The sequence below is a fragment of the Streptococcus sp. 22.1 genome (assembly GCF_016648645.1).
In the GTDB taxonomy this organism is placed as follows: domain Bacteria; phylum Bacillota; class Bacilli; order Lactobacillales; family Streptococcaceae; genus Streptococcus.
In genome coordinates this window covers 1-57,671 of sequence record NZ_JACLQK010000001.1, presented here as the reverse complement: position 1 = coordinate 57,671, position 57,671 = coordinate 1, and the positions used below count along the sequence as shown (strand labels likewise).

The following is a 57,671-nucleotide window of genomic DNA, read 5'->3' as shown; positions in this document are numbered from 1 at the left end:
TACCTGATTCTGGCTCATAATAATATTTGATGCCATTTTCTTCGATAATTTCGCCCTTAGCTTGGCTACCATCTTCCTTGAAGTAATAGAGGTGACCATCAATGTATTGACGTCCAGTGACACGGTTACCTTCTTTATCAAAGTAGTTCCATGACTTAGTTGCTGGGTTATAGACAAAGATGCTACGTCCGATTTCACCTGCTGGTGTGATGTAGCGAGCCTTACCATTTTCAAAGATAATAGAATCAGCTCGGTTGCTGTAGGCCGTACCGACACTACCATCTTGATTAAAGTAATAAGTCTTACCGTCAATGACACGTGAACCAGTCACAGTGTTACCATCAGCATCGAAGTAATAACGTTTACCAGTGCTACTATCTGTCGCAAAGACATTGCGTCCCATATCACCTGTTTGGGCAGCATAGTAATGCAATTTGCCATCATCAGTACGGACAATCCGATCCTTAGCCTGAAGACCAGTTTCACGGTCAAAGTAGAAATGGTGACCACTCCAATGAAGGTTACCCACTACCATGGTTCCTTGTGTTGTAAAGGCACGGACTTGCTTACGTTTGTCATCAAAATCAACGAAGGCATTCTTAACCATAGCACCGTCTAGACCGTAATAGTAAGTATAGCCGTTGCTAGCACGACGAAGAGCATTACGCAATTGGATACCATTGTCAAAGAAATAGTAATCCTTGCTATTGATGTTTTGGGCACCCTTGGTCATCTTACCGTCAGCACCGAAGTAATACCAGTTACCATTACCGTCTTGAACAAATTCATTCTTAACGGCTTGGTTATCACGAAGGAAGTAAACATCTTGTCCACGACGTTGGAAGACTTGAGTGCTTGTAATGGCACCTGTGTCACGAAGTGGTGTTGGCAAGAGTTGGCCGTTGGCTGAAGTATTAAAGTACTGGTTGGTCTTGTCATCACGAAGGACAAAGTTGATGCCTCGTCCAAGGATGTTAGTTCCGTTGAAGTACTTAGCAGACCATTTGGTAATCTTTTCATTCGTAGGCAATTGCTTACCATTTGAGATTTGCACACGGTTGAAAATAGATGGGTACTTAGCTTTCAGCTCATCAAGGAAGGCACCACCGTACTTGCCTTGATAGTCTGTGCCATCTGTGCGGGTATTTGCCACATAGGCTTGGTCCACAATTTGATAACCTTGTTGGTGATAACCGTAGCCGTTAACACGTGTGGCATTAACTACTTCTTTTCCTGGAAGGTTATAAATTTGGTCTGGCACCCAGTCAGCAATGGCTTGAATACCATCTTTGTGGAGAGCACGAAGGACATTAAGGAGGTCCTCAAGTGAGCCATACTTGTTATTTTGACTCAAGGCCATGTCATAACGGTCATCAAAGGCATAACCATTGTCAATTGTTGAATCAAGGAAGGTACCATCCTTACTTGAAACGTACTGTGGTGGAAGTCCAACAGACGTAACACCCCAAGCTTTGAGCAAATTAGTGTTCTTAGCCAAGACACGGTTCATATAGAGTTCTGGCTGATCGTCCGCAAAAGCTTGGAAGTTTGAGAAGGCTTCATACATGACTTGCGAATCAAGGGCTGCTGAAGACTTGTAAACTTGACCATCTCTATTGGCACGGTTACTTGGCTGTGTACGTGCGTCTTGGTTAGCCTTAGCCCCGACTGGTACCCAGACACCGAGGTAACCTGATACTTGCACATTTTCCACACCAAAAATATCGTTGGCATTGAAGGTCAAGTTCCCATTCCAGTCGGTACGTTTAAGAAGGTTTTTAGGCACATCAGAATCGTTGAGGTAGGTTGCTATACCATCTTTTGTTGTCAAAAGTAATGGGCGATAAAGCTGATTACGGTGAGCTCTACCCATGTTCATCGTTACGGTTTCATTGCTACCCAATCGGAAATCATAGTTGTTGGTCATGATGACACCCATCCCTTGCGTACGGGTTTCAGCAGTTCCCCAATCAGTTCTGTTATTGGCACCTTTACCATAACGAACTGATGTCAAGAGGCCGTCATTTCCGACTTTCTTCACTTCCATGTCTTGACCACCAGCTACATACTTGATACGGGCACGCAAGAGGGTGTCGATAGCATCAAAGTAAGGCGTCTTTTTCGCCATGTAGTGACCATCCTCACGGTAGAGGTCACCGTAATAAACACGTGTTACAGAGTCCTTGTTGGTCAACATGAGGGCATAGACAGATGGCAAGTTGTAAGACGCATAAGTTTTATGAGCCTTATCAATATCCTCATTGTAAATCTCGAAGGCCTTCTTGATTTCATCACGGGTGAAATTGTAACCAAACAGATTTGGATTGATACGATCACGAATGATACGTTGGATAATGGTTTGCGCTTCCGTATCGTGGGCACGGGTGAAAATATAGTTGGCCATACGTTCACCGTTCTTATCGTTAGCACCACGTGGATTCAAACTACTATTCATAAAAGCAGTCATGTCCCCAAGCTGCATACGTGTATTTTTATCACGCATCAAAAGGTTGGTAAGAGCATTACGAAGGGCATTATCAATCGGCAGTTGTGCCCCCTTATTGTCCTTGTTGTAATATGGGTCGTTGGCAGACCAAGCTTCCAAGTATGACAAGTGTTTGATCGCATTGGCTTCAGACTTGTCAACACCATAGGCTACTTTGAAGTAATCAGAAGCGATTTGGAGAAGGTCAGCATCCACATTGTCCAAGGCATCGACACGCAAACCGTCAAAGTTAGCAGTTGGGTCATTGGCCATGATACTTCCGATATTCATCATGAAGTGGAGCCAGTTAAGTTGCTCCGCCTGAACAGCTGGGTTTGAGTTATCAATATCGTTGGCAAGCAAGAACTCAAGACCACCGATAGAATTGTCCTTGAAGTACTTACGTGTACCCGTCTGGTTAGTAGGTGTGCGGTTAAGTAGACGATAATCAGAGTTGGCGTAGCTAGTACGGTTACCAGTATCACCCTTACTGTTGTTAAAGAGCAACTGTCCACCTTGCAAATGGTCGTATGAACTATTTTCAGTGCTACTATTCCAACCAGGCTGAGTCTTGATAAACTGATCAATACTTGTACGCAACCAGTTGGTATTGCCTTCACGCGCAATACGTTCTTCAATCTTAGTCTGAACCGCTTTAGCAGCTAGATTTAGACTTTCCTGGCTAGAGTTGGTTGAAAATGATCCTGCACCAAGACCTTGATTTTGCATGTAGTTTAGGTAGTTAACCTGAGTCGATTTGTCAGGCCACCAAACCATCAAGAGTGGACGTTTGTCCGCTTCAGTTGAAGCTGTCCAAGTCTTACCATCCTTGAGAATACTCTTTGGACGGTACCAAGCATCTGCTGTGATGAAGGTGTCCAGTTGGTCCAAAGATTTGTTATCGTTTTTGTAGAGCTGATTTCCAGATGAAAAATCTACGGTCGCCTTGATAGGTTTAGTTGAAAATTCATCCTGTGACTTGGTCGCAAGAGCCCCTGTTTCAGCATCAAAATAATATGACTTACCATCTTGCTCAAAGACGAAGTTCTTACGCACACTACCGTCACTATTGACATAGTATTGTTTGCCGTTAATCCATTGGATACCAGTCGCTGTGTTTGTGTTGGCTTCACGAGTTTCTGCCAAGGCACGACGGCTACGTGTACGAGCTTCTGTATTTGCCGTATCAGTTGTTGCTGCACGGTCTGTAGTAGCTGTTGCACGATCCGTTCCAGTTACTGCAGCGTTAGTATTTGTATTTGTATCAGTTGTTGTGGCACTCGTATCAGCTGCAGCTGCTTGCACATTTGTACTTGGTGATGCTTGACCTGAGTTAGTTTCCACTGTCGCTGCGTTTGCAGCAGGTGCCGCTGCCCTATCTGTAACATCGGTTGTCGTGCTAGTCGCATCTGCGACAGGAATAGCCACGCTCGCAGTATTAGCATCTGCTGAGATAGTTGGTGCTACTGTAGTTGCTGCATCATTAGTTGTAGCTGGCGTTTCTTGAAGCAGATTCTGACTGCTATCACCCGACTGATTCGCAGGATTTTGCTCATCGGCCTGAACCTGTTGATCCGCCAACAAAGTTCCACCAGCAACAGTAACCATTGAGAGTGCTGTCACCCCAATAGTCACCCAATTCTTCTTCACTTTATGCATTTTAAAGCGTACTTTTTGTTCCATAATATTTACCTTTTTCCCTTATATTACTTCTATCATAAGCTATTTGACAAGGGAATACAATTACACAACTATAATGTCAGCTTAATGTATCTACCTTCGTTTTCTCAGAAAACGTCCTTTAATAATCTGCCTAATAAATGCCCCTTGTGAACAAATGCACTAAGGATAACATAAAACCAACTAAAATCGTTAGGATTTAGACTTTTTTAGACGATAGAATCATCCTACAATATTAATTTATTTTTAAATAAAAAAACCTTCATTTCTAAGATGAAATAAAGGCTTGGGTTAGAGATATTACCTAGTGAACAAATCAGCTATGGTTTCAATAATGGCATAGAGTAATGGGTATTTTCGTTTTCTGAAGTCTGTTTTATAAAAGTAATAATTCGAAATTAAAAGAAATAATATGACAATGATAATCCAAGCCAAGATAACCATAATTTCTCTCCTTTAAGAAGTCAGTTACACCTAGAGCTTAACGAAGATGGTTCCCCATAACTACCTCTAACTCTTTTTTCCTACATGCAAATATAATACCCATTATAACACGGCTATAGCTCCTCCTTGCGAATATGAGAGGGACAAAATTATTAGGATTTAAGTGTGAAAAAGCATCTGGGTGTACACTGACAGTTTCTCTAAAACAACTCAAAAAAAACCAGCAAACGCTGGTTTTTTCATCTATTTAATCACCTAGAGTTATGATAGGAAAATAATAATAATTTAGATAGGAAAAGGAAAAATTAGCTCTAGATTTTTAAAGTACATAGTAATTAGCGACGCTGTCTCAATTCACCAGTTTTAGCATCGCAGAAGAGGCGTTTGCCACCAACATAAACATAACGTCCTTTCACTTGACGACCTGAACCGTCAAAGTAAAGCTGTTTGCCATTGATGACCTGTTGTCCAGTCACTGCTTGACCTGCTGCGTTGAAGTAATACCAGCAGCCACGTCCAGCTTCGACAAAGCGGTTTACCACTTGCTCACCAGTGTGGGCATCAAAGTAACATTTCTTACCTTGGACAGTAAGCAATTTACCTTTGACTTGAGCACCATTGCTACCAAAGTAGTAAACTTTATTGTTAATATTTTGAAGACCTGTCACTTTGTGACCATCTTGGTTAAGGTAAGCCCATTGGTTAGCCGCCATTTGAATGAATTGGTTGATGACTGCTTGACCAGTGACGGCATCATAGTAACGTCCTTCAGCCCAGCCACCTTTTAGCTGGCTATGGTCTTTGTTGAAGTAATAGAGTTTACCATCAATCACTTTGGCACCTTGAACGAGGCAACCAAAAGCATCCGCATAATACCAGTTGTTGTTTTCAAAGATAAAGCGTGACACAGCCATTTCACCTGTTTGGGCAGAAATGTAGTATTGCTTGTTGCCTTGTTGCATCATCTGACCTTTGATTTGACGGCCTTCTGAGTCAAAGCAGTATTCTTTACCATTGATGATACGTTTTCCTGTCACAGCGTAACCATGTTCATCAAGGTAGTACCAAGCTTGGTTTTCTTTATTTTGAACAAAGGTATTTACAGCCATATTACCAGTATCAGGGATGAAGTAACGGATACGGCCATCTGAGAAGCGAATAAATTTGTCTTTAGCTTGGATACCTGTTTGTGTATCAAAGTAGAAGGTTGTGCTACCCATTTCAAGGAGACCAGTAGCCATGTGACCATAACAATCGAAATAGCGAACATCTTTACGGTAACCAGCAAAATCGTAGAAGCCGTTGATAGCTTTCACACCATTTTTATCATAGTAATAGGTGTAACCATCGCTACCTTTAACAAGTGAGTCACGAGCTTGAAGACCATTTTCAAGGAAGTAATAAGCCTTACCATCGATAACCTTTTCACCTTTGACCTTTTGACCATATTGATCGTAATAATACCATTGATTTTCGCCTACACGGATAAATGAAGACTTAGCATTGTTCGAATCAACACTTGGTTTAGTCTCACCTGAGATGATTTGGTAACCTGAGTTATTTTGCTGGTTACCTTGTGAAATGATAGTGACATTAGCATTTGAACCATTCGAATGCCCTACTGATATGTTTGGAAACAGTTTATTAGAATTCGAAACGATAGTAACATTCGGCGTAGTTCCTGAAGCCGTGATGGTAATCGTCGTATTTCGACCACCATTCCAATGAATGCCGTTTGAGTCAGACGAACTCGTCGTAATTGTCGCAAAACCGCTAGCTGACGATGATGATGACCATGATGATGACGACGAGTAAGAATACCAAGCTGAACTTGATGAGCTTGAAGAACTTGACGCACTAGCACTTACTGATGCCGAGCTGCTACTTGATTGGTAAGCAGAACCCGTTTGTGATGAATTAGAGTTTTGTGTTCCTACGACTTGTGAAGTTTGTGATGAACTCACTTGACCAGATCCACCACCAACTACAGTCTGAGATGAGCCTCCTGTTGAAACAGATGATGAAGACTCGTAGCCTGTACTCGTTTGACTTGCATAGTTAGATGGCACTGCTGACACATAAGTAGCACCTTCTGTTAAGGTTGGTGAATAGCTTTCATTAATCAATGATGCACTTGACTCAATGCCTGCATCTGTTTGTTCAAAACCATCACCATTAGGAAGTGACACTTCATCTGCTTGTGCCGATTGGTCTGCCAAAAGGGCTCCACCCGCAAGTGCAACCATCGACAGCGTACTAACTCCAATAGTCACCCAGTTTTTCTTGACCTTGTGCAACTTAAACCCAACTTTCTTTTCCATAACATACACCTTTCAATATAACTTTATTTCTCTATTCTATGTTAAGGGATTTTGGAAACGAATACAATTACAGATGCATAACTCTAGTCTCATAAGACTAACCTTATGCCCATAATAGATTTCAAAAAACAAGTCTAAGATACATGGTTAAGCCTTTTATATGTTAGAAATCGTTTCCAAAAAACGTTCAGATTTTTTAAAAAGTACACAGAAATTCCGATGTTTAGCCGTTTTAGCTCTTCCTTCATTAAAGGACTGAGCATAATTTAAAGCTAAAGTAAGCAGTTTATTGAGGAATCTATTAATCAAACTCATTGTTTGCTTACAATCTGCTTGGCATATCAAGAGATAGTAATAAAGAAAAGCACTTGAAACAAAATGTTTCAAGTGCTTAAAAGTGGTGAGACTGGGAAGGTACCTACTGAATTTTAATCCAAAAGCATCTAGGATAGTCCCAAAATCACATTTTCTTCTGCCCCTTATCGTTTTCTGACCCAAGCTCCAGTATTGGCGTCATAGTAACGACGTTGGCCTTTAACCCAAACGTAACGGCCTTTGACCTGACGGCCAGAAGCGTCAAAGTAGAGGTGTTGACCGTTGATGACTTGTTCTCCGGTTACAGCTTGGCCTGAGGCGTTAAAGCAATACCAAACACCGCGAGAAACTTGGATAAAGCGATTGGTTACGGCTTCACCACTATTGGCATCAAAGTAGTATTTCTTGCCTCTGTATGTCAGAAGTTTCCCTTTAGCTTGGACACCGTTACCTTCAAAGTAGTAAAGTTTACCATTAATATGTTGAAGACCAACTACCTTTTGACCATTTTGGTTGAGGTAAGCCCATTTGTTGGCACCAACTTGGACAAAGCGGTTGGTTACGGCCTGACCTGAGTCACCATCATAGTAACGGCCGTTGGCCCAGGCACCCTTGACTTGACTATAATCATTGTTGAAATAATAGTGATTACCGTTGATGACCTGAGCACCTTTAACCAGTTTACCATTGCCATCGACATAGTACCACTTGTTGTTTTCCGTCACAAAGCGTGAGCGAGCAATTTCACCGCTATCACCATCAAGGAAGTAACGTTGGTTATTGATTGTGACAAAGTGTCCCTTAACCTGACGGCCTTCATTGTCAAAGTAATACTGCTTACCGTTAATGGTTTGGAGTCCTGTCACGGCATAACCGTTGCTATCGAGGTAATACCAAGCCTTGTTCTCAGGATTTTGCGCAAATCGGTTGACCGCGAGATTTCCTGTATCTGGGATGAAGTAACGCGTGCGGCCGTCTGCAAAGCGGATGAACTTGTCTTTGGCTTGAATACCAGTCTTTTCATCAAAATAGAAGGTTGTGCCATACATGTCGTGGAGGCCACGATACATTTGACCGTTGCCATCGAAATAGCGAACATCTTGGCGAGGACCCGCAAAGTCATAGAATCCATTAAAGGCCTGAACCCCTTTAGGATCGTAGTAATAGACGTGACCATCACTGCCTTGGCGAAGGACATGACGTAGCTGGAGACCATTGTCTAGGAAGAAGTATTTCTTGCCATCAATGACCTGTTCACCTGTGACCATGTTGCCGTTCTTATCAAAGTAATACCACTGGTTAGCACCGACTTGAATGAAGGTGTTCTTGGCAAGGTAGCCACTCGTTGAGAAGTATTGGACCTTGTCTCCCACCCTACGGAAACCAGTTGCTGTGATTTCAGTCATTTGTTTAGGAAGGAAGGTTTGACCTGCTTTAAGGCTGAAGTATTGATTTGTAGCATTATCTTGCAAGACATAGCGAGCCCCAGTACCTTGGATATTGCTTCCATTGAAATACTTGGCTGACCATTGCGTGATTTTCTCATTGGTTGTCAATTTACGGCCGTTTGAAATCTGCACGCGCTCAAAGATTGCAGGGTATTTAGCTTTCAACTCATCAAGGAAGGCACCACCATACTTGCCTTGGAAGTCATTTCCAAAGGTACGTGTTTTAGCTGCGTAGAGACTATTGTAGATTTCAGCATTTGGACGTGGTGTCCCGTAGCTGTTGGTACGTGAGGCTGTTACCACTTCTTTTCCAGGAAGGTTGTAAATTTGGTCTGGAACCCAGTCAGCAATGGCTGAGATACCTTCAGCGTGAAGGGCACGAAGGGCATCCATGAGGTCTTTGAGCGAACCGTATTTGTTGTTCTTGCTCATGGCAATATCGTAACGGTCTTCGAAGGCATAGCCATTTTCAATGATAGAATCTAAGAAAGTGCCGTCTTGGCTAGACACGTATTGTGGCGCAAATTCAAAGGAAGTAATTCCCCACTCTTTGAAGAGTTTGGCGTTTTGTGCAATGACATGGTTGGTATACTGACTTGGGGTCTTAACGAAGTCTTGGAAGTTTGAGAAGCCTTCATAGATGACCTGTGAGTCGAGAGCTGCTGAGGATTCAAAGACCTGCTCACCCTTCTTAGTCGTCGAAGCCTTGGTGCGGGCATCTTGGTTTTCTGAAGCACCTACTGGCACCCAAACCGCTAAATAGCCTGAAACTTCAACAGTTGAATGACCAGTAATATCGTCTGCCGTGAAGGTCAAGTTCCCTTGATTGTCCGTATAGCGAACCAATCCAGCTGGGACATCAGAATCCTTGAAGTAGGTCGCAAGCCCTGTCGATTTGCTGAGAAGTAATGGACGATAGGCTTGATTTTTGTGGGCAGATCCCATATTAACCACCAGACGGTCATTTGCTCCCAATTTCATATCTGGACGATTGGCTGTGAGGACCAGCATTCCTTGGTTACGTGTTTCAGCAGTACCAAGCTGATTAACTTCTTCTGCACCCTTACCATAACGCACAGATGACATGATTTCATAGCCGTTATGCTTAGTAACCTTCATGTCTTGGCCACCTGCTACATATTTGATGCGAGCACGGAGCAGAGCATCAATGGCATTATAGTATGGTGATTTTTCAGCCATGTATTGGCCATCGTCGGTAAAAAGATCACCGTAGTAAACACGAGTGATACTGTCCTTGTTGGTCAACATTGTGGCATAGGCAGCTGGGATATTGTACTGAGTGTACTTTTTATCAGCCTTGCGCATGTCCGCATTGTAGATTTCGAAGGCCTGTTTGAGCTCATCCATGGTGAAGGTGAAACCATCTGTTTTTGGATTAATCTGCTTACTGATGATATTAGCCAAAACAGCTTGCACTTCACTATCATGGGCACGCACGAAAATGTAGTTGGCATCACGAGGTGTGTGTTTCTGCTCACTTGAACGGTTGTTAAGAGAGTTAGTAATCACACGCTCCAAGCTGCCACGGTAATTGCTCTTACGCAAAAAAGTCGTCAAAAGCGTTTCACGTAGCGGATTGTCAATGGACAACTGAGCACCCTTGGTATCCTTGTTGTATTGATGGTCGTTGTAGGACCAAGCTTCAAGGATTGACAAGTGAGCAATAGCGTTGGCTTCATTATCAGCTACACGGTATTTTTCCTTGAAGTAGTCAGAAGCAATCTGCAAGAGGTCCGCATCCACATTGTCCACCGCATCGATACGAACACCGTCAAAGTTGGCGCTTGGATCATTGCCAAGGATAGAACCAATGTTCATGATGTAGTGGAGCCAGTTTAGTTGCTCAGCCTGAACAGCTGGGTTAGAGTTGTCGATATCGTTAGCCAAGAGCAACTCGTAACCACCATTTGAACGGTCGATATGGTATTTGCGTGTCCCTGTTTGGTTAGTCGGTGTGCGGTTCATGAGACGGAAATCTGAATTGGCATGACTTGTCCTACTATTATTGAGGAAGGTCAGAGCGCCTCCTTGCAAGTGGTCCTTACCAACTAAAAGATTGTCCTCACTCTCAGAGTTCCAGCCAGGCTGTGTTTTGATGAAGTCTGACATCAACTGACGAAGCCAAGTGGTATTGCCCTCACGACCGATACGTTCCTCGATTTTAACTTGAATCAAGTCAGCAGCAGATGCTAAGTCGTAACTCATCATATCTGTCGTATAGGTCTTATCACTAAAACCTTGTTGACTCATATAGTTGAGGTAGTTGACCTGTGTCACCTTGTCTGGCCACCAAGTCATCAAAAGGGGACGATAATCTTTCTCAGTTGAAGCTGTCCAATTTTTTCCATCCTTCAATATCTGTTTTGGACGGTACCAACTATCAGCCGTCAAGAAATTGTCCAAGTGTTCGAAACTCTTGCTTGATGTGTCGTAGGCTTGGTTGTAAACCGCATTGATAGAGTTATTTGGAATGGCATCGGCACGATACAAAGGTTTACTTTGATCTACCATAGCCCCAGTCTCATCGAAATAATAAAGACGCCCATCAAGTTCAATGGCTGCGTTCTTTTTCACAACGCCATTTTCAACATAGTACTGCTTGCCATCAATAATCTTCAAATTCGAAGCTACTGGTTTATAGTCAAGACTTGGCTGATTTGGTTGGACCGGCTTGTTAGGTTGAGACGGTTGACTTGGTTGAACAGGTTTATTGGGTTGATTTGGCTGCGTTACAATGGTCACATTGGGTTTTGTGCCATTTGGACTTGTCACCGTCACGTTTGGCTTAGGAGTGTTTGGCCCTGTGATAATGGTTACATTTGGTGTCGTACCGCTGGCCGTAATCGTAATGTTAGTGTTGCGGTTGGCATTGATACGAATAGTGCTATCAGCAGCGCGTGTGGCGATTGATGGTGCAGCATTGGTCAAGACTCTAGGTCTTGCTTGTTCTGTCACACTTGGAGTAGACTGAGCACTTGTTTGCACACTTTCAGTCTCAATTCTTTGGCTGGTTTGAACCTCAGTCTTTTTCTGATTTTGACTGTTTGCTTTAGCTGTTGCATGCGACGTTGCTACACGACGCCCACCACTGCGAGTTGCTTTGTGGCTAGGAGTAACTGAAGATTCCGATTGTCCTACCTGATTACTCGGCGTATCTGACTGTGATCTTTCTTGAACAGTTGCCTGTGTTGTTGCCTGACCTTGTGAGACCTGTTCCGTAGTCAGTGTCTCTTGGGCACTAGCTTGAGTTTGCGAAGAAACTGCCACTTCTTGATCGATAACTTGACTGCTTTGTGCTTGAGCAGTTGCCTCTTGAGCGACCGCACTTGTCGTCGCCTGAGAGCTTGTTTCGTGACTTACGCTGGCTGTTGCTACTGCTGCCACACTTGCTTGAGCACTAGCTTGCTCAGTAACAGTTGTTGTCGTCACTAGACTGGCAGTACCATCCTCACTCAGTTGCTGCAAGCCGTCACCATTAGGTGCGCTCGTCTCATCGGCTTCTACTTTTCCTTGAGCTAGGAGGCTTCCACCCGCCAAGGCAACCATTGAGAGGGTAGTCACCCCGATAGTTACCCAGTTTTTCTTAACCTTATGTAGTTTAAAACGTACCTTATTTTCCATCTATAACAATCATCCTTTTTTTCTATTGTTTTCTCTACTCTATGATATATTCAGACAAATTACAAATAGGAAAAAGTCATCTTATTTTCATGAATCTCTGCCGGACGCTTCCTATTATTAACTTTGATTTGTAAAAATGAGACCTTACACCATATGTAAGGTCCTAAATAGAGTTTTTTTGCTTCTCAAACTCCTTCAAGTGCTTATCTTCAAAGGCTTTTGAAGATTAAAGCAAGCTTCAATTAACCTTAAGAGATAGCAAAACTATGAGAGAAGTAGCCCCTAAAAAGACAATTCTGAAAAGAAAATTTTAGATAGAAAGACTCTATTTTTTCATCTGACTAAGATCGTGGTCTGTCTATGAGGAACAAAAATTAAAAATATAAATGATTTACACAGGTGAATTCTTATTTGACTAACGAAACTAAATATAGAATCTTTTATGTCAGTTCTTTAACATTTTTGATAATTCCGTTAGTTTCTGTTGTTTATTCTTAAAAAAGGATTATAATGAAGCTAGGTGAATATGTAAGCGTTTTAATTTTGCTTTAAAGGACACTTGGGGGATTATCTAAAAGATTGACATTAGTTACCTAATGCCTAAATAAGGATTATAGTAGGATAACCATTCCTGAGTCACTTTGAACCATCAAACTAGGGCTCATAAAAAGAATACAGCATCATTTCAAACTAGAGCTCTAGAGGGGACGCCTCATACTAGTAAGCTCTAGTTTTTTGTGTCTTAGAAGCCCAAAATAAACGAGATCTTCCATGCTTAGAAAGGAGGAAAATTCCGAACGGCTCTCGTTTTTCTAGAATCATTTCGTCAGGACTCATGTTTGCCTCGAACAGTCTCGTAATATAGAAATTGAGGAGGCTTGGAGAAATAAGGATTGTCACAAAAAGATTAACTTACATCGTTAGGGACTCCTCCCCAATGCTCACTTTTCATAAACTCTCATGACAGCCCTTATTTTGCAGTATGTAAAAAGTTTAAAATGAAAGGAGAATTACCATGGAAAAGAAAGTACATTTTAAACTTCACAAAGTTAAAAAACATTGGGTAACTATTGCAGTGACAGGACTTGCTTTGGGATTGAGTTTTGCAGGACTCAGCTACGCTTCAGCTGAAGAACAACCTACACCTGTTAATGAAGCAACTGTTGAAGCCATCATCAAAGAAGGCGCTATTGACGTTGAGGCTCCAGCAAGTAATGAAGCCACAACTAAACCTGTAGAAAACACAGCTGCTACCGCTTCGAGCGAGGTTGCCACTGTGTCAGAAACACCAGTGGTCACCTCTGAAGGGGCTTCAACAGAAACAGTCTCTGAAAAACCAAGCTCTGAAGTCACAAGCACAGCTAGTTCGGAAGCAGCTAATTCTGAAACTACACATTCTGAGGTAAGTGCAACGACTAGTGAGAGTGTTACAACTGAGAATTCGTCACCAACAACTAGTGATACTGATACCCCTAATTCTCAAGTTCCCTCTGCTGAAAATAATATCACTGGCGGTCACTACTACAGTGATAAACAGGGGAATTGGTACTATGAAGATGCTAATGGGAAAAAACTTACTGGAGACCAAACGATTGATAACGTAAGAGTCTCCTTCTGGGAGGACGGAAAACAAATTAAAGGACCACAAATCGTAAATTACAAACTATACCGTTATTTTGATGATAATACTGGTCAACTACAAACCAAACGTTATCTAGAATATAAGGGAAACTGGTACTATGTTGACAAGGATGGTATTCCTCTCAAGGGGGAACAAACCATTGAGAGGCAAGAAGTTTATTTTGATTATGACGGAACTCAAGTCAAAGGAGACTTTAGTGAAAAGTATTCTGGTAATCTTGATAAGATGCACTATTATGACCCTAACACCGGAGCTAGAGTTAGAAAAGAAGGTCTCGTTCAAGATAAAGAAGGAAGAACCTTTTTTATCAATAATGACGGTTCTAAATATACAGGAACTCGTATGATTGATGGTAATCTTTATTATTTCGAAATCAACTCTGGTGTCATGCAAAAAGGAATCAGCATAGAGCTAGAAGATGGAAAGACTCTTCCAACTTCTAATAAATATGGAACGCCCACAAACATTACCCGTCGTTACTATTTTGACTCAGAAACCGGTCAGTTAGTCAAAAAACAAACAATTAAAGAACATGATAAATGGTACTACTACGGTGATGATGGAAATGCTATTCGTCCTAAAGATGGGGAAACCCTTATTAATGGACAAATCGTCTATCTCTACTCAAACGGCCGTCAAGCTAAAGGAGAACTTGTTCTTGATAATGGGGTCCTCCGTTACTATGATCCTGATTCTGGAGCTCGTGTTGTAAATACAAGCCTAACGATCAATGGGATGACTTATAACTTTGATGAAAATGGAATTGGTAAAGATGCTCCAAACCCTAACGGCTACTATAGCGATGAACAGGGTAACTGGTATTATAAGAATGCAAGCGGAGAAAACCTTATCGGTTCCCAAATCATTAAGGGACAAAGAGTATTCTTCCGGGATAATGGACAACAAGTCAAAGGGGCCTATTTAGATATATATAATGACCTTAAAGGTTACTACGATATCAATACAGGAAATCTCGTAACCAATCGTTACGTTGAAGTTAATGGTAATTGGTACTATGTTAATAAATACGGTAGCCCACTAAAAGGGGCCTACATTATTGATGGACAAGATGTTATGTTCGATCCCCATGATGGTAAACAGATTAAAGGAGGATTTGTAAGAGATCCGAAGTTTATCTCCAAATATTATTACATGCCTAAGTACTACTATGATAAAGACAATGGTTGCAAAGTAACCCATGCAGGCTTTGTTAATGAAAATGATTCAACCTACTACCTTGATGATAAAGGACAAATAGTTCTTGGGCTTCAGGAAATTAATGGCGATTTCTATTACTTCCGTCCAGAAAATACGTATAAACACTATGACATTGGAGAAATGTTACGAGATCGTTTTATCTATGAAAATAATAAGGTCTATTATGTTGATCATAGTGGTAAAATCTTGAAAAATCGCTTTTTCGAACGTAATGGAACTGGAACTTGGTATTATTTTACAAAAGATGGTACAGCTGCAACAGGAGAAGTTGAAATTAATGGTCAAAAACTATACTTTGATAATCCTTGGGGTTTTCAGACCAAAGGAAGGGTTGCTCAAAACGGTAAATTCTATGACAAAGATTCTGGTGAACTAGTGACCAATACTTTTAAAGAAGTATTGACTTCCGTTGGTAGTACCATAAATGGCGAAATTTTATATGCAAAGGACTGGTATTACCTTGATAGGGAAGGCCGACCACTAAAAGGACCTCAAACACTTGATTATGTCAAAATGTACTTCTTCCCTAATGGAGCACAGGTTAAGGGACGTTTTGCTCCTGATGGACACTACTATGATAAGGATACTGGTGCACTTGTAACAAACCGTTACGTCCATATCTATAACTGGAAATTTCAAGATAAATACGGTAATCCTGTCGATAACTTTTTTATCAAGTACCCACATAATTTTATTTTTGGTCTCAATGATAACACAATACCAGTAGACATTAGTCACTACCCACTTTCAAGCAAAGACTTCGATTGTGAGGACTATTTCTACTACGTTGATGTCAATGGTGATAAAGTTACCGGTGAACAAACCATTGACAATGTCCCAGTCTACTTCCACAGTAACGGTAAACAAGCCAAAGGTGAACTAGTCACCGTTGATGGTAAAATCCACTACTACGATGCCAACTCAGGTGCCCGTTTGTCAAATATTGACATTACTATTAAAGGGCAAACCTATCACTTTGATGCGGATGGAAACGGAACACCAATTAGTTAATGAAGTTATAAATACTCCTTCTTAAAATGACAGTTTAAAATGAAAGGAGAATTATCATGGAAAAGAAAGTACATTTTAAACTTCACAAAGTTAAAAAACATTGGGTAACTATTGCAGTGACAGGACTTGCTTTGGGTTTGAGTTTTGCAGGACTCAGCTATGCTTCAGCTGAAGAACAACCTACCCCCGTTAATGAAGCAACTGTTGAAACCATCATCAAAGAAGGTGCTATTAACGTCGATGCTCCAGCAAGTAATGAAGCCACAGCTAAACCTACAGAAAATACAGCAGCTACCGCTTCAAGCGAAGCTGCCACAGTGTCAGAAACACCAGTGGTCACCTCTGAAGGGGCTTCAACAGAAACTATTTCTGAAAAACCAAGCTCTGAAGTCACAAGTACAGCTAGTTCGGAAGCATCTAATTCTGAAACTACACATTCTGAGGTAAGTGCAACGACTAGTGAAAGTGTTACAGCTGAGAATTCGTCACCAACAACTAGTGATACTGATACCCCTAATTCTCAAGTTCCCTCTGCTGAAAAGAATATCACGGGTGGTCAATGGTATAGTGATGAACAAGGCAATTGGCATTACAAAAAAGATGACAAGGATCTGACAGGTCCAAACCTAATTGATGGACAGCATGTCTATTTTGACAAGGATGGTAAACAGGTCAAAGGAAACTTTGCCCAAGATGGACATTATTATGATGGTGAACTTGGACATCTAACAACTGAATCTTTTGTTACTACTGGCGATAACCACTGGTATTATGTAGATAAGACAGGTGAAAAAGTGACTGGCCTTCAAGAAATTGGAGACAAAACTTACCACTTTAATGACAAGGGGCTTCAAACAAAAGGGCAAAGAGTGGTTGTTGATGGAAAAGGATATTATTTCCATCCTGAAAATGGCGAACTTTGGAATAATAAGATTGCCCTCTACCATAGTACTCGCTACATTAACGGAACCAGCGACGACATTTATTACTACTATGACAATGACGGTAATATTTACACTGGCCCTAAAACCATCGACGGTAAAGAGTACTACTTCCAACCAGACATGGTCTATTATTCTAAATTCAAGAATCCTGATGGTACTGAAAGTTATTACAATGAACAGGGACAAAAAGTCTATAATGGCTGGGGTAAAATCAGATACATGTACCTGAGAGGATACCTCTGGACACCTTCTGTTTATGCTGATGAAAATGGACATGTTGTCCATGGATTCAAGCGAATTAATGGACAACTCTACTATTTTGATGAATCTGGTTCACTAAGAGATGATGTCCCTGGCAGCCCAAACCCACTGTTCCAAGTTGATGGAAACTGGTACTATGCTCAGTTTTCTAAATACATTAACGGCGTAAGAGGTGCTATCCTCACCAATGCTTTCACTTTTATTGCTGTAGATGATAGATACCCAACATCAATTGCAGATGAAAATGGTAAATTGACTCCAGTTACAGCCAAAAATAGTTATGTTACTGCTGGAGGTAAATGGTACTATGTTGATAAATCTAGTTATCCTTTAAAGGGCGAACAAGTGATAGATTATGTCAATGTCTACTTCCGTGATGACTATTCTCAAGTTAAAGGTGACTTTGCGCCAAACGGCCATTATTATGATAAAGATAGTGGAGCCCTCGTTACCAACCGTTATGTCGAAAAAGATGGCAAGTGGTACTATGTCAATGATAAGGGCGATAAATTAATTGGTGCTCAAACTATAGATGGTGTAGAAGTCTATTTTGATAAAGACGGTGTCCAAGCCAAAGGTATTTTTGCCAATGCTGATCATTTTTATGACAAAGACACAGGTGCTGCTGTCCGAGACCAAATCGTCGAAGTCGATGGCAAACGCTATTATGTTGGTCAAGATGGTAGAAAAGTTTACTCAGGAACACATATTGTTCATGGTGAAGAAGTGAATCTTATCGTTGGAGATGGTCATCAAGGCTTCGGAGAATTCACATACTACGCAGATAGTGGAGACTATATCGGATTTGATGGTAAAAAGGTCACAAAAGCTGGTTTCGTTAAAACCAAAGATAATCACTGGTATTATTTAGACGGTAAGGGAAACAAATTAGTCTCCGTTCAAGTTATCGATGGCGAACTCTACTACTTTGGACTTCCTACTCGTAAATACTACTACGGAATGCAAAGTAGAGGTGAGCTCATCTATGCGTATTACAGTGATACTATCCCTAACAGTAGCCACATCTACTATCTGGATGAAGCAACAGGCGCTGCTCTTAAAAATCAATACCATGAATGGGAAGGTAGTTGGTATTACTTTGGTCCAAACTGGTACGCCTTGACCGGTGAACAAACTATTGACAATGTTCCAGTCTACTTCCACAGTAACGGTAAACAAGCCAAAGGTGAACTAGTCACCGTCGATGGTAAAATCCACTACTACGATGCTAACTCAGGTGCCCGTTTGTCAAATATTGACATTACTATCAAAGGGCAAACCTATCATTTTGATGCGGATGGAAACGGAACACCAATTAGTTAATGAAGTTATAAATACTCCTTCTCAATAATGACAGTTTACAATGAAAGGAGAATTATCATGGAAAAGAAAGTACATTTTAAACTTCACAAAGTTAAAAAACATTGGGTAACTATTGCAGTGACAGGACTTGCTTTGGGATTGAGTTTTGCAGGTCTCAACTATGCTTCAGCTGAAGAACAACCTACCCCTGTTAATGAAGCAACTGTTGAAGCCACCATCAAAGAAGGCGCTATTGACGTCGATGCTCCAGCGACTAGTGAAGCCACAACTAAACCTACAGAAAATACAGCTGCTACCGCTTCGAGCGAAACTGCCACAGTGTCAGAAACACCAGTAGCTAGCTCTGAAGTGGCTTCAACAGAAATTGTTTCTGAAAAACCAAGCTCTGAAGTCACAAGCACAGCTAGTTCGGAAGCATCTAATTCTGAAACTGTTCATTCTGAGGTAAGTGCAACAAATACACCTACAAACAACGAAAACCTCATCATAAGTACTTCTCCTGATAAAACAACTTTAGATACCTCACAAAAAGATGGCGATTTCACCATCACTGTTGAAGCGGAAGGTATCACAAAAAAGACAGATAAAAGAGAGAGTTTCGTTTCAGATGCAAATGGTGTTACCTATTATGTAGATACAAAAGGGCAGCTGGTTACTGGACCAAAAGAAATCAACGGTTTCCAATATTACTTTAACAATGACGGCACTATGGTAAAAGGGCAGCTTAGGAAAGTTGACGATAAACTCCACTTTTACGATGAAAACGATGGCAAGCTAGTAACAGACCGTTTTATTACATTCAAAGACAGCCACTATATTCCAGAAGAAAACTATAGTAAAGTTGTTTACTTCAATGAACCTGCTTATATCGAACCAAACTATTATGTAATGCCTGGATTAGAACGTTACTATTTCGATAAAAATGGTAACACACTTGAGAAAGGTCGTCAGACAATTTTAGGTGATGACTATTACATCTATGACAATGGCCAAGTTGCTGTTCATAGACTAATGGAATTAGATCACAAACGCTACTACTTTGATGACAAAGGGGCCTTAGCCAAAAACAAACAATTTCCTATCATCGAAAAGGGTCTTCGGAAGTCTATGCCATATGTATTTTATTCAGACCACGATGGGGTGGCTGATTATCTCAATAAACAACTAAACATTGTGACTTATCCGTTCCCAATTTACTATACTCTTCCTTCAGAAAATAATATAGAATATCCAAAAAATCAATTTATGATGGACTACGAAGGTCGTTGGTATTACTTCAACAAAGACGGATTTCCTGTCACTGGACCTAAAACTATTGATGGCTTTGAACTCTACTTCCATGAATCATCTCGCCCAGAAGGACATCAAGCTAAAGGTGAATTTATTAATATTGATAATAAAATCTACTACTTCGACAGAGACAATGGTCGTAAAGTCAAGGATACATCTTTTGAGTTAAACGGTATCCATTATATCGCAGATAAAGAAGGGAACATCACTATCCAAGGTGATTCTAGATTCCATAACCAATATGTCAGCGATGATAAAGGCAACTGGTATTACTACAACTCCGATGGCAATAAACTCATTGGCGAACAAACCATTGATAACGTCAAAGTTTACTTTAAGGACAGTGGAGTCCAAGTTAAAGGACACTTCGCTCCGAATGGTCACTTCTATGACAAGGATAGTGGTGAACTTGTTACCAATGCTTATGTAGAAGACAATGGGAACTGGTACTATGTCGATGAAAATGGTCAAAAACTCATTGGAAACCAAATTGTTGATAGTTATCATGTTTGTTTTGACAGTGATGGTCGTCAACTAAAAGGTGAGGCTAGCTACTCAAATTCAGGTCTACCAAAACATTACTATGATTTGCATAATGGACAAATGGTTATCAACTCTCTTATTCAAATCGATGGTAAGACCTATAAAGCTGATAATGAAGGTAAACTCTCTGAAGTACCATATGCTTTAAACTATCGCAACCAAATTCTTACCGATGACTTTGAAAACAGCTATTATTATGACTACCAAGGAATGATGGTTAAAAATCAATACGTTACTATCTATCACCTAGAGAATGACTATCTTAACCCTAAAATTAGAAAAGTCACCTATTATGCAGGATATGACGGAAAATTCCTTCACGGTCCCCAAACAATAAATGGTGTTACTGTTTATTTTAATGCCTATGGTGAACAAATCAAAGACCAGTTCGCAGCCGATGGTTACTATTATGATAAAGATACCGGTGCTCGTGTTAATTTAGGTGTCAACCGATCAGTTATGATAAATGGTAAATGGTATTATCTTGACCATAACGGAAAGCAATCTAAAGGTGAGTTTATTAAACAAGGAGGGAACAAATACTACTACGATAAAATTAATGGTGAGCGTGTCATTGGAACACTTTTTGAAGTGAACGATAAACTTTATATTTCAGATCAAGAAGGTGTCATTACTGAAAAGAAAGATGATATCAAAAAAAATGGACTGTTCTATGATGACTACCACAATATCCATTATATGAATGATAATGGTCATCTAGCTAGGAACTTATACGTCCCTTCTGACCACAATGGATTTAGTGATGATATAAAACCATTTTACTATTTTGGTTCCGAAGGAATCGCTTTAAAAGGGGAGCATACTATTAATGGTGAAACAGTATTCTTCGATGAAAATGGAGAGCAAGTAAAAGGAGGTTTCGCAAAAAACGGTAAATATTACGATAAACATACAGGTAACTTAGCAAGAAATACTTTCAGAGAACGTACTGTAAGAATCGCTCGTGAATGGCGTGCTAATGGTATCTCAACTACATTCCGCTACTACCTAGATAATAGTGGCTACAAGGTGTCAGGTTATCAGACTATTAACGGTGAGGACTACTACTTCTACCCTGATGGACCACAGTTAAAAGGGGATTTCGCACCAGATGGTAGATATCACGATAAGGACACCGGAGCTTTAGTCACAAAACGTTATGTTCAAATAAAACCTTGGCATTTTATCACCGACCTAGGTAATGAGCCTATCGACCATAATTATGTTCAAGTATTTCAATTCGATAGATACCCTAGTCTAGCAGACACCTCAACTGGTGCAATTACTAGATATTTTGGTAAAAAATATTCTAATAGTTGGTACTACGTCGATGAAAATAGTCAAAAGGTAACTGGACACAAAACTATCGATAATGTGAAGGTTTACTTTGATAAAGATGGTAAACAAGCTAAAGGTATTGTTGCTGATGATGGTTATTACTATGACAAGAATACTGGTGAACTTGTTGACTTAGGACGTGACAAATTCGTTGACGTTGACGGTAATCGTTACTATGTTGGTAGTGATGGTAAATGTTACAAGGGAGAACAAAAGATTGGAGATGATTACTACTATTTCCACGATGATGGTAGACTAGGCTACGACGAATTGCGAACAATTTGGGCGGGAAATGACTACTACTACCATTATTATTACCCAAAAACTGGAAAACGTGCTAAAAATGTTGACATTACTTTTAACCACTCAATTCGTTACAAGGTGAAAGCTGAGCTTGTTCATTTCGATGAAAACGGTGATGGAAGGGTTATTAAATATATTTACGAATAATATTTATTTCACACATATAATTCCAATTTGTCTTTCAATGAAAGGAGAATTATCATGGAAAAGAAAGTACATTTTAAACTTCACAAAGTTAAAAAACATTGGGTAACTATTGCAGTGACAGGACTGGCTTTGGGATTGAGTTTTGCTGGCCTTAACTATGCTTCAGCTGAAGAACAGTCTACCCCTGTTAATGAAGCGACTGTTGAAACCATCATCAAAGAAGGCGCTATTGACGTTGAGGCTCCAGCGACTAGTGAAGCCACAGCTAAACCTACAGAAAATACACCTGCTACCCCTTCTAGCGAGACTGCTACAGTATCAGAAGCACCAGTAGCTACCTTAGAAGTTCCTTCAACAGAAACAGTCTCTGAAAAACCAAGCTCTGAAGTCTCAAGCACAGCTAGTTCGGAAGTAGCGCATTCTGAAACTGCACATTCTGAGGTAATTGCAACGACTAGTGAGAGTGTTACAGCTGAGAATGTGTCATCTGTTGGTGATATCCCAAACGAAAATACCACGAGAGGAACTGACCGTTCTGCCTTTACTGAAAAAAGAAATGGATTTGTCACCGAACAAGAAGAACGCATCGAAACAGTTAACTATGTAGGTAGTCTCATTACCTTAAGACATCCTTATTACGTTACTTATTACTACGATAATAACGGTAATAAGCTTATGGGATGGCAAGATATTAATGGAGAACGCTATTATTTCAAAAAAGAGCGAGAACATCCTGGTTTCGAAACCATTGATGGAAAACTCTATTACTTTACAGATAGTGCACGTATGCTCCATGATGAATTTGTTGAAGAAAATGGTCAAACTTACTATCTAGGTAGCGATGGGGTGCGAGTTTCTGGCTTACAAGATATCAAAGGACAAACCTATTACTTTAATCCTGATAGAAACGACCAACTTAGCTACGGATTGAACGTGGTTAGTGACAAACTCTATCTTTTTGGAGATGCTGGCAAAGAAAATCCGGGGCAATTAATTAAAGACACTCATCTCAAGAATGGTGACTTCCAACTAAATATTGATGCTAGTGGCGTCGTAACATTAGCTAATAACCATCCAGCTTTTCTACAAGATAATGCTGGGCATTGGTATTATATGAATACAGATGGAAAGCTAGTTACTGGACCACAAACTATTGACGGCTTAACCTATTACTTTGACTCAGATGGTAAACAGGTCAAGGGGGAACGCCGTAAGGTCAATGGTAAATCCTATTTTTACGACCCAGATAACGGCGCCCTTGTGACGAACCGCCTCGTCACCTTCAAAGCTGGACGATTTATTCCTGAGGAAAACTATGCTAAAGAAGTAAGATTTGACGAAGCTGTATATTCAAATTTTTTCAATAATGAACATCCTGAACTCGAACGGTATTATTTTGGTGCCGATGGCCTACCAGTCAAAGGATGGCAAACCATCAATGGTAATAAGTACTATTTCCAAGATGATGGAAATATGGTCGTACACAGATTTTTCAATAACTATTACTTCTACAATGATGGTACCATTGCTAGAAATATACGATTGAATATTCCTACACACTATATTATGAGAGAATTTCCAAATATCTATGAATTTGATAATGATGGGGTTGGTAAATTCATTTCTAGTGATTTTAAGGATCTTCGACCTAAGAGCGCTTATTTTGTCCAAGATAAAGATGGGTACTGGCGTTACTACGACGAAATTGGATGGCCTGTCGTTGGCTCTGCAACTATTGATGGCTACGACATGTATTTCCATTTAGGAACTCGTAGACAAGCTAAGGGAGAGTTCGTTGATATCAAGGGCAAGGTTTACTATTTTGATAAAGATAACGGCCGAAAAGTCAAAGATACAACTTTTGATTTCGATGGTAAGACCTATGTGGCAGACCAATCTGGTGTCATCACCATTAAGAGTCATTCAACTCAACGAAACCGCTATATTAATGATTCCGAAGGAAACTGGTACTATGTCAATGACAAGGGTTACCTCCTCCTTGGTGCTCATACCATTGATAACGTCAAAGTTTATTTCGGTACCAATGGTGTTCAATACAAAGGGCATTTTGCTCCTGATAACCACTATTACGATAAAGATAACGGTGCTTTAGTAACAGATAGATTGGTTGAGGATGGTGGCAAAGAGTTTTATGTTGATAAAGAAGGAAATAAGTTTGACGGTGCTAAGTATTTGGACGGAATTCAGTACTACTTTAATTACGGTGAGAAAGTGAAAGGTGACTTCGGCTATTCAAACTACAATAGACACTACTATGACAAAGAGACTGGTGCACTTGTAACCGGAAAATACTTCGAATACAAAAATAACTGGTATTATGCAAATAGTAAGGGAAATATTCTGACTGGAAAACAAGTCATAGATGGCAAACATGTCTACTTCTACGATGAGGATTACGGACAATATAAGGGCATACAAGCTAAAGATAAACTCATCATTTTAGGTGGTAAGACTTACTATTATCTTCCTGGCTCTGGTAATCGTGCTGAAAATGTGACGTTGACAATCAATCACGTTACTTATTACTTCGATAATGACGGGGTTGGACATATTCTTCGATAGTCATTTACAAGTGACTATGGATTTCAATTACTTCACACAAAAGGAAGTCGACCAACTGTCAACTTCCTTTTCCATATCATCAATAACTGACTTACAAATAGAATTCAAATATGAACTATTCTTAAACAATTACGATTATCTTGTAAAAAAACTTGTTTGTCATAAAAAAAGGACTATAATAAAGATAGGTGAACATGTAAGCGTTTTACTGAAAACGTTGAAAGTGTACTACAAGGGATTAGGATTAGGAACTTGGCTTTAGACTTCTAACGTCAAAATAATTTTTTATGCATGAAAACTGGTCCTTAGGCACTTTGGCATGATAATCTAAGGCTCTTTTCATATACACATCTGTCTATAATATAAAACTAGAGCTTTAGAGAGAATGCTTCAAACTAAAAGCTCTAGTTTTTTGTATTTGAAGACAGATGCCATAGGCTGGATTCAAAAATAAAACGAAAGGAGAGAAATAAAAGTATTAAGATAAATAAAATCACTTGTTTCCAGATATAAACTATACAGCCTAAGCATATTCTCCTTGCCATACATTTGACGTGCTCGCCTATAAAATCTTCTTATGGCCATGCCCTGAGAGATTTAGATATGGGGCTCAGTCGTTTTAACAGATCTTCTCACTTTTAACATTCTTCTGACGGCCTAGCTCCTTTATGTTACACACCTAAACATCGGTGTTCATTTTTGAAGGGAGTCTATTATGAATTCTGAAATGAATTATCCTTGGCATATCTCCAAGAAACAGGTCGTGGCACTTTCCTGTGCTACTGCATTAGCTAGTTTTACTCTTGTTGCTCGCCCTGCCTTTGCAGATGAAACAAAACTGCTTGATGTTAGTTTTCAACCTACTGAAGTCGTTGCTCCTGATACTAAAAACGCAGTACCTGATGTTGAAGTTAAGACACCTACTGAAAATCCAATATTAACTGATATTGAGGTACCTGCCAGTACAAGTACGCTTCTAAGTGAAGCTCCTAGCAGTGAAGTCGCATCATCTGAATTAGCAAGCGAATTACCGGTAGAAATCACTTCTGAACAAGGAAATAGCAATCAAGATAATCAGGCAAATAAAGCTACACCTATTAAAACGGCAACTTCAGAAGCCTCTACTACAAAAAATTTAGTGGAAAAAGTTAATGAACCTATTCCTGTCGAAGAAACAAAAACACCTACAAAAAACAGTGAACAACCTGTCCCAATCGATGAAAATGAAAAGCCAGTCACACCTTCTGTAACACTTGAAAATGCACCTCATATTTCTGGTGGACATTATTATAGTGATGATAACGGTAACTGGTATTACAAGGATGCAAATGGCAAAAATCTTGTCGGTCTGAACTATGTGGATAATGTTCCTGTTTACTTTAGCCAAGACGGTATTCAAATCAAAGGTGGTTCTGCAGAGGATGGCCGATACTATGACAAAGACTCTGGTGCTCTTGTAACCAAGGCCTTTAAAGAACTCTTAACTTATATTGGTCGTGATGATATCAACGGTCAAAACATCTATACTACAGATTGGTACTACCTTGATGCCGACGGACGACCACTTAAAGGTCCTCAAAATCTTGGTGGAACAAACATGTACTTCTTTCCTAACGGAGCACAAGTTAAGGGACGTTTCGCACCTGACGGACACTACTATGATAAGGACTCTGGTGCACTCGTAACTAATAGCTTTGTCCATGTCTACAACTGGAATTATCAAAATCAAGACGGAAATCATGTGAATCACTTTGTCATCACTATTCCTAATAATTCAGTCGTTGGACCTAACGGTGAAAACCAATTTTTAGATATGAGTCATTACCCACTTTCTAGCAATGATTTGAATCGAGAAGATTTCTACTATTACGTAGATGACAAGGGAGATAAACTGACAGGACCTCAAACCCTAAACGGCATCCATGTCTACTTCGACCAAAATGGTAGACAACTTAGAGGTGAGTTTGAATTTGACGAAGATGGTACCGTTCATTATTACGATGCTAAAAACGGTGCACGCGCTGAAAATACCATTGTCAGAACCAACACTGGTGCCTTCAAATTCGATGCAAATGGTAATGGACGTTTGATGGGGCCTGGTGAAGAAATAGATACTCCCGTCACTCCTACAGTCACCCTAGACAAAGCACCACGAGTTTTTGGTGGTCACTATTATAGTGATAACGAGGGCAACTGGTACTACAAGGATGCAAACGGTAAAAACCTCATCGGTCTCAACTTCGTCGACAACATTCCAGTCTACTTCGACAAGGATGGCAAACAAGTCAAAGGACGTTTTGCAGAAGATGGCCGATACTATGACAAAGATTCTGGTGCTCTCGTAACCAAACGCTATCTTGAAACCCAAGATGGTGACTGGGTTTACGTCAATGATAAAGGTGATAAACTCAAGGGAGAACAAACTATTGATGGTGTTAAAGTCTACTTTGATGATTTCACTGGTGTACAAGTCAAGGGACATTTTGCACCAAATGGTAAATACTATGATAAAGATTCTGGTGCTCTCGTAACCAATGCTTTTAAAGAAATCTTAACTTACATTGGTCGTGATGACATTAACAATCAAAATATCTATACTACTGCCTGGTACTATCTTGATGCTGATGGTAAGCCATTAACAGGACCTCAAACCTTTGGAAATAGTCACTTTTACTTCCTTCCTAACGGAGCACAAGTCAAGGGACGCTTCGCCCCGGATGGACACTATTATGATAAAGACTCTGGCGCTCTCGTAACTAATAGCTTTGTTCATGTCTACAATTGGAATTACCGAAATCTCGATGGTGATCGTATCTTCCACTTTACTATCACCATTCCTGGAAATGATATCGTAGGTCAGGATGGACAATATCCAAGAGAAAGTAAAGATTTAGATCGTGAAGATTTCTACTACTATGTTGGTGCTAAAGGGGATAAACTGACAGGACCTCAAACCTTAAATGGCATCCATGTTTACTTCGACCAAAACGGTAAACAACTTAGAGGTGAATTCAAATTTGATGATGACGGAACTGTCCACTATTACGATGCTAAGAATGGCGCACGCGCTGAAAATACCATTGTTAGAACAAACACTGGTGCCTTCAAATTCGATGCTGACGGTAATGGACATTTGATGGGACCCGATGAAGTATAAGAATAGTATTCAAATAACAACTATTGATATCGAATAATTACTCTCATTTAGAAATCGCTAAAAAGGAAGTCGACCAACTGTCAACTTCCTTTTTCATATCACAAGTAAACTTTTTTTCCACTTTAAGAAAACTTTAGGCTTTGCTTTATATACTATAACCATCCTAAAACTTTTCTTTTTCATAATCTCCTAAATCCAGGGCCTAGGTTCTGGATTTTTTTGCGTGAAGGAGAAGTAAATGAATTTATGAAATTTGAATCAAAGCTTTTCTTCTTTTGCCGGATTAATCATATCTAGGAAATAAGCATGTACCCTTTCGTCACCCGTTAATTCTGGATGAAAAGAGGTCACTAACATCTGCTTTTCTCTAGCTGCCACAATTGCCCCATTGACTTGAGCTAAAATCTCCACTTCTGCTCCAACAGCTTCAATAATTGGCCCACGAATAAAGACCATTGGGATTTCCCCTTTTCCTTTAAATTCAGCATCTGTGACAAAACTGCCCAATTGGCGACCATAGGCATTTCTGGCTACATTGATATCCATACTTGCCAAATGTTTTGTTTGGTCCCCTACTATGGTTTTGGCTAACAAAATCAGACCTGCACAGGTTCCAAATACAGGTAAGCCCGAATCAATTTTCGCCTTTATCGGCTCAAACAAGTCTAAATCATGCAAGAGTTTTCCCATGACTGTCGACTCTCCCCCTGGTAGAATGAGCCCATCTAAATCAGCGTGCGCTTCCCAATCCTGTCGATTTCTGATTTGAACTGTTTCAACTCCAAGTCCGTTCAAGACCTGCTCATGTTCTGCAAAAGCACCTTGCAAAGCCAGTATTCCAATTTTTGTCATCTATTTTCCTCGCTCTGCCATTAAGATGTCAATTTCATCCTTGTTGATACCAACCATGGCTTCCCCCAAATCTTCTGACACTTGCGCCAAAATGTCCGGACGATTATAGTTAGTCACTGCTTTGACAATGGCTTCCGCACGTTTTTTCGGATCTCCTGATTTGAAAATACCTGAACCAACAAAGACACCTTCAGCACCCAACTGCATCATAAGCGCCGCATCCGCTGGCGTCGCTACACCACCTGCCGCAAAATTGACAACCGGCAACTTGCCATGTTCGTGGACATAACGGACCAAATCAATTGGCACCTGCAAATCTTTAGCAGTAATATATAGTTCATCTTCTCTAAGATTTTGAATACGGCGAATCTCTTGATTCATGAGTCGCAAGTGGTGAACAGCCTGAACAATATCACCAGTACCAGGTTCACCCTTGGTACGAATCATTGATGCCCCTTCAGAGATACGGCGAAGAGCCTCACCAAGGTCCTTGGCTCCACAGACGAAAGGCACATCAAATTTGGTTTTGTCCACATGAATAAGGTCATCGGCCGGTGTCAAAACCTCACTCTCGTCGATATAATCAATCTCAATCGCCTGCAAAATCTGTGCTTCCACGAAATGACCAATACGCACCTTAGCCATCACTGGAATACTAACAGCGTCCTGAATTTCCTTAATCATCTTAGGATCACTCATACGTGACACACCACCCACTGCACGGATATCGGCCGGAATGCGTTCCAAGGCCATGACTGCAGCCGCTCCTGCCGCCTCAGCGATACGTGCCTGCTCAGGATTTTGAACGTCCATGATGACGCCCCCCTTAAGCATCTGTGCCAAATTTTTATTTAAGTCGTAACGATTTGTCATTGCAATCACCTCTCATGTTTTTATGCCCTCTATTTTACACAGGATGATTTTTGAAAAAAAGAGTCTTTTTCTCAAACTGTATGGGGACAATATATCTTTCAATGATATCTATAGACGAAAAAATAAATAAATTAGGAAAACCCTTTTATAGGCTATAACTATCACGAATATAAGAATCTTTTTATAAAATCATGGCATTTTTGTATCCGTTTTCTATTGAAATTATTAGAAAATAGAATTAAAATATAATCGTAAATTAATTTTTGGTATTCATGATGTTTTTAATGTCACAGCATGAATTTACCAAGCCACCATACAAGGGGGAAGATTATGGAAAACAAAGTTCGTTTCAAACTTCATAAAGTTAAGAAACATTGGATTACAATCGCTGCTTCAAGTTTGGCTATCGGGGCTTCACTGATTGGCCTAGGGCAAGTCGGAGCCGATGAAGTTAAACCAGAAACGACTGCTGTTATCAGTCCTGAAAATGTCGTCTCTGACAGCAATCTTGAGACAAGTGCTAGCCTCATTACAAGAACCGAAGTAGCTCCAACGAGTACAGTTGTCGAGAATACTTCTAGTGCAGCAGTATCTACTGACACTACACCTACTAATGTCGCTACTCAGCCAACAGAAACAACTGCTACACAGCCTAGTAACGAGGCCGATAAAAAGGTTGAAACCGCTCAATCTAGTGAAACAACTATTGCTGATAGGGGTGCTGAAGTCTCATCTGAAACAAGCGACAACGTAACTACTTCACAGGAAACACCCTCACAAGGTGGCAAGTTCACATCCGATGATCAAGGCAATTGGTACTACACCAAGGACGGAAAAAATCTCACTGGATGGAATAATGTAGAAGATCGCGAATACTATTTCCAAGAAGATGGAAAACAGGTCAAAGGCCAATTTGTTGAGGTAAATGGAAAGAACTATTATTTAGATGACCATACTGGTATGCTCCTAGTCAATTGCTACCTCGATAAAGATGGAAAACATTATCAAATTGATGAGAATGGGGTTGTGACAGAGAGAACCAAACTGCCTACAAACATTACTGGTGGACATTTTGAAGCCAATGATAAGGGGGAATGGTCTTATATCACTTCACAAGGTGAAAAATTGACTGGCTTCCAATATGTGGACGGTGTTGAACTCTATTTTGACAAAGATGGGAAACAACTCAAAGGTCAAGAAATCACAGTTGATGGAAAAACATATTACTTAGATCATAACACCGGTGCCCTTCTCAAAAATTCTTACCGCAATTGGTCTGAAAAACAGATTATCCCACGGTATAAAACAAACTACATTTACCATACTAGTTACTTCAACCGAGATGGCATACGTGCCACAGGTCTCGTTAAAACAGCAGCTGGTTTCATTCACTATTTTGATGAAAATGGCGAACTGCTTAAGAATGTAGCGGTTAATGTAGGAGACACAACCTATGTCTTTGGTGAGAGAGGACGGCTAGCTCGAAACTCCTTTATTTGGGATAAGGTAGATTTCACCTTCCCTGAAAATGTTAATTTTTATTATGGTGATGAAAAGGGCCACGCTGTTAAAGGACTTCAAACCATTGATGGTTACCAACTTTACTTCGATAAAGACGGTCGTCAAGCAAAAGATAAAATCGTTCAGATTGATGGTAAAACCTATTACTTTGATAAAAACAATGGACGTATGGTTAAAAATCAATGGGCCTCAGTCAATGTTGGTGGAATTAGTCCTGCATCAAAGGACTACCGTTCATACTATCTCGGAAATGATGGCGCTGCTGTGACTGGATGGCAAGATATTGATGGAGAACGCTTGTACTTCACTGAGACCGGTCTCTATGCACATAATGGTATCTATTCAATCAATGGTAAAAATTATCTATTTGATCCTAAGGGACAATTAGTCAAGAATGCTTATGGCGTTGTTGATAAGCCAGGGTCTAAAGTGAGGTTTAAATATACCTACCGAACTAATGCAGATGGCGAAGTCCTAACTGGTAAACAAATTATCGATGGAAAAGAATATATCTTTGGTTCAACTGGTCAAGTCGTCGATGGTGTTGTACGTTATGATGGCAAACTTTATCTAGTCAAAGATAGTAAAATAGAAAAAAACTATTTTGGAGCCTTCTTTTCTAAAAACGAAATTTTGGGTGGAATTAATTTCACTGGAATCTATGGAACTGATGAAAACGGTGTCCTCCTAGAGGGTGTCCAACGAGGCTTAGATGGTCAACTGCACTACTTCCAACCTGAGGTAAAAAGTGTTAATAAACCTACATGGAAAGAAATCGATGGTAAGCGCTATCGTCTAACAAAATGGTATCTTCCTGAACACCACGCTGGTATGTACACCACTATTATCCTTACTAACGACACTTTGAAAGTCGATGACAAGACCTACACAATTGATAATGAGGGAGTTGCAACTGAGTTTACGGCCAAAAACCAATTTGTTCGTGATGACAATTGGAACTGGTACTACTATGATACTGATGGCAAGCTCCTAACTGGTCGTCAAACTATTGATGGTATTCAACTCTACTTTGATGCTAACGGTAAACAAGCTAAAGGTACTTTGATTGACATTGATGGTGACACTTACTACTTTGATAAGGATAGTGGGGCTATGTGGACCAATCGTAGTCTAACTCTCAATGGAATGACCTACGAAATTGATGACCAAGGCCGTGTGACATCGTCACTTCGAAATACCTTTGTTCAAGATAAGGATGGTGACTGGACCTACCTCAAGGATAAGGGGCAAGTAGCTACTGGATGGCAGACTATTGATGGTATTCAACTCTACTTTGATGGCACTGGGAAACAAATCAAAGGTGAGCGTATCCTTATAGATGGAAAATACTACCATTTCGATAAGAACAGTGGCGAACTCCTCCGTAATGCATTCCATTCCTTTAATTCATATATTCACTACTTTGGCAATGATGGAGCACAAGTTTTCGGCTGGTACACACTAGATGGTCACCGTGTTTACTTTAAGGAAAACGGTATTCAAGCTAAAGATGATTTACTTTTAATTGATGGCAATTATTATTACTTCAATCAAGATGGCCAACTTCTTGTTAATGGTTCCGCTAAATCATATAATAGTTTATATCTTGCAGATTCAGAAGGAAAATTATTATCCGGGTGGAGAGAAATTGACGGTAAGACCTATTACCTAGATCCAAGCAACCAATATCGCTATATCAATACAACAGAAACCATAAATGGCAAGACCTATCTTTTCGGTTCTTACGCAGAATTATTACGTAATGAAACTAAATCCGGTTACGTTTCAGACGAAAATGGAATCGTTCGAATAGGATTCTACCGTACTGATAAAGGCTATCTATACTATCTTGAGCCTAGGGTAATCGAGTTTTACCAACCAACTTGGAAGGAAATTGACGGTAAGCTCTATCACTTTGAAAAATCAACTTCATTAAGGAAATATCTTTACGGATCTCCAATCACAACCAATGCAACCCTTGAAAAAGATGGCAAAACTTATGTCATTGATGAAAATGGTGTGGCAACTGAGAAAGTTAATTAAAGTGGAAAACAAGATATTTCTCGCACTTTAAGAAAACTTTAGGAATTACTTTATATACTATAACCATCCTAAAACTTTTCTTTTTCATAATCTCCTAAAATCCAGGGCTCAAGTCCTGGATTTTTTGTGTAAACATCTACTTCTCTCAAACGTCTCTATTGCACTATTTATTGAAACTATAATTATGTATGCGTTTTCTATTGAGTTTGTTAGAAAATAAGGGTAAGATATAATCATAAATTAATTTTTGGTATAATCTCGTTAATTATTTCACGATGTGAGTATGCCAAATCACCATAATAAGGGGGAAATTTATGGAAAACAAAGTTCGTTTCAAACTTCATAAAGTTAAGAAACATTGGATTACAATCGCTGCCTCAAGTTTGGCTATCGGGGCTTCACTAATTGGACTAGGACAGGTCGGAGCCGATGAAGTCAAACCAGAAACGACTGCTGTTAACAGTCCTGAAAATGTCGTCTCTGACAGCAATCTTGAGACAAGTGCCAGCCTCATTACAAGAACCGAAGTAGCTCCAGCAAGCACTACTGTTGAGAAAGCTTCTAGTGAAGCAGTCTCAACTGATACTGCATCTACTAATGTTGCTACTCAACCTACAGAAACTATTACTACACAGCCTACCAGTGAAACTAATCAAAAGGTTGAGGTAGCTCCAGTTAATGAAACAACTACTGCCGATAGGAGTGTTGAAACCTCATCCGAAACAAGCGACAACGCAACTACTGCTCAGGAATTACCTTCCCAAGGTGGCAAGTTCACCTCAGATGATCAAGGTAACTGGTATTACCTAGACAGCGAGGGCCACAAACTAACGGGTCCACAAACCGTCGACAGCTTCAACCTCTACTTCCATGACAATGGCATCCAGGCAAAAGGTGAAAAGGTAACCATTGATGGCAAGGATTACTACTACGATAAAGATAATGGGCGTAAGGTAACTGATACAAGTATTGAAGTAGATGGTAAAACTTATCTAGCAGATGCTGATGGTATCCTAACCGAAAAAACACAACTACCTACTCAGGTCGTGACCGGTGGTCATTTCCAATCTGATAACCAACAAGACTGGTATTACTACACTGCCAACGGTGAAAAATTGACTGGTTGGCAAAATGTTGATGGTGTCATCCTTTATTTTGATAAAGATGGGAAACAAGTCAAAGGACAAAAACAAGAAATCGACGGCAAGCACTACTATTTTGCCTATCATAATGGTGCCTTAATGACTAATCAATGGTATGAACATATCATCTTTAATAGTTACAGAACCAACCCAATGTATACGCACCTCTTTGAATATCTAGGAGAGGACGGTGCTCCCGTTACAGGTTGGCATACAATCGATAACAAACGCTACTACTTCCAATCAGACGGCCTGAGAGCTCAAAATGATGTCGTAACCATTGATGGGAAAGAATATTTGTTTGATTATGACGGTCAATTGGTTAAGAACACGTATGGCATCGTTGAAAGACCTTCTATGTTTTTCTCTAGTAAAACAACTTACCACACTGATGCTGACGGCGTCATCCAAACCGGTAGACATATAATTGATGGTAAGGAATACATTTTTACTGAAAATGGGGTTGTCCTAAACGGTATTATCACTTTTGAAAATAAAGATTATTTTGTCATTAATAGTGAAGTCCAAAAAAATAGCCTTAAAGCCTACTTTGCACCCGTTGTCTATCACAATGAAGGTATTTTTCATGGAATCTATGGCACTGATGAAAACGGGGTTGCCTTAAAAGGATTCCAACGAGGTATTGATGGTCAACTCCACTACTTCCAACCAGCAGTAAAAAGTGTCACTAAGCCTTCATGGGAGGAAATCAATGGGCAACGTTACCGATTGACAGATGGAGATTACGTCGAACCTACTGCTGGTATGCGTCCTACAATTATTGTCTCTAATACAACTTTGAAAGTTGATGACAAAGTCTATTCCTTTGATGACAAGGGAATCTCAACTGAAGTTACACCTAAAAATCAGTTTATTCGCGACGATTTTTGGAACTGGTACTACTACGATAAAGATGGGAAACTCCTAACAGGTCGTCAAACCATTGATGGTATTCAGCTCTACTTTGATAAAAATGGTAAGCAAGCAAAAGGGACTTTGATTGACATCGATGGGGATACCTACTACTTCGATAAAGATAGCGGAGCTTTATGGACCAATCGTACCATTGAACTTGGTGGCGTTACCTATAACATTGATGAAGAAGGACATGTCACATCTTCTCTACGCAACACCTTTGTTCAGGACAAGGATGGCGATTGGACTTATCTCAAAGATAAGGGCCAATTAGCTACTGGATGGCAAACCATTAATGGTGTCCAACTCTACTTTGATGGCAGTGGTAAGCAAATAAAAGGTAAGCGTATCCTTATAGATGGTAAGTACTACTATTTCGCTAAAAACAATGGTGAACTCCTCCGTAATGCATTCTATCCGTACAATTACTATTCTAAGCTCTACTTTGGCAATGATGGAGCTCAAGTTTTTGGCTGGTATACACTAGATAATCACCGTGTTTACTTTAAGGAAGATGGTCTTCAAGCTAAAGAAGAGTTGCTTCTAATTGACGGAAATTATTATTACTTCAATCAAGATGGCCAACTTCTAGTTGATGGTTCAGCTAAATCATTTAGTATAATATATCTTGCAGATTCAGAAGGAAAACTATTAACCGGGTGGAGAGAAATTGACGGTAAGACCTATTACCTAGATCCAAGCAACCAATATCGCTATGTCAATACAACAGAAACCATAGATGGCAAGACCTATCTTTTCGGTTCTTATACGGAATTATTGCGTAATGACACTAATTACTCATACGCTTCGGATGAAAATGGAATCGTTCGAACAGGATTCTACCGCACTGATGAAGGCTACCTCTGCTATCTTGAGCCTCAGGTAATCTCTTCCTACCAACCAACTTGGAAGGAAATTGACGGTAAGCTCTATCACTTCGAAAAATCAACTTCGTTAGGGAAACATCTTTACGGTTCTCCAATCACAACCAATGCAACACTAGAAAAAGATGGCAAAACTTATGTCATTGATGAAAATGGTGTAGCAACTGAAAAAGTGAATTAAAATGGAAAACAAGATATTTCTTCTACTTTAAGAAAACTTTAGGCTATGCTTTATATACTATAACCATCCTAAAACTTTTCTTTTTCATAATCTCCTAAAATCCAGGGCATAGGTCCTGGATTTTTTTGTATTTTTAACTCTTGAGACTGCTAAAATTGTGATATTTGCCTTGTTAGTCACTTTACAATGTAATCGTTTTCTTATTTTTGTCTAAATTTCTTATATTTTCTTGAAACTCTCTAAAATAGCGCTATAATAGAATTTAGGAAATGGAGGAAAAATTATGAAAGTACATTCTAATTTTACTGGACAAAAGTCCAAAAAACGTCTGATTGCATTCTCATGTGCAACTGCTCTTGCTAGCTTTGCTTTTATCGCAAGGCCTGCATTTGCGGAGGAAGCTAAAGTTGACAACTCATCAAACCTTAATACGACTGCTGCTACCACTGCCAATGTGGAAACCACAGCAGATCTTGTCGAAACTAAGGTTGTTGAAGCTCCTGCTACTACTGAAAATGTTGCTAGCACAGAAAACACCACAAATGTCTCAGAACAAGCCACAAATTCTACAGCAAGTTCTGAAACTGCCAGTGAAACAGCTTCAACAACTGCAAGCGAAAGTCAAGTACCTGCAGAATCAGCCTCAGGCCAAACACGCGAAGCTGTAACTACAGACCGAGCTACCAATGAGACTACTTCAACTAGAGAAGCTAATATCACTGGTGGTCAATATTATAGTGATAATCAGGGAAATTGGTACTACAAGGATACGAATGGGAAAAACCTCGTTGGCGAACAGACTATCGATGGTCAAAATGTCTATTTCCGCAGTAATGGGCAACAAGTTAAGGGGCCTTTAATCGGTTGGAAGAATAGACTATTTCGTTACTACGATGTTGATACTGGGCAACTATGGACTAATCGATACCTTGAATACCAAGGTAATTGGTACTATTTAGGTGAAAATGGCTATCCCCTCACTGGAGAACAAACTATCAATGGTCAAGAAGTCTACTTTGATTATAAAGGTGTTCAAATCAAAGGTGACTTTAGTGGAGAAACTTATAGTTATCCTCATATGACTTTCTATTACGATGCTGACTCTGGAGCTAGAGTAAGAAAAGAAGGGCTTGTCAATGATAAAGGAGGAAAAACTTACTACCTCAACAATGATGGCTCTAAGTTTACAGGAGTTCGTGAGATTGACGGAAACCTCTTTTATTTCAAAATATATGATGCTACTACCCCTGTTTATATTGGCTCTCTACAAAAAGGTATCAGTATCTCTCTTGAGGAGGGGAAAAATTCACCACGCGGTAATAGTTATGGTTATGGTAATCCTACTAAAATCACTCGTCGATACTATTTTGACCCAATTACTGGTCAAGCCGTTAAAAATCGCTATGTCCAAGAAAATGATGGCTGGTACTATTATGCTGAAGATGGAAATGCAATTCGTCCTCAAGATGGTGAAGTCAATATAGACGGTCAAATCGTTTACCTCTATGCCAATGGTCGTCAAGCTAAGGGAGAGCTTGTTCTCGACAATGGTGTTCTTCGCTACTATGATCCTAATTCTGGAGCACGCGTCTCTAACACCACTCTAACAGTTAATGGTATGACCTATCGATTTGATGAAAATGGCATCGGTACGGATGCTCCTAACCCAAATGGTTATTATAGCGATGATAACGGAAACTGGTATTATAAAAACGCGAATGGAGACAACCTCACTGGTGCTCAAATCATTAACGGTCAAAAAGTCTTCTTCCGTGAGAACGGCCAACAGGTTAAAGGGGCCTATACCAATGCCCGTAATAATCTTGTTCACTACTTCGATCCAGATTCTGGAGAACTCGCGACCAATCGTTATATCGAATACAACAAATCTTGGTACTACGTTGATAAAAATGGCAATACTTTAAAGGGTGCTCATACTATTGATGGTCATGAAGTCATCTTCAGTCGCTATGAAGGAACACAAGTCAAAGGGTGGTTTGCACACGATGGTGTATATATGCCTGAATACTTTTATGATAAAAATAATGGATATAAAGTAAACTATTCTGGTTTTGTAAAAAACTCATTTGGAGATACTTATTACCATGACGAAACTGGTAGACAAGTAATCGGCTTTAAAGAAATTGATGGCGAATTTTACTACTTCACCCCAGGTGGGGCAAGCAAATATATTCGAGTTGCTTCAATGGAAAAAAATAGCCTCCTCTATTATACAAAGGATAAAATTTACTATTTTGGTGAGTCTGGTAAAGCAGTTAAAAACCGCTTCGTCTTTACCAGTGGAAATTGGTATTATTTCAATGGAGATGCTACAGCAGCAATTGGTGTCTCTGAAATTAATGGTAAAAAGCTTTACTTTAATTCTAGAGGGGAACAAATTAAAGGTGCTTTTACACCAGATGGTCACTACTACGATGAAATCTCTGGTGAACTAGTCACCAACCAAACACGTACTATCAAAGGTGTAACTTATCATTTTGATGAAAATGGTAATGCGACCAAAGTTTAAGATATTCCTCACTTTAAGAAAACTTTAGGAATCGCTTTGTATACTACAACTATCCTAAAACTTTTCTTTTTCATAATCTCCTAAAATCCAGGGCATAGGTCCTGGATTTTTTTGTTTTTTAAGTTACAAGGACTGCAAAAATTGTGAATTTTACCTTGTTAGACACTTTTAAATGTAATCGTTTTCTTATTTTTGTCTAAATTTCTTATATTTTCTTGAAAGTCTCTAAAATAGCGCTATAATAGGACTTAGGAAATGGAGGAAAAATTATGAAAGTACATTCTAATTTTACCGGACAAAAGTCCACAAAACGTCTGATTGCATTCTCATGTGCAACTGCTCTTGCAAGTTTTGCCTTTATCGCAAGACCTGCCCTCGCTGAGGAAGCTAAAGCTGACAACACATCAAACCTTGATGCAACTACTGCTACCACAACCAATGTGGAAACCACAGCAGACCTCGTAGAAACTAAAGTTGTCGAAGCTCCTGCTACTACCGAAAAGGCAGCCAGCACTGAAAGCACTACAAATGTCTCAGAACAAGCCACAACTTCTGCTGCAAGCTCTGAAACTGCCAGTGAAACAGCTTCAATAACTGCAAGTGAAAGTCAATCACCTGCAGAATCAGCCTCAGGCCAAACACGCGAAACTGTAACTACAGACCGAGCTGCCAGTGAGACAGCAACAGCTAACAAAACTTCAAACGGTGAAACAAATGTCACCGGTGGTCAATACTACAGTGATAAGAATGGCTACTGGCATTACAAAGATGCTAGTGGTAAAGACCTGACTGGACCACAAACTATTGATGGCGTTAAGGTCTACTTCACTCCAGGCGGTGTTCAGGTTAAAGGGAACTTTGGCTGGGACAATCACTATTATGACAAAAACTCTGGTGCTCTTGTTACTAATAAATTCGTTAAAGAATATGGTAGAACCTATTACGTTGATGAAAATGGTAATAAAGTAATCGGACCCAAAGAAATTAATGGAGCATGGAATTATTTTGATAAACACGGGGAACTAATTACAAACAATTTTGCTCCTGATGACCGTTATTATGACAAGGACGGTAAGCAAGTGGATTTCGGAACAAACCGCTATTTCGAATTAAACGGGGAATGGTACTATGCTGGAAATGATGGTGCTATTTTAAAGGGACCACAAACCATTGATGGCGTTAAGGTTTACTTCTATCAAAATGGTATTCAAGTTAAAGGGTATTTTGTTAAAGATGATACTGACAATACTGAACACTATTACGATAAAGATTCGGGTGCATTAATTACTAATAACTACGTTATTGCCTACGATAACTATACCCGCCAAAATGAACGTTACTATGTGGATAATCAGGGTTCTCGTGTAAGAGGTTCTAAAATAATAGATGGTAAACAAGTCTACTTTGAATTTAACGGAAAACAAGTCTTCGACAATTTTGGTGACGATGGCTACTTCTATGATCAGGATGGTAACCGAGTTGACCTAGGTACCAACCGTTATGTTCAAATCAAAGGTAACTGGTACTATGTGGGTAAGGATGGTGCTATTCTCAAATATGCACAAACTATTGATGGTGCTCACGTCTACTTTGGCTACAACGGTATCCAAGTTAAGGGAGACTTTGACTATAAAATGCAGTTTCACGATAAAGACTCTGGAAATCTAGTTACTAATCGTTTCGTAACAGTTAAAGACAAAACCTACTTTATTGGAGCCGATAGCAAAGCCATCAAAGGGGCAACAGTCATTGACAACATTGAATACTTCTTTGATGAGAAAACTGGAGCCCAAGTCAAAGGAAATTTCGCAACTAACGATAAATATTATGATGGAATCACTGGTGCTCTCGTAACCAATAGTTATGTCCAAGTCGACAAAGACTGGTACTACGTAGGTAATGACGGTAAACGGCTTAAAGGTTCTCAAACCATTAACAATATTCCTGTATACTTTGATTCTTATAGTGGTAAGCAAGCTAAAGGTGTCTTTAGTAATGATGGATACTTCTATGACAAAGATTCTGGGGCCAAAGTAGATTTAGGAACAAACCGCTACGTCCAGGTTAATGATAATTGGTACTACGTCAATGATGAGGGTAAAATTCTCAAGGGCGAACAAACTATTGACGCGGTAAAAGTTCATTTTGATCCATATGACGGTATACAGACTAAAGGCGGCTTCATTGATTCGAATGGACGACTAATAAACAAAAAAAAATACAATGCATACAATAAACCTAGTAAGTTCTACGATAAAGATTCCGGCGCTCTTGTAAAAGGTCAATACTTCAGCCATGATGGTAAATGGTACTATGCAGATGTGGAAGGAAATATCCTTAAAGGCTCACAAACCATTGATGGGGTACACGTTTATTTTGATGATTATGGAGTTCAAGCTAAAGGTATTATCGCTGATGGCTATTTCTATGATAAAGATTCTGGAGTTCGCCAAGATGTTCCTCGTGATCAATTTGTTAAGGTAGGAGATAAGTTGTACTACTTTGATAGCAAAGGTCAAAAAGGAAATAAAACCATTGATGGTAAGGATTATTACATACTAAATAATGGTGAAATTCTTCGAGATTCTTTCGAAATCTATGGGTCCTTTCCTTATCACGATAAAGAAACAGGGGCTGCTGTAAATAAAACTGGATTCCTTCAAGTTGGTAAGGACTGGTACTATATTGATGCTAATGGTACTAAGGCAAGGGGACTTAAAGAAATTGATGGTAAGCTTTATTTCTTCTCTAACAATCCAATGAACAAATACGAAACGCACGAACAAGTTCGTGGACAATTAGCTAGACCTTACTTTTATATTTCCTTCCCAAATAGAGCAGAAGACAACCCAACTTACTACTTCGACGCTGAAACAGGTGCTGCGGTAACCAATCAATTCGTCAATTGGAAGGACAACTGGTACTACTTCGGTAAGGATGGTAAGGCCCTCCTCTTTGATCAAGTCATCAATGGTCAACACCTCTACTTTGATTATGAAGGTAAGCAAGTGAAGGGCAATTTCGTTACAGACTACAAGGGAACTCGTTACTATGATGAAAACTCTGGTGAGCTCGTCACCAACCAAACACGTACCATCAATGGTGTGACTTATCACTTTGATGAAAATGGACGTGCGAAGCAATTTTAGAGAATGTAGGAAAGTAGACTAATTTTTTCTCAAAATATATCTATACTAAAGGAAGTTGATTTATTTCAACTTCCTTTTAAAAATCCAAGAAAATAATTTTTGTCTACTTTAAGCAAACTTTAGGATTTGATTTATATACTATAACTATCCTAAAACTTTTCTTTTTCATAATCTCCTAAATTCAGGGCTCAGGTCCTGGATTTTTTTGTTTTTTATGAATCTTGGATTTAGTAAGAACTGGCAACATCTCACTTAATATTCAAAGAAAAGCATACTTTTCTTTTTTGTCTACTCCTTTTCACATTATAAGAAAGCCTTTTCATTTTAATCTTGAAAAGGCTTTCTTATTGTCTTATAATATAAATTAAAAGGGGGTATTTATTATGGAAAAAAATGATAAGGCCAAAAAACACGCATCTAAAAAGTATCTGATTGCGTTTTCATGTGCATCTGCTCTTGCTAGTTTTGCACTTATTGCAGGAGCTGCTTTTGCGGATGAAGTAACTGCTAGTGAAACACTCAAGAATGACACGACAGCAAGTGTTACTGCCAATCTTGAAACAACAGCAGATTTAGTTGAAACAAAGGGAATTGAGGCAACTGCTTCTGCTGAAAGTTCAACAGTTGCTCCAGAGTTAGCAAGTTCGGAAAACGCTAGAGAAAGGGCTTCAGCAAGCACTAATGAAAGTCAATCACCTACTGAAACAGCCAACGTTGAAGCACACACAGCTTCAACAAGAGACAGTACCACTAGTGAAACAACTGCGACAACTCCTGTTATCAATGAGGACTTAAACGTTACAGGCGGTCAATATTACAGCGACCAAAACGGCAAATGGCATTACAGAGATGCCAATGGTAAGGATCTGACTGGACCACAAACCATAGATGGGGTTCAAGTCTATTTCGATAAAGAAAATGGCATTCAAGCTAAAGGCGTTTTTGCTAAAGACCCTAATGATGCTAAAAAACTAAATTTCTATGATAAAGATTCTGGTGCTCTTCTCAAAAATCAATTTATCGTGGCCTACAGCAACGATACGAAACAATATGAACGTTACTATCTAGATGAAGATGGAAATCCTGTGTATGGTGAGTATCGAATTAATCGTCGATCATCCTACTTTGACGATAAATTTGGGACTCAAATCATTGATCGCTTTGCTCCTAATGGACACTTTTACGATCAGGATGGTGTTTTCGTTAATTTAGGAACCAATCGTTTTGTTGAAATCAAAGGAAAATGGTACTATCTCAATGATAGAGGACAAATTATAAAGGGCAGCCATATCATTAATGGGGCTCAGCTCTATTTCGATGAAAATGGTGTTCAAATTAAAGGGAATTTTGACAAGGATAACCGCTATTATGATGAACACACTGGTAAGCTAGTAAGCAACCGATTCGTAACAGTCAACGATAAGAGCTACTTCGTTGGCGCAAAAGGTGTAGCCATGAAGGGTGCTACTCGTATTGATGGTAAAGAGTACTACTTCGATAAAAAGACCGGTGCCCAAGTGAAAGGTGGCTTCGGAGGTAATGGTAAATACTACGATGCCTCAACTGGTGCACTTGTAACCAACCGTTATGTCAATATAGATAAATATTGGTACTATGTGGATGCTGAGGGCAAACCATTAAAAGGTTCACAAACCATAAATAATGTCCCTGTCTACTTTGATTCTTATTATGGCCGACAAGTTAAAGGCGATTTTGGAGACGACGGTTACTACTATGATAAAGACTCTGGTGCGAGAATCACACTTGAAAAGAATCGTTTCCATAATATTAATAACCAGTGGTATTATGTCGGTTCAAATGGCAAAATCCTTAAAGGTGACCATGTCATCAATGGTGTTCAGGTACATTTTGATAGAATATTTGGAACACAAGCTAAAGATGGCTTTGTAGATAAAGATGGTATTAATGTTCTCTATGATAGCTTTGTTGTCTTTGGTATCCCAGTTAAGTATTATGACAAGAATACTGGTGAACTTGTTAAGGGGCGTTACTTTACAACTCGAGGTAAGTGGTTCTATGCAGATAAGCAAGGCAATATTCTAAAAGGTGCTCATACCATTGATGGTGTCCCTGTCTACTTTGACGACCACCTCGGAACACAATTCAAAAACGAAGTTAAAAATGGCCACTACTATGATAAGGATACCGGTGAACAGAAGGAAGTCCCACGGAACCAATTTGTTCGTGCTGATAATGGGCTCTTCTATTATGATAAAGATGGTAAACCACTTTCTGGTTCTCATACCATTAATGGTGTAATCTATTCGTTCTATGAAAATGGACAAGCCCGTCAAGGAACTTTTGGGCCTTCCGGTTCAGGACCTTTCTACGATGAGGTTACTGGAGCAGCAGTCAGAGAAAAAGGATTCCATCAAGTAGGTGGCGATTGGTACTATACTGATGAAAATGGTAATAAACTTCTCGGTCTTCAAGAAATCGATGGGAAACTCTATTATCTCGATAATACAGAGTCTACAAGCTTAGTTACTGGTTATCTCGCAAAAGATAAAGTGCTTAGTCCTGAGCAAAAAGAGTCTACTAGATATCCTCGGACATCTAGTAGTACTATCATCGAACCTAAAATCCACAGTTACTACTACTTCGATGCTGAAACAGGTGCTGCGGTAACTAACCAATTCGTTAATTGGAAGGGCAACTGGTACTACTTCGGTAAGGATGGTAAGGCCCTCCTCTTTGATCAAGTCATCAATGGTCAACACCTCTACTTCGATTATGAAGGTAAACAAGTGAAGGGCGATTTCGTTACAGACTACAAGGGAACTCGTTACTACGATGACAACTCTGGTGAGCTCGTCACCAACCAAACTCGTACCATCAATGGTGTGACTTATCATTTTGATGAAAATGGACGTGTGAAGCAATTGTAAAATAAGTCCGCAAATCGACTAAAATTATTCTCATTCGTCATACAGATAAACGACAAACAAAAAGTCCAAATCAAACTATTGATTTGGGCTTTTTGTTAGGTAAAGAATTTATTGGTCCTTTTTCAGTCTTTTTAAGTGTTTATAGAGACCGAAGGCCCGATCCAGTTGCATAGATTCGATAGGACGTTTGCCCTTGATATAGAGATTTCCATTGGTCGCATTCATCAACCCTGTCTTAGAAATGGCATAGCCGGTGATCATGCCACTATAAAGGAATTTTTCCAATTCCTTGACATCTAAAACTCTGCTTGAAGGTTCAAGAATACCATATTCTGCTTCATAAATATCCACTAGTCTTTTAAACTTATAGGCTGTTTTTATGGGCATATCTCCGACATTTCCCTTGGCATAATAATGATAGAGATTCTGTGGGCTTAAGTCTGCAGATGCCACCTCTTGACCATTGGGCGAGTAAGGTTGTGATTTAATGAAAGTATTAAGCTTGCCAATATCAATGTGAGAGTCGCTGTCATTTCCCTTAGGAATAGGACCTTCAACCTTATCAACAATCTCCCTTCGTCTTATGGTAGCTAATAATTCATAAGGCTCGACTCTAAGCCTTTTAGAAAATTTTTCCAAAGTATCAAGCGATACCGTTCCTGTTTGATTGATCAGATTATAGTTGGTTTGAGCCATACCAGATGAGACTACAAAGGCTGTCATGCGTTCTCTGACTTCCCCCTCAGCCATATCTTCCGTGATTTCCAACTTCTTGCGAATGTTGTGCCACAAGTTCTGGGTGACCTGATCAGGATTTCTTGGAAACTCAAAACCCTCATGCTGATTATCTCGAGCTAAGAGCTTCCCAAGTGTAATGTTTTTCCCAGTCACCTTGGCCAGACCGTTAGTAATGGTTACAATCTTTGGAATATTTCCCTTAGGCTTGTTCATGAAAAGCATTCGAAGGTTTCCTGACGGAATCCCCGTAGCTTCTGAAAGCTCTTTGTAACTCTTCTTGTCTTTCCAAAATTCCCCCATACGAGCTTTTTCCGCATTTTCCCAGAAAAGCTCCTTAAGGGATTTGGGGGTATTCGGCTCATCCGATAATAGTCGTTTTGACATAATTGTCTCCCTCTAAAATTGCTGTTTAAACTTAGTCCGAGTCTATTATCTCATATTTTTAATAAAAATCAAATCAATTCCTAATGGTATTGATTTTACTATATAAAAAGGATTTAGCTCCGTTTTATACAGAACTAAATCCCTTGAGGGGGATTGTATCATAAATTGGTAAATTATAGCCTAAAGCATACCCAACCAAAAGAAAAAAACTTAATACGCTAGCCCAATCAAGGCCAGAAGCAAATACTAAAGATTTAATTGTCCTTCCACTCAGTTGACTAAAATAGGCCCATTTTTTTCTGTTTGAAACCAATAAAACAATTGGAAGATATAGACTAGCTCCTAAAAGAGCTGGCCAATACTGCTTAATCCCAATTGATAAAGGGAATAAACATGTCAAAACCAAGCTTATCAGGGCAAACAGTGAAAATCCACTCATAAAATAAGGTATGACACGAGAAATTCCCTGCATACTTTTCTCAGGTCGTTCCTCATCTCCATAGAAGGAATATCGTAAACTAACATCCACCAAACCGGCGAAGCCAATCATATTATTCAAGCTATTAATAGTCCAACTTGTCTCTAGTAAGTAAGATAATTTTTGTTTCTGATTAAGCTCTTTATTTAAGATTTTATCATAGAATACCATAGGTGCAACAGCCATAAAACCAAGCAAAGCTAAACTAATGACTTTTATTGGAGAGAGTTCTCCAAAGATTGCTCCAATCTTATCAAACGAAATGGTCTTAAAAAGTCTGATTATCTCTACAATAACCAGACTAGCAATAGATAAAAATAGCACAAGTTTGATAAGTCTCTGCCATTTTTTCACGCCATTCAAAATTGTTCTCACAATCTCTTCCTCTTATCCTAACAAGGTTTGTAATATTGGAATAACAACGATAAATAGAACCGTACTTAGAGTCACTACATTCGTAGAGAATTCCACATCTCCTTTTCCCTGATTAGCAAGGATCGGGAGAACAGCCAAAGCTGGTGTAGCGGACTGAATCATAAAGGTCTTAAATTCTACTGTCGCCATATTTGGTGCAAAGAACTTCAATACAAGAAGCATGATTAGAGGAGCTAGGATAAAGCGTCCAACTAAAGTGACAATTGTATCTTTATCAAAAGTAATAGTTTTCAAGCCTGCTTTTGCAAGAACGATACCAATATAAATCAGAGATAGGGGAGTGACGATATTTCCAACATAGGTTAAGGTATTCGTTGCGAAATCTGGAATAGAGATTCGGAGAATCAAAAATAGTAGAGCCACAAGAAAACCTACAAGCGGAGCTGGTAGCAATTTCTTCCAGTCAAATTTACTTGTCTTCTTGCTTTGACCCGATTTACTATCGCTCGTCATCAAATACACGCCCAATGTCCAGGTGGAAATCGTGTTGGTGATATAGTAAATTAAGAAATAAGGAAGAGCCTGATCACCAAAAAGAGCAACGTTTAAAGGTAAACCAATAAAAATAGTATTGGCATTCACAAAGGTATTAATCATGGTTCCTCGCCGTCCTGGACGAACCCTGAAAACCACAACTGCAATATAAGCTACGATATAGCCCAAGATAAAGGCCACAAATGTATAAAGGAGACCTCCAGAAAGACTGATTAGTTTATCTAGTGTCAGGTATTTCATCACCGACACAAAGATTGACGCTGGCAAGGCTACATTCATGATCAAACGGGATAGGTTAGATCCAAAGGCATCTCCAAACCATCCCTTCACCTGAAGAATATACCCCAAAACAATGATAGCGATAATCGGAATGATACTCGTAATCGAGGTTAAAAAGAGTGACATAGGTATCCTTTCTAAATTACTTAAGTCCACAGCCCATACAAATCTGTCGCTAGCGAAGGATAGACAGCAGCAGTGAATTATTTATACTCTGGATACCATTTCAAATCACGAACTGCTTTGGCCATATCTGTTTCCTTAGCACGCGCAAGACCTTGCTCTTGCGCTTTATTAGCGACTGCTTCTGCTACTTTAATAGAAACATCTGCTACATACTTGAATGGTGGCAAGACAGGAGCTCCTGGTTGGCCTGGATTGACAATACCACTCAATGAATGAGCCGCTGCTCCAATCATTTCATCAGTCAAAAGACTTGCTTCAGAAGCCAGCATACCTAGACCAAGACCTGGGTAAATCAAGGCATTATTGGCTTGACCAATCACATAGTCGACACCTTTATAAGAAACTGTATCAGCAGGAATTCCTGTTGCGACAAAAGCTTTGCCATCTGACCATTCAATCAAATCTTTGGCACTTGCTTCTGCCAATTTAGTTGGATTTGACAAAGGGAAAATCATTGGACGCTCTGTGTTTTCACACATAGCTTCTACTATTTCTTTAGTGAAGGTATTAGGTTGAGTCGAAGTTCCTACAAGAATGGTTGGCTTCACAGTCTTCACTACTTCAAGCAGGTCAGTCAACTTGTCTGCATTACTAAAGTCAGCACGTTTCTTAGCAAACGGTTTTTGTTCAGGAGTTAGGTCATCCATGTCATCAAAGAGAAGACCTTGTTTATCAACCATAAAGAAACGTTTATAGGCTTCTTCTTCAGAAAGACCTTCACTCACCATTTCACGAAGAACACGAGAGGCAATTCCTGCACCCGCAGTACCACCACCATAGCAGAGATAAACTTGATCTGTTAATTTTTCACCACTAATATCCAGTGAACCAAAGATACCACCCAAGGTAACGATTCCTGTACCTTGAATATCATCATTAAAAGTTGGAATTTGTTTCCGGTATTTTTCAAGAATATTGGCAGCATTCAAGCGACCGAAGTCTTCCCAGTGAAGGTAGAGTTTAGGAAAGAGACGTTCTGCTGTTTGAACAAATTGGTCAATAAAGTCGTAGTAACGATCTCCGCGAACCCGTTCATGACGATTTCCTAAGTAATTAGGATTGTTACGAAGTTCTTCACGGTTAGTCCCTGCATCAATAACTAAAGGAAGGACCATAGAAGGATCGATTCCAGCAGCACCCGTATAGACCATCAATTTCCCAACAGAAATGTCGACACCATTTGTTCCCCAGTCACCGATTCCAAGGATTCCTTCTGCATCTGTTACAACAATGAGACGAATCTCGCGATCCCCAGCAGCATTTTTCAAAGTGGCTTCAATATTTTCAGGATGATTGATATCAAGATATCCCGCATATTGTGGATCTACAAAGAGGTCACTATAGCCTTCAATGGTATCTGCAATGGTTGGATCGTATACAATTGGATTGAATTCCTCCAAATGTTGAGAAAAGAGGTAATAGAAAAGAGTTCGGTTGGTGTTAAAAATTTCCATTAGGAAAAGACGCTTTTCCAAATCATTGGCTTTTGTTTGCATTTGCGCATAAGTTTGCGCCGCTTGTTCTTCAATCGTTTGAACATACGGTGGCAGTAAACCAATAAGGCCTAGTTCCTTTCGCTCCTCTAAGGTAAAGGCAGTACCTTTATTGAGGAAAGGATTGTTTAAAATATCATGTGCAGTCATAGTGCAACCTCCTTTTTACTTATATTATACTACTTAAAATAGTCGTTTTAAAGAACAATGTGTTTTATAGTGTCCACTCATTTCTTTTATGTTATAATGGGCAAAAAGAATTATGACAGAATCAACTATACAACCAGTTATCATCTTTCCTCCAGATACAAATGGACAACCACTTTATCTGTGCATAACCGTATAACACATTTGTTTTACAGGCTGTATAGTAGCAACAATTGTGATGGTACTAATAGAGACTAGCATATTGAACTAATAAACAACAATATGGATTTTATAGTATACTTTGTATTGTTTAAAAAGTTATTTTTGTCATTTAAAACTTGTATTCTGTTTATATGACAACTAATAATTATCTACAAAAATATATTTCACAAAAAGTGAAATATTTTCGTAAACAAAACAAAATGAGCCAGGAGGAACTTTCGGAACAGGCAGGACTCGGACTCAAGTATATCAATCAATTAGAAAACCAAAATGTGAATCTGACCATTCACAGTCTAGAAAAAGTGATTGTCGCCTTAAACTTGACACCAGAGGACTTTTTCAATTTCAATAGCCTCGAGCCCACCACTGACCAAACCGATAATCTCTCATTGAAAAGAGTTAACATGAAGCTGAAACAAGTTCCTGTTGATAAAAGGGAGAAAATCCTAGCTATTTTTGAAGATATTCTTGATAACCTATAATCATCTCCTGACTCATCATCATATTCTAACTCAATAAAAAAGTTATAGTCAAACACATCACTACGGATAATATTTACTTATCGTCTCATCTAGCCTTGTCTATGTAACTCTTTTTAACAATTTTTTGAAAGTGTGATTTTATGAATCTTAAAGACTTATACTATTTTTATGACCTAAGCAACCTGCAATCTTTCACTGCAGTAGCTCGAAAAAACGGGGTGAGTCAACCATCTATTTCTTATGCCATTAAACGTTTAGAAAAGGAGTTTCATTGTCAATTACTTGTGCATGATCCTTCACATAGGACATTTAAGCTAACTCCACAAGGTGATATATTGCTACGACATGTAAAGAAAGCTCTTCCAGAAATACAAGGTGCCCAAAAAGAAATACTTCGAAGCATTTCTCCCTATGATACAATTGGGTTTCCGCCTCTTATTATTGACTATCTTGTTCGTAAAGAGCCTGCTTTTATTGAAAATGTCTCAGCACTTCGAAACATTCACCCTATACAAGAAGGTTCTATTGAACTTCTAGACCTCTTGTCTAAGGGAGAACTAGATGCCAGTTTTATTGGAAGCTTAGAACCGATTATCGATAAACGATTTTCAGTTAAAACTCTTATGACAAGTGATCTTTATTATATTCTACCTTCAGGCCACTCATTGGCAGATAAGGAAGCTATCGCTTTCTCTGATGTTCTAAATGAAAATTTTATTATTTTAGACGAACATTTTGTTCATCTAAATGCTTTTCAACATTTGAATAATCAATATCATCATGCTGCAACACCATTCTTTCAAACAGATGATATTAATTTGCTTAAGCAACTCCTTCGTAAAAAAATTGGTATCAGTCTTCTTTCTGAAATCGCTATAACAAAGGAAGACAAAGATTTAATTTCTATCCCAATGGTTAAAGAGGAACGCATGTCGCTTTATGTTTCACTAGTTACACTTAAGGAAACTAATCTTCATCCTGAGGTAGAAAACTTCTTCCAAGAACTATTAAATTAAAAGCGATAATACTAAGCTAATTAAGATACATCTAACAATAAAAGGAAACTCCCCTCGTACTTAAACGAAGGGAGTTGTTTTACTAATAATTCCAGTTTACCAAGAGATAAATTAGACTCGAGCCAAACATATCCGCCAAGGCATGCATGAGGAAGAATGGAAGCAAGTTTTTGACCTTGTATTTATAAAGGAAATAATAAAGTAGACCAAAGACCACACCGATAACCAGAGCCCATAGTATCCCCTGATAGGTATGGAAGGACACACGGACAATGGTTGAAAAGACCAAGACCCACCATTTATACTTGTCCTTTACTGAGGTCAAAAGCCCTAAGAAGAAAAATTCCTCGTAGAAACCGTTAAGCAGTCCGTAAGCAATGGCCATAGGTGACAAAGCCATAAACTTATCAATAACAGCCATAGGGTTAATATAAGCTAAAACTTGAGGACTAAAATAATTATACTGTCCTGACAAGGTGCTAACCATATCGGCAAATAGGCCTGAAATAGCGAAAATAAAGGGTACCCAAAAGAGAACAGACCACTTTAGGCGTATAAGTAATTGTTTAAAGTCAAAATGACGTATCCAGAGATATATAATCGCTAAGGTTAGGAGAATAATCTGCAAGGTGAAATTACTTGAATAGCCTGCTCCCTCACTGGCTGTATTTGTTGATGTCTCACTGATTGCTGTGGAAACGCTTGGAGCCAAACTTGCCAAATATATTTGTGTTGAACGGACAATAAACTCACCAAACATAATCAGCGTAACAATACCGATATCAAACCACCTAAGATTCTTTAGTGGTTGTTCGGGACGAATTTTCTTGAGTAAAGACATTGGTCTTTCCTTTCTTCTATCCTCTTCATCGAAGACTGGTTTATTCTTTAAGTTTATTATAAGTCATAAACCTTAACATAATACTAAAATTTGCAGTAAGATTAGTATTTCAATTAAGGAAAGAAAAAGCAAGGGAAAGCATGTTTCCTTTGCTTCAAACTTGTTATTAATCATTCTTTTTAACAACACTAAATAAGACAAGGAGTTGGAAAATAGCCAAAACAAATAGGACCACAAAGCCATTTCGACTACCTTGAGCCGTTGCTCGTGCAAAGTCAATCTTGTGGTTAGCTTGACTCATAGCAACAATTAGAGATGCTAGTGTTGTTCCCACTGCTCCTGCAAATTGTTGGAGCGTGTTAAAGATGGCATTAGCATCGGCTCGTTGATCAAGCGACAGTTGTTTCTGTCCATTAGTCATGACATTACCAAAGGCAACCCCGAGTCCCGTCATGAAAATCATGTAAAAGGCGAGAATCAAAGTATTTGAAAGGGAGAGACCAAACAAGCTAAATAGCAACTGAGCAAGAACGATAAGGCTTGCTCCAATCAGAATTGGTTTACGAGCTCCCATCTTATCTAAAATGATACCCGAAAACGGAGCAAATCCTGCACCAATGATAGCTCCTGGGAGGAGCATCAAGGCTGCAAGAGTGGTATTAGAGTTGTTAACCAACTGCACATAGTTTGGCAAGAGGAAACTCATCGCAAGGGAACCCAATTGGAAAGAAAAGAAAGCGATGATATGACCTGTCAGTTTAAGATTTTTCAAAATAGAGAGGTTGATGATGGGATTTTCTAATGTTGTAGAACGCCAAATCAAAATGACAAGACCTAAGATCCCAATCAAAAGCCAACCTAAGACTGAGAAGCTGAAGAAGGCATGTTCAGCAACCCCATGAAGACCTAAAATCAGGCCCAAGAAAAGAAAGATGGTAGCCAGTAGACTGAGGATATCTAAAGATTCACGTTTAACCTCACTCTTTTGCTCAATCGAGCGAAGCCCTGCAATCAGTGAAGCCAAGAGAATAGGAAACTGAATGAGGAAGATAGAACGCCAACCAAAATGCGCTGTCAAAAGTCCACCAACAGTCGGTCCAATCGCTGGAGCGACAGCTGTAATCAGTGTCCCAACTCCCATCATGAGACCAATCTTACGACTTGGCACCTGCTCCAAAATGATGTTAAACATGAGAGGTAGGGCAAAACCAACACCCATTCCTTGAACCAATCGTCCCAGAACAACAAAGCTAAAACTAGGCGCTATAAAGTCGATAAGAACACCTAAAATAGACAAAAGGTTTGCGACCAGAAAGATGGTCTTCATCTTAAATGAGCGCTTGAGATAGGCAGATAAGGGCACCACGCAAGCAACGACTAATAGGTAGATGGTTGTAACCCACTGTACTGTTGACGTATTAACCGAAAATACCTTCATCAATACAGGAAAGGTGATGTTCATAGCTGTTTCACCAGCCACTCCACAAAAAGAAAGGATTCCTGTCGCAAAGATGGCACACAGGATCTTAGTGGAGATTTTTTCGTCTGACATAAGTATTTGTTCCTCTTATATAAACTTAAATATTGCGGTAGTGTTGTAAGATTTTGAGAAAGACTTCTCTCTCTTCAGATGAAAATTGCTGGGCAAACTCTTCCTCTTCTTTTCGAAGATAGGATTGGCAGGCAGACGCGATTTTTACTGCCTTATCCGTTAAAACAACCGCTTTTTGCCTAGCGTCTTTCGATGAGGTATGTCGTTCGATAAGGCCTTTTTTCTCCATCCGCTGTAAGAGAACTGTCGTTGTCGAACGCTGAATCTCAAATTCATGCTCAATGTCACGTTGAAATACCTCATGATTAGCATGATGGGTTATAAAATCGATAATGGCCATCTGATTTCCAGTCAAATCATACTGCCTAGCAAACTGATCAAAGTGGCGCATCATATTGTTATTGGCTTGCTTCAACAAGCGTCCAAAATGGTCCAAAACATGACTCCTTAACTACATTGTTAGCTAACTAACGTTATTTAGTATAAGAGTTTTAGGAGGTAATGTCAATAACTTTTCAAGAGATTTCCACTCAACTTTCAATAGATTTCAAAAAACTCAAGGACTTAAATCCTTGAGTTGCTTCATTTAGTCTTTCTTTACAGGAATTTCCTTAATAACACGCGCTGGATTCCCGCCTAGAACCACGTTGTCTCCAAAGGACTTGGTCACGACGGCTCCTGCCCCAGCTACTACATTATCCCCTAGGGTAACGCCAGGAAGGATGGTCACGCCTCCACCAGCCCAGAAATTATCACCGATAGTAATTGGAGCCCCATATTCAAGTCCTGAATTACGCTCGGTTGGATCAAGCGGATGTAAGGGCGTCAAAAACTGACAATTAGGGCCAATCATGGCATTGTCACCAATCCTGATAGGACAGACGTCTAGCATAGTCAAGTTCCAGTTAGAATAAAAATTTTCACCGATATGGATATTAACACCGTAATCCGTAACGAACTGAGGATTCATGGCAACATTTTCACCAGTCGAACCAAACCAAGATTTGACAACTTCAGCTCTCTTGAGACGGTCAGGTTCCCCATTAAAGGCCATTTGGTTTTCTCTCGATTTTGCTGCTAGGGCACGTAACTCAGGGTCGCTAGGCTTATAAAACTCACCCGCAATCATTTTTTCATATTCTGTCGGCATGGCAGTCTCCTTTTGTGATTGTACTCCTATATTGTAGTATAGAAGTGATGTTACCACAAGAGAACAGATATAAACTAGATAAATATCTCAACTTAAAAAATATTACTCAATATAGATTGTAACCATAGCTCCATTATTTTCATTAGAAAGTTTCAGTTCCCAATCATGAAGTTCTACGACTCTTTTTACAAAAGATAACCCTATTCCAAAATGGTGATTTTGAGAGTCGTTTCCTGACTGATTATCTTGGTAAAAGAGCGATCCTACATTATCAATCATATTAGCTGAGAACCTTGAGCCATCGTTCCAAACCGATAAAACAATCTTATTTTGCTCAGAAGATAATTTTATAACTATCTTTGGCATCATTGATTGACTATAGGACATTGCATTATTCACTAGATTAGTAATTGCTCTTAAGAATAATACTAAGTCAATATGAATAGTAGTATCAGATGGGGTTTCATTCAATACATTTAAAACACAAGTCCCAGTTGTCAGAGGAGTTAATTCTCTAATCAAACATGACGCAAGCTGCTCCGAAGTAATATGCTCTTTATTGATATTATCTTTATAAAATGTTTTTGAATATTGAATAAATTGATTAAAATAATTATCTAGTTGTTGACTTGAAGATTCGATATCTAATAAGCATTGAGTTAACTCAGGAGACAAATCAAATGTTTGAAGATACTCAGCATTACCTGAAATTATTGTTAGAGGTGTCTTTAAATCATGTGCTGCGGAAGACACTCTGAACATTAGCTCTTGCTTTTGTTTCTTCTCTTTTTCAAGCATCTTTTGAATTTTATCCTGCATCTTCATAATATGTTCTTTTGTCTCAATAAATTCAAATAACCTTAGTGGCTTAGAGTATTTGTTATTGTCTGAATATAAGCTTTGTTCATATACTGTCTTCATCTCTCTCTGAATTTCATATAGAAGTTTTTGTACATTTCTTACAATTATAACAACTAAAATGACACAAAGATAAATCCACGAGCTAACACTAAAAAACATAGTAAAGCTATTCACATTGTTAGCATTAATTCCTTCAACCGCTGTAAATAGGGTAGGAATAATGTAAAAAAAACAAATACATAACAAAAATTGAAAAATAATTTTCAAATAAGTTGCTCTTATCAACTGCTTTAATGTTATTGATTTTGCCATTTATATCCCCCACCCCAAAGAGTTTTAATTGGATCAATACCATAAGGTTTCAATTTTTGTCGAATCTGATAGATATACTCTGTAATACTTCGGTACTGAACTTCTGAACTTTGAGGGTACAAATATTCATAAAGCTCCTCTACACTAAAGATTTTAGTTTGATAGGTAAACAACAAATATAATAAATCGAATTCCCTTCTCGAAAGAGAAATACTATTACCGTCTACTATTAATTCCTTTCCTACCCTATCAAATTGAAGTAAACCACTAGTCTCAGTATCTCCGACAGAAAGTAGCCTTTTATCTCTTCTAATATGCATTTTGACTCTTGCAACCAACTCCTTCATACCGAATGGTTTGGTAATAAAATCATCTGCACCTATTCCAATAGCTTCAACAATATCTTCTTCAAGGTTTTTAGCAGTTATAAAAATTATGGGTGTTTGAATCTGACTTCTGATACTACTACAAATATCAATACCACTCACTGGCATCATTATATCCAGTATAATCAAATCAAATCCTATGAAGTCACATAGGTTAATATCTTCGACAGAATTTCTAGTTTCAACTACATAGGAGTTTTTCTCCAGAATATTCTTAATCAATCTTAAAATTTTTAAATCATCGTCAATAACTAGAATTTTTGACTTTACCATTTTTTCCCTCGTACGTTTTGAATATATTGTAACATAATTAAAAATCGAAAATACATTTCAAAATTAGCATATAATTGATAATTCAATAAATTGAGTTTCTACCAAATCTCAATAATGCTCATTTTTAAGTAACAGAATATGTGCTCCAAAGTCTTGTATCTATTTTTCAGTCAATCTATCTAAATTCGATGTTGTCTCATCTAAAAAAACAATCTTTATTTGGGTTACTTTAAAAATTCCTTTCTAATAAGGCAATAACTCGTAAAGAATAATCCAAAAAGCCAAATTATAAATACAATAAAACGCATTATAGAATAGTTTGTATGTATTAGCTGAAAAACTAAATCATATATTATTACACTTGAAGCTATTGGTAAAACCCTATCTATAAAAGGCAACACGAGTATAGGAAATAATAGCAAAATTGCAAGTGCAATCATTGAATTACCGCATAAAAAGGAAAAAGAGTAACCCGCTAAAAAGTATACAACTGAACCAAACAAGTAATAATAAAAATTTACTTCACTATGAATACCCTGACTAAACATCATTACTATTAAACCTGCTAATACTGACTGTGTTAAACATTCTAGTAGATCTATTAATAATATGTATAATGCTGCCTTCACCCTACTTCCGTTGTTCAGGTAAACTTGCTTATAACTTTGTGTCCTCAATTCTACACTTGCATTTAAAACTCCATTCCCTAAAAAAGAGAAAGATATTATAGTTAATAAAACAGAACTGTTAAAAGTGATAGAATCTTCATTAACTTCGAATTTTAGATATCTTAATAAACTTATTATAATAACAAATACTAACTGAAATAATAAATAAACCTGTATAG

General features: G+C 39.0%; 28 protein-coding genes (1 of these 28 running past the window's edge). 12 read left to right on the top strand and 16 right to left on the bottom strand.

Going from position 1 to position 57,671, the window contains the following annotated elements; genetic code table 11:
• From H7U04_RS00140 to H7U04_RS00130, 3 genes are all read right to left on the bottom strand, one after another.
• A protein-coding gene (locus tag H7U04_RS00140; RefSeq protein WP_110981510.1) for a glycoside hydrolase family 70 protein crosses the window boundary here: on the bottom strand, window positions 1-4,168 show its 5' portion. Its footprint begins 599 nt before the window's first position; only the first 4,168 of its 4,767 coding nucleotides appear in the window; its start codon is at window positions 4,166-4,168; the stop codon falls past the left edge of the window.
• 776 nt (window positions 4,169-4,944) lie between these two features.
• Entirely contained in the window at window positions 4,945-6,930 is a 1,986-nt protein-coding gene (locus H7U04_RS00135; protein WP_037601148.1) for a KxYKxGKxW signal peptide domain-containing protein, read from the bottom strand.
• 479 nt (window positions 6,931-7,409) lie between these two features.
• The gene (locus tag H7U04_RS00130) at window positions 7,410-12,335 is read right to left on the bottom strand and encodes a glycoside hydrolase family 70 protein (protein WP_073951071.1); all 4,926 of its coding nucleotides are present in this window, start codon (window positions 12,333-12,335) and stop codon (window positions 7,410-7,412) included.
• Between the two features lie 1,015 nt (window positions 12,336-13,350).
• On the opposite strand from H7U04_RS00130, the gene H7U04_RS00125 reads away from it, so the two are divergent.
• The 5 genes from H7U04_RS00125 to H7U04_RS00105 all read left to right on the top strand — a co-directional run bounded on the left by H7U04_RS00125 (window position 13,351) and on the right by H7U04_RS00105 (window position 28,095).
• Window positions 13,351-16,206 carry a KxYKxGKxW signal peptide domain-containing protein gene (locus H7U04_RS00125; RefSeq protein WP_110981511.1) on the top strand — a complete coding sequence of 952 codons (2,856 nt, stop codon included), beginning with the start codon at window positions 13,351-13,353 and terminating at the stop codon, window positions 16,204-16,206.
• A gap of 56 nt (window positions 16,207-16,262) precedes the next feature.
• Window positions 16,263-18,734: a KxYKxGKxW signal peptide domain-containing protein gene (locus tag H7U04_RS00120; RefSeq protein ID WP_110981512.1), complete on the top strand. Its 2,472-nt coding sequence runs from the start codon at window positions 16,263-16,265 to the stop codon at window positions 18,732-18,734.
• A gap of 57 nt (window positions 18,735-18,791) precedes the next feature.
• Window positions 18,792-22,355, top strand: a complete 3,564-nt coding sequence (locus H7U04_RS00115; RefSeq protein WP_201059198.1) for a KxYKxGKxW signal peptide domain-containing protein — start codon at window positions 18,792-18,794, stop codon at window positions 22,353-22,355.
• 54 nt (window positions 22,356-22,409) lie between these two features.
• Window positions 22,410-24,938, top strand: coding sequence for a KxYKxGKxW signal peptide domain-containing protein (locus H7U04_RS00110; protein WP_201059197.1), 2,529 nt, complete (start codon window positions 22,410-22,412; stop codon window positions 24,936-24,938).
• Window positions 24,939-25,653: 715 nt separating this feature from the next.
• A complete protein-coding gene (locus H7U04_RS00105) occupies window positions 25,654-28,095 on the top strand; it encodes a glucosyl transferase (RefSeq protein WP_201059196.1) in 2,442 nt (813 codons plus the stop codon).
• Between the two features lie 258 nt (window positions 28,096-28,353).
• Here H7U04_RS00105 and pdxT read toward each other — a convergent pair whose 3' ends face one another.
• Window positions 28,354-28,947, bottom strand: coding sequence for a pyridoxal 5'-phosphate synthase glutaminase subunit PdxT (gene pdxT / locus H7U04_RS00100; protein ID WP_004182217.1), 594 nt, complete (start codon window positions 28,945-28,947; stop codon window positions 28,354-28,356).
• Window positions 28,948-29,820 (bottom strand): pyridoxal 5'-phosphate synthase lyase subunit PdxS, encoded by an 873-nt coding sequence (gene pdxS / locus H7U04_RS00095; protein WP_002883851.1) that lies wholly within the window; start codon window positions 29,818-29,820, stop codon window positions 28,948-28,950.
• A 330-nt stretch (window positions 29,821-30,150) separates the two neighbouring features.
• On the opposite strand from pdxS, the gene H7U04_RS00090 reads away from it, so the two are divergent.
• The 5 genes from H7U04_RS00090 to H7U04_RS00070 all read left to right on the top strand — a co-directional run bounded on the left by H7U04_RS00090 (window position 30,151) and on the right by H7U04_RS00070 (window position 45,094).
• Window positions 30,151-33,384 carry a KxYKxGKxW signal peptide domain-containing protein gene (locus H7U04_RS00090; protein WP_155197994.1) on the top strand — a complete coding sequence of 1,078 codons (3,234 nt, stop codon included), beginning with the start codon at window positions 30,151-30,153 and terminating at the stop codon, window positions 33,382-33,384.
• Between the two features lie 314 nt (window positions 33,385-33,698).
• The gene (locus tag H7U04_RS00085) at window positions 33,699-36,506 is read left to right on the top strand and encodes an N-acetylmuramoyl-L-alanine amidase family protein (protein WP_201059195.1); all 2,808 of its coding nucleotides are present in this window, start codon (window positions 33,699-33,701) and stop codon (window positions 36,504-36,506) included.
• Between the two features lie 283 nt (window positions 36,507-36,789).
• Window positions 36,790-39,036, top strand: a complete 2,247-nt coding sequence (locus tag H7U04_RS00080; protein WP_156685312.1) for a glucosyl transferase — start codon at window positions 36,790-36,792, stop codon at window positions 39,034-39,036.
• Window positions 39,037-39,305: 269 nt separating this feature from the next.
• Window positions 39,306-42,185, top strand: a complete 2,880-nt coding sequence (locus tag H7U04_RS00075; protein ID WP_201059194.1) for a glucosyl transferase — start codon at window positions 39,306-39,308, stop codon at window positions 42,183-42,185.
• 383 nt (window positions 42,186-42,568) lie between these two features.
• A complete protein-coding gene (locus H7U04_RS00070) occupies window positions 42,569-45,094 on the top strand; it encodes an N-acetylmuramoyl-L-alanine amidase family protein (RefSeq protein WP_155198597.1) in 2,526 nt (841 codons plus the stop codon).
• A 108-nt stretch (window positions 45,095-45,202) separates the two neighbouring features.
• On the opposite strand, the gene H7U04_RS00065 is transcribed toward H7U04_RS00070, so the two are convergent.
• From H7U04_RS00065 to H7U04_RS00050, 4 genes are all read right to left on the bottom strand, one after another.
• Window positions 45,203-46,216: a hypothetical protein gene (locus H7U04_RS00065; RefSeq protein WP_155198596.1), complete on the bottom strand. Its 1,014-nt coding sequence runs from the start codon at window positions 46,214-46,216 to the stop codon at window positions 45,203-45,205.
• Between the two features lie 124 nt (window positions 46,217-46,340).
• Window positions 46,341-47,069, bottom strand: coding sequence for a hypothetical protein (locus tag H7U04_RS00060; protein WP_257056757.1), 729 nt, complete (start codon window positions 47,067-47,069; stop codon window positions 46,341-46,343).
• A gap of 12 nt (window positions 47,070-47,081) precedes the next feature.
• Window positions 47,082-48,029 (bottom strand): AEC family transporter, encoded by a 948-nt coding sequence (locus H7U04_RS00055; RefSeq protein WP_201059193.1) that lies wholly within the window; start codon window positions 48,027-48,029, stop codon window positions 47,082-47,084.
• A 77-nt stretch (window positions 48,030-48,106) separates the two neighbouring features.
• Window positions 48,107-49,732 (bottom strand): malolactic enzyme, encoded by a 1,626-nt coding sequence (locus H7U04_RS00050; protein WP_201059192.1) that lies wholly within the window; start codon window positions 49,730-49,732, stop codon window positions 48,107-48,109.
• A 350-nt stretch (window positions 49,733-50,082) separates the two neighbouring features.
• Here H7U04_RS00050 and H7U04_RS00045 point away from each other — a divergent pair, with 350 nt between their 5' ends.
• Together H7U04_RS00045 and H7U04_RS00040 are read left to right on the top strand one after the other, a co-directional pair.
• On the top strand, window positions 50,083-50,433 hold the full coding sequence (locus tag H7U04_RS00045) for a helix-turn-helix domain-containing protein (protein WP_037598004.1): 351 nt from the start codon (window positions 50,083-50,085) through the stop codon (window positions 50,431-50,433).
• Between the two features lie 140 nt (window positions 50,434-50,573).
• Window positions 50,574-51,449 carry a LysR family transcriptional regulator gene (locus tag H7U04_RS00040; protein ID WP_070655973.1) on the top strand — a complete coding sequence of 292 codons (876 nt, stop codon included), beginning with the start codon at window positions 50,574-50,576 and terminating at the stop codon, window positions 51,447-51,449.
• A gap of 82 nt (window positions 51,450-51,531) precedes the next feature.
• On the opposite strand, the gene H7U04_RS00035 is transcribed toward H7U04_RS00040, so the two are convergent.
• The 7 genes from H7U04_RS00035 to H7U04_RS00005 all read right to left on the bottom strand — a co-directional run bounded on the left by H7U04_RS00035 (window position 51,532) and on the right by H7U04_RS00005 (window position 57,669).
• Window positions 51,532-52,290, bottom strand: coding sequence for a CPBP family intramembrane glutamic endopeptidase (locus H7U04_RS00035; RefSeq protein ID WP_201043277.1), 759 nt, complete (start codon window positions 52,288-52,290; stop codon window positions 51,532-51,534).
• Window positions 52,291-52,456: 166 nt separating this feature from the next.
• Window positions 52,457-53,842 carry an MFS transporter gene (locus H7U04_RS00030; protein WP_070655977.1) on the bottom strand — a complete coding sequence of 462 codons (1,386 nt, stop codon included), beginning with the start codon at window positions 53,840-53,842 and terminating at the stop codon, window positions 52,457-52,459.
• 25 nt (window positions 53,843-53,867) lie between these two features.
• Window positions 53,868-54,278, bottom strand: coding sequence for a MarR family winged helix-turn-helix transcriptional regulator (locus H7U04_RS00025; protein ID WP_049546092.1), 411 nt, complete (start codon window positions 54,276-54,278; stop codon window positions 53,868-53,870).
• A gap of 150 nt (window positions 54,279-54,428) precedes the next feature.
• Window positions 54,429-54,992, bottom strand: coding sequence for a sugar O-acetyltransferase (locus tag H7U04_RS00020; RefSeq protein ID WP_049546091.1), 564 nt, complete (start codon window positions 54,990-54,992; stop codon window positions 54,429-54,431).
• A gap of 102 nt (window positions 54,993-55,094) precedes the next feature.
• Window positions 55,095-56,165 carry a sensor histidine kinase gene (locus H7U04_RS00015; RefSeq protein ID WP_073689457.1) on the bottom strand — a complete coding sequence of 357 codons (1,071 nt, stop codon included), beginning with the start codon at window positions 56,163-56,165 and terminating at the stop codon, window positions 55,095-55,097.
• Window positions 56,150-56,824 carry a response regulator transcription factor gene (locus tag H7U04_RS00010; protein WP_201059191.1) on the bottom strand — a complete coding sequence of 225 codons (675 nt, stop codon included), beginning with the start codon at window positions 56,822-56,824 and terminating at the stop codon, window positions 56,150-56,152. Before H7U04_RS00010 ends, H7U04_RS00015 begins: the two co-directional genes overlap by 16 nt.
• 224 nt (window positions 56,825-57,048) lie before the next feature.
• On the bottom strand, window positions 57,049-57,669 hold the full coding sequence (locus H7U04_RS00005) for a hypothetical protein (RefSeq protein ID WP_311632969.1): 621 nt from the start codon (window positions 57,667-57,669) through the stop codon (window positions 57,049-57,051).
• Window positions 57,670-57,671: the final 2 nt, after the last annotated feature.

Coding starts and splice junctions, on each gene's coding strand:
- H7U04_RS00135 (WP_037601148.1), bottom strand. CDS start 6,930: ATGGAAAAGAAAGTTGGGTTTAAGTTGCACAAGGTCAAGAAAAACTGG.
- H7U04_RS00130 (WP_073951071.1), bottom strand. CDS start 12,335: ATGGAAAATAAGGTACGTTTTAAACTACATAAGGTTAAGAAAAACTGG.
- H7U04_RS00125 (WP_110981511.1), top strand. CDS start 13,351: ATGGAAAAGAAAGTACATTTTAAACTTCACAAAGTTAAAAAACATTGG.
- H7U04_RS00120 (WP_110981512.1), top strand. CDS start 16,263: ATGGAAAAGAAAGTACATTTTAAACTTCACAAAGTTAAAAAACATTGG.
- H7U04_RS00115 (WP_201059198.1), top strand. CDS start 18,792: ATGGAAAAGAAAGTACATTTTAAACTTCACAAAGTTAAAAAACATTGG.
- H7U04_RS00110 (WP_201059197.1), top strand. CDS start 22,410: ATGGAAAAGAAAGTACATTTTAAACTTCACAAAGTTAAAAAACATTGG.
- H7U04_RS00105 (WP_201059196.1), top strand. CDS start 25,654: ATGAATTCTGAAATGAATTATCCTTGGCATATCTCCAAGAAACAGGTC.
- pdxT (WP_004182217.1), bottom strand. CDS start 28,947: ATGACAAAAATTGGAATACTGGCTTTGCAAGGTGCTTTTGCAGAACAT.
- pdxS (WP_002883851.1), bottom strand. CDS start 29,820: ATGACAAATCGTTACGACTTAAATAAAAATTTGGCACAGATGCTTAAG.
- H7U04_RS00090 (WP_155197994.1), top strand. CDS start 30,151: ATGGAAAACAAAGTTCGTTTCAAACTTCATAAAGTTAAGAAACATTGG.
- H7U04_RS00085 (WP_201059195.1), top strand. CDS start 33,699: ATGGAAAACAAAGTTCGTTTCAAACTTCATAAAGTTAAGAAACATTGG.
- H7U04_RS00080 (WP_156685312.1), top strand. CDS start 36,790: ATGAAAGTACATTCTAATTTTACTGGACAAAAGTCCAAAAAACGTCTG.
- H7U04_RS00075 (WP_201059194.1), top strand. CDS start 39,306: ATGAAAGTACATTCTAATTTTACCGGACAAAAGTCCACAAAACGTCTG.
- H7U04_RS00070 (WP_155198597.1), top strand. CDS start 42,569: ATGGAAAAAAATGATAAGGCCAAAAAACACGCATCTAAAAAGTATCTG.
- H7U04_RS00065 (WP_155198596.1), bottom strand. CDS start 46,216: ATGTCAAAACGACTATTATCGGATGAGCCGAATACCCCCAAATCCCTT.
- H7U04_RS00055 (WP_201059193.1), bottom strand. CDS start 48,029: ATGTCACTCTTTTTAACCTCGATTACGAGTATCATTCCGATTATCGCT.
- H7U04_RS00050 (WP_201059192.1), bottom strand. CDS start 49,732: ATGACTGCACATGATATTTTAAACAATCCTTTCCTCAATAAAGGTACT.
- H7U04_RS00045 (WP_037598004.1), top strand. CDS start 50,083: ATGACAACTAATAATTATCTACAAAAATATATTTCACAAAAAGTGAAA.
- H7U04_RS00040 (WP_070655973.1), top strand. CDS start 50,574: ATGAATCTTAAAGACTTATACTATTTTTATGACCTAAGCAACCTGCAA.
- H7U04_RS00035 (WP_201043277.1), bottom strand. CDS start 52,290: ATGTCTTTACTCAAGAAAATTCGTCCCGAACAACCACTAAAGAATCTT.
- H7U04_RS00030 (WP_070655977.1), bottom strand. CDS start 53,842: ATGTCAGACGAAAAAATCTCCACTAAGATCCTGTGTGCCATCTTTGCG.
- H7U04_RS00020 (WP_049546091.1), bottom strand. CDS start 54,992: ATGCCGACAGAATATGAAAAAATGATTGCGGGTGAGTTTTATAAGCCT.
- H7U04_RS00015 (WP_073689457.1), bottom strand. CDS start 56,165: ATGGCAAAATCAATAACATTAAAGCAGTTGATAAGAGCAACTTATTTG.
- H7U04_RS00010 (WP_201059191.1), bottom strand. CDS start 56,824: ATGGTAAAGTCAAAAATTCTAGTTATTGACGATGATTTAAAAATTTTA.